Genomic DNA, 57,301 nt, shown 5'->3' with positions numbered 1-57,301 from the left:
TCTTGCCGATGACATGACCGCCGACGGCACGCCGGCTCTTGAAGGTCCGGCACCTGTTCCGATGGCACCTGGCATGGATGACGGCGAAGAACTGATCAACCTGTCGCAGGTTGAAGGTCGCGTGAAAGCATCCTCGGTCAAGAAGATTGGCGAGATCGTGGAGAAACACCCGGAAGAAGCTCTCTCGATCATTCGCAACTGGCTGTATCAGGAGAGCTAATTCTCCTGACAGTTATCGGCTCACTGGCAGCCGCAGGGCTGCCTTCCTTTTGTTGCTCAAGGCGTTTTAGCAGTTCGATATGACGGCCATTGAAAAGTTCACATTCTCACTCAGCTTCGACGATGCCGACAACGTAATCCGTTCGGCAGGCAAAGAGGATGAGCATTACGAACTGAGCACGAAAAAGAAGAAAAAGAAAGAAGAGGAAGCCCCGCCGCCCCCGCCGCCTGTCTATACAGAGGAACAGGGCGCACAGATGGTCGCCGATGCCGAAAAGCGCGGCCACGAACAGGGTTTTGCCGAAGGTCACAAACAAGGCTTTGACGAAGCCCATCAGCAAATCATGGCGTCGCTTGAAAAGGCGGTTGGCGATGTGGAATCCGAAATTGCCGAAAAGCTCGCCCAGATTGACGAGCAGCAAAAGCGCGCCAACGCCAAAATCAACGAAGACGCCATTCACGTTGCTCTTGGTGTCATCCGCAAGCTGGCCCCGGCCTGGTCGAAGCAGTACCAGATGACCGAAATCGAAGACATCGTGCGCCAATGTCTTGCCAACCTGTTTGAAGCGCCGAAAGTCATGATCAAGGTCAATCCCGACCTTGAGACAGAAGTCGGTGCCGCCGCCCAGCGCATCGCAGACTCTCGTGGTTTTTCCGGCAAGGTTGTTGTGGTTGGCGAACCGGACGTCGCAATGGGTGACTGTCAGGTATCCTGGGGCGATGGCACGGCGGTTCGCGACAGTGCGCGGATATGGTCGGAAATCAACGCCATCATCGACAACGCACTGACCCTGCATGCCAACGACCATGATCTGCCCGAAAGCGATATGGGCGATCCTGAAGTTCAGGAAAGCCGCCTCGCCCCCGAGGCGAAAGCCCCGGCACAGCCTTCTGCTCCTGTTCAATCGACCGGACCGGCACCGGATCAGGCCGAAACCGTAAATCAGATCACACCCGAGATGCCATCCACCGCAGAACCTGCTGAGCCCGGCTCTGATACGCAAGAAGGCGATGGCACCGCGGCGCGGAATATGCAAACATTGCAAGAAGATACGAAGGCTGAATCGGCAACCACCGATGGCGCGATGCACGGACCGGAAACGGACACGACACCGCCGCCACAGCCGACACCGGAACCAGACATTACAGATCAGGCGAAAAACAAGCCTGAACCACAAAAAGACCAGACAACGGCGACAGCGCAAGGCCCTGCACAGCCTGGTAATTCCAGCCCGGGAACCGAACAGACGGCTGCGCAGGAAGACCCGACGACCACAGCCGATGAAACGGCTGCTGTGAAGCAACCGACCAAAGACGCAGGAGACGAAAATGGCTGATGATGACGATCTGGAACTCTCGGAGCTCGACGACGATAACATCGAACTCGAGGGCGAAGGGACCGAACTTCTTGCTGCGGCCGAAGCCGGCAGCGAGCAGATGAAGACTTCCAAGGATCTCGAAGCCGTGTACGATATTCCCGTTCAGGTTTCGGCAGTTCTTGGCAAAGCAACCATGCAAGTCAGCCAATTGCTGAAACTTGGTCGTGGTGCCGTGGTAGAGCTTGACCGTAAAGTTGGTGAAGCTATTGATATCTATGTGAACAACCGTCTCGTCGCACGCGGCGAGGTGGTGGTCGTGGAAGACCGGCTTGGTGTGACCATGACGGAAATCATCAAATCCGAGAAAAGCTAACGTAAGAGAGGATATCCGACTATGGCCGAAGGGGGGACTAAAACGTCGTTTGACATTGCGACAGTCGGGGGACTGGCCATTGGCTTTGCGTTGGTGATTGCTGCAATCATCTTTGGTGGATCGCCGGGTGCGTTTATCGATATCCCCTCTGTCCTAATTGTTATCGGCGGTACAGCAGCCATTACGGCTGTCAGCTTTGCGCTGGGCGAGTTTCTCGGCTCTGGCAAAGTGCTGATGCGCACGATTTTCCACAAATCGCGCAATCCGGCGGATGCGGCACTTCAAATTCTTCAGCTTGCCGAAATCGCCCGCAAAGGCGGCGTGCTGTCCCTTCAGGGGCATCTTGATAGCCTGCAAAGCGAAGAATACCTTTGGAAAGGCTTGTCGCTTGTCGTTGACGGCACCCCGCCCGAGGAAGTCGAAGCCATCATGCGCAAGGACATGAACGCCACCATCGGCCGCCACCAGAAAGGTGCCAACATCATGAAAAAGGCCGGTGACGTTGCACCGGCAATGGGTCTGATCGGGACGCTGATCGGTCTGGTGCAGATGCTGGGGAACCTTGATGATCCGTCATCGATTGGTCCGTCGATGGCTGTTGCGCTTTTGACGACCTTCTATGGCGCGGTTCTGGCCAACATGGTGTTCATGCCGCTTGCCGGGAAGCTTGAACGCAACTCCAGCGACGAGGAACTTTTGAATTCGGTCTACATGGTTGGTGCTGTTTCCATCGGTCGACAGGAAAACCCCCGTCGTCTGGAAATGCTGATCAACTCGATCCTGCCGCCGTCAAAACGCGTCAGTTACTTCGATTGATCGTGAATGTGAATATGGTGGTTCTGGCGCATCAATGCTTTTGTGATGCGCCGGGTCCCCGAAACTGATCGGAAAGAGATGATACGATGCAGGTACTGATCGTTGGTGGACTGGGCGGACAGATAGGCGCAGCCAGCAAGATCGCAATGGCGCGCGGCGCTTCGGTCCAGTTGGCCGAAAGTGTCACGACTGCGCTTAACATCCTGCGGGCGGGCAACCGGATTGATCTGGTTATGGCGGACATCACCCTTGATGTCGCCGCCCTGATTGAAGGCATGGTTGCTGAACGCATCACAACCCCGGTTGTCGCGTGTGGTATCGGCAATGACGTTAATGGTGCGGTCAATGCGATTAAGGCAGGTGCCCAGGAATTCATCCCCCTGCCACCCGAAGCCGACCTGATTGCCGCAATTTTCGAAGCCGTCACCGAAGAAAGCCACGCCCTGATCCATCGCGATGCGCGCATGGCCGAGACTCTCCGACTGGCAAGTCAGGTGGCCAACAGTTCGGCATCCATCCTGATCACGGGTGAAAGCGGCACCGGTAAGGAAATCATTTCGCGCTATGTGCACCGCAAGTCCAATCGTTCGGACAAGCCGTTCGTAGCGGTTAACTGTGCGGCCATCCCCGATAACCTTCTTGAATCCGAACTGTTTGGCCATGAAAAGGGTGCCTTTACCGGTGCCCAGGCACGACGTATCGGCAAGTTCGAAGAAGCCAATGGCGGTACCCTTTTGCTTGATGAAATCAGTGAAATGGATGTGCGTCTTCAGGCAAAGCTTCTGCGTGCCATTCAGGAAAAGGAAATTGACCGGCTTGGCGGCAAAAGCCCCGTTAAGGTCGATGTTCGAATTCTTGCGACCTCGAACCGCAATCTTGAGGCCGAAGTCAATGCCGGCAACTTCCGCGAGGATTTGTATTTCCGCCTGAACGTGGTCAATCTCGACATCCCGTCCCTGCGTGAACGTCCCGATGACATCCCGGTTCTCGCCGAATTCTTTGTCAAAAAATACTCTGATGCCAATGACGTTCCGGTCCGCCCGATCAGCCCACTTGCGATCCAGCGTCTGCTGTCTCACCACTGGCGGGGCAATGTCCGCGAACTTGAAAACACCATGCATCGCGCGGTTCTGATCGCCGGTCCTGATGAAATCGGGCCAGAAGCCATCATGCTGTCTGGCGAAAGCAACGCACCTGCCCCGGCAGCCACAGCCCCCGTATCGCAGGCCCCGGCACCATCTGCATCTGCACCGGCCCCATCTACGACGGCACGCGCCAGTTCGGCCTATGCCAGTGCCAATGCCGCCTATGGCGCGGCATCATCGGCCTATCAACCCAGCGCACCAGCCCCTGCACCATCTACCCCATCCGCACCGGCGAATGAGGCCCCTTCTCGGGATCATGACACCGACAGCGGCGATGACGGTGCATCCGATGAAAGCACGGCTGGAAACGGTTCTGTGACCTCGGCACTTGTCGGGCGCACTGTTGCTGATGTCGAACGTGATCTGATTATTGATACGCTCAAGCATTGCTTTGGCAACCGCACCCATGCGGCCAACATTCTTGGCATTTCCATCCGGACCCTGCGCAACAAGTTGCGCCAGTATACCGACGAAGGACTTGCTGTACCGGCCCCGGGCGACGGTCACGACTGAACATGAAATTTCGGCGCGCTGTCCCCATCTTCAAGGCAGGTAAAAGCGCAACGAACATCGAGCAAGCAACAGGGTAACAAGCAAAGACAATGGCCGAAGGTCAAGACATCACACCGACTGGTTCCGGCGGCTCTGACGGCCCCGGCGGCGGTGCGCCGGGCGGGTTAAATCTCGGCGCCATTCAGTCGCGTGTCGCTTCGGCCATGAAACGTGGCGATATCGCCATGGCGCTCGGCTTTATCATGATCCTTGTGGTCATGATGTTCCCGATGCCGCCCTGGCTGCTTGATTTCATGCTGGCCCTTTCGATCAGCTTCTCTGTGCTGATCCTGATGACATCCCTGTTCATCCAGAAGCCGCTTGAATTCAACTCTTTCCCGACGATCCTGCTGGTGGCGACGTCGCTCAGGCTTGCGCTGAACATTGCGACAACCCGCCTGATCCTTGGTTATGGGCACGAAGGGACGCATGCCGCCGGTGCCGTGATCGAGGCGTTTGGCAGCTTCCTGATTTCGGGCAATTTCGTCATCGGGATTATCGTCTTTGCCATCCTTGTCATCATCAACTTTGTCGTTATCACCAAGGGTTCCGGTCGTATTGCCGAGGTCGCAGCACGCTTTACCCTTGATGCCATGCCCGGCAAACAGATGGCGATTGACGCCGACCTGTCATCGGGCCTGATCAATGAAGAACAGGCAAAGGCCCGCCGCAAGGAACTGGAAGATGAAAGTTCCTTCTTCGGGTCGATGGATGGTGCATCGAAGTTTGTTCGTGGCGACGCAGTTGCCGGTATTCTGATTACGTTTATCAACGTGATTGGCGGCATCATCATCGGCACCGCCCAGATGGGCCTTTCCCTTGCCGAGGCAACCGAAACTTACACGATCCTGACCGTGGGCGATGGTCTGGTGTCACAGATCCCGGCCCTGATCGTTTCGACCGCAGCAGGCCTTCTGGTCACCAAGGGTGGCCTTGATGGCGCAACCGAAAAGGCCGTTTTCGGGCAGGTCAGTAACTATCCGGCGGCCCTTGGCGTTGCCGCCGCCCTGATGGGGGGCATGTCCCTTCTGCCGGGCATTCCGATGATCTGGTTCCTCGGATTGGCGATCGGGTTGGGGTATCTCGCCTACTACATGAGCAAACGCCAGAACGCAGCCGTTGCCGAAGAACAGATGAAAGAAACCCAGGCCGCGGCCGATGCCGCCGGCCCGCCGCCGGAAGAACCCATCGCCAATGCGCTTCGTATGGACTATGTCCGTCTTGAACTCGGCTATGGCTTGCTGTCGCTGATCAGTACCGAACGCGGTCAGAAACTTACCGATCAGATCAAGGCACTGCGTCGCCAGCTTGCCGGTGACATGGGCTTTGTCATGCCATCGGTGCGCATTCAGGACAACATGCAACTGCCCGCCAACACCTATGTGCTCCGCGTCAAGGAGATCGAGGCAGGCCGCGGTGATCTGCGCCCGAACATGTTGCTTGTGATGGATCCACGCGGCGAGGAAATTACCCTGTCGGGCGAAAAGACGATGGAGCCGACCTTCAACCTGCCGGCCATGTGGATCGAACAGGGCATGAAGGAAGAGGCAATGTTCCGTGGCTATACGGTGGTTGATCCGCAAACCGTGATCACGACGCACATCACCGAAGTGATCAAGGATCACATGCCCGAACTGCTGTCTTATGCCGAAACGCAAAAGCTGCTTGATGAACTTGATGAAGACCAGAAAAAACTGGTCGAGGATATCGTTCCGGGTCAGGTTTCCGTCGGCGGTGTTCAGCGCGTATTGCAGAACCTTCTGACCGAACGCGTTTCCATCCGCGATCTGCCGACAATCCTTGAAGGCATTGCCGAATCAACTGCCTTTACCCGCAACCCGACCTTCATGACCGAACATGTCCGGTCACGACTGGCGCGTCAGTTGTCAGATGTGAATACCAATCAGGATGGCGTCATTCCGCTGGTGACCATGTCGCCGCAGTGGGAACAGATCTTTGCCGAAAGCCTTGTTGGTCAGGGCGAGGAAAAGCAGCTTTCCATTCCACCAAGCCAGCTTCAGGAATTCATCAACAAGGTCAGAACAACGTTCGAGCGCCTTGGCATGATGGGCGAAAGCCCGGTCCTTCTGACCAGCCCGGGCATCCGGCCATATGTGCGATCCATCGTTGAGCGTTTCCGCCCGAGCACCGTGGTGATGTCGCAAAACGAAATCCACCCCAAGGCACAGCTGAAAACGCTGGGGCAGGTGTGATGCGCATGATCAACCAAACCGCCCTGCTTGCGGACATGAAAAACCGGGGGGAACTGAATGCGTCTTAAGACCTTCACCGCCCCCACCATGACCGAGGCGATGGGGCTCGTTAAAGAGCACATGGGCACTGATGCCATCATCGTCTCCACCCAGGATATCCCCGGCAGTGGTGTGCGCCTGACCGCCGCCCTTGATCGTGATCCCGACTATGGCGATGACGACGGCCCGGCCCCTGCCCTTCAGGAACAGCTTGATGCGGTCGAGGCCGCCCTGACGCGGCATAATTTGCCGGAACGGCTGCGCATTCGCCTGTGCGATTTGATGGGGCGCGAAACGGCTGCTGCATCTGAGCAACAATTGCTGGCCGGTGCGCTTGATGAAATCTTTGATTTCTCGCCCCTGCCGGAAAAGAACACGCCGCGCGCGCTGGCCTTTGTCGGCCCGCCCGGATCGGGCAAAACACTGGCGGTTGCCAAAACCGCGGCACGTGCGGTGATGAAAAAACGCAAAGTTGCCGTTCTTTCAACCGATTACAAACGTGCCGGCGGCATGGCCCAGCTTGAGGCCTTTACGCGAATTCTCAAGATTGATCTGCTTGCGGCGAAATCACCGGACGATCTCAAGGCGCGCTTTGGCGAAATCCGCGAAGCCGATGTCATCCTGATCGATACGGCAAGCTGCAACCCCTATCTTGAAACCGAAATTGGCACGCTTCGTGAATTCATGAAAGCGGTGCCGAGTGAACCGGTACTGGTGAACCCTGCGGGGATTGATGCCTATGAGGCGGCTGACATTGCCAATGCCTTTGCCGATGGTGGCGCAACACGTGTCGTGATCTCGCGACTTGATGTTGCCGCCCGACTTGGCGGTGCGCTATATGGAGCCGATTCAGGAAATCTTTCCCTTTGTAATGTCAGTATGACAGCCCAGGTTGCGGACGGCCTCACCGCCCTTAGTCCCCTTGCCTTGGCAAAACTTCTGATACCGTCCCATCGCGCTGATACCGCGAAACCGAGCTTCTCCGAGGTCGTGAAATGACTACCAAGTCTGATGCATCACCCAAATCTGCCCCGCGGGCCAAAGGCCGCAATGTCCTTGCAGTTGCATCTGGCAAAGGCGGCGTTGGCAAGACCTGGTTTTCCATTACGCTCACCCATGCGATGGTTCTCGAAGGCCACAAGACCCTTTTGTTTGACGGTGACCTTGGCTTGGCCAACATCGACATTCAGCTCGGCCTGATGCCGAAATATGATCTGGGCGGCGTGATTGCCGGGCGGATCAGCCTGAAAGACGCGGTAACCCACTTCCCCGATGGTGATTTTGATATCATTGCCGGACGCAGCGGCTCGGGCAGTCTTGCCAACCTGCCGGCCACCCGGCTTCAGGCGCTGTCGGACGAATTGCTCCAGACCGGCAAGGAATATGATAAGGTATTGATCGATCTTGGTGCCGGTGTTGATCAAGGCGTGCGTCAGATGACCGGCCTTGCCAATACGGTGATTGTGATTACCAACGGCGATCCGACCTCTTTGACCGACGCCTATGCTTTTATCAAGATCACCCATATGGCCCGCCCGAAAACCGATATCCGGGTGGTGGTCAATATGGCCAAGGACAAGAAAGAAGGTCAGGCGATCTACAACAAGATTCTCAAGGCGTGCGAGGGCTTTTTGAAGATTTCACCGCCGCTGCTTGGCGTTATTCGTGCGGATTCCAAGGTATCGGAATGCATTCGCAACCAGACGCCACTTCTGACCCGTCATCCAAACTGCGATGCCGCCCAGGATATAGAGGCAATCGCCCAAACCCTTCTCGAGGAGTAGGTTGTCATGACGCTCCCGCCACAAGCAATATCGCCCGGCCCTGCCGTCGGTGGACATGCTTCGGCGGGCGGTACTGCCGGGCAGGCCAATCAGGGTTCGGTTCCGGCACAAATCAATGCAACCGTCACGACCGCCACCCCGCAACAGGTCGCTGCCGCACTGGCAAAGCTCCCGGTCGAAACGCTTTTGCAGGCATCGGTTCAATCGCAATCGGGCAATCAACTGACCCTTGCCACCGCCCTTGGTTCGGTCACGGTCAGGATACCCACCCCGCTTCCCAGTAATCTCGGCGATCTTTTGTGGGCCCGCATTCCGACAACCAATCCCGGCACCGGCCAATCCGCAACGGGCGGCAACCCTGCCGACGGCATGCGTCTGCAACTTCTGCCGCAAACCCTGTCACCGGGGGGATCCGGGGTGACCGGTGCCCTTGCCAGCGGAAATATCGCTGGCAGCAGCCTGACACCCGGCCAGACATTTGGTGCGGTGACGACATCCATCCTGACCATGCCCAATGGCACCCAGTTGCCTGCCGGAAGCCAGACACAGGTCATCTTCCTTGGTCAGGGCACGGTAACCGCACAGCAGGCCGCCAATGCCATGGCGTCCGCGGCCCAGGCCGGTTCTGCTGGTTCGGCGGGTATGGCAGGTGGCGCCGGCACAGGCGGCATGGCTGCCGGAATGGGACCAACCATTGCCGCACAAACAGCCGCCGGGCAGGCCCCCGCTGGCACCTTGATGCTGACCGGGACAGTCTTGCCCCCTGATAGTGCCGAGGCCCGCCTGCTGCCACAGGGTTTCACCGCCCTTCGCACCTCTGCCGGGATTGTTGGCATCAAATTGCCGGTGCCCGCGCCCACGGGGGCAACCCTGTCATTTAACGTTGATCCATCGGGCGGTGCCAAGGTATCGACATCCGTCCCGATGACCGAGGTACAATTGATCGCGCGCGGTCAGGCCGCCGCCCTCACCCATGACTGGGACAGTTTGCACAGGGCGGTTAGCGCTCTTCAGCAACATGATCCAGGTGCAGCACTCAGCATGCTAAACAACATTCCCCAGGCTGGCCCCAAACTGACCACCACCATGATGTTCTTCTTTGCTGCCATGACAGGTCAGGGCGGCAGTTTGCGTGGCTGGCTGGGCGATCGCGCCGCCACCAGCCTGGCCACATTGTCCGATACGGATGGTGGCGGGCTTAAACGGCTTGAAGGTGATTTTGCCCAGTTGCGTGCGATGGCAACCGAAGAACGTCCGGATGGCTGGCGCGTGATGGCGATGCCGTTCAATATGGGCGACAAGATCGAACAGCTTCAACTGGGTTGGCGGCATGGCGATCGTGAAAATGATCCCGACAAACCCGATGATCAGGGCACGCGTTTCCTGCTGGATCTGTCTTTCAGTGTAGTGGGTCACACCCAGCTGGATGGCCTGGTCAAGGGCGAGGACAGCAAGTTTGATCTGATTGTCCGCACCGAAAACCCGTTGCAATCCCATAACCGCGATGACATTCGCGGCATCTTCCGCGAGGCCCTTCAAATTGCAGGTTACACCGGCCATATCCTGTTTCAGGATGGGTCGCGTTTTGTCGAAATTGGTCCGGTGCCCGATGGCAAGGACCCGCATTCCCACCACGGGATCGAGGCATAAGCATCATCATTCTGAAATGAATGCTTTTCCTGCCTTGGGCGCGGACGTATCCTTGAATTTACCCCTTATGACAACGGTTGGAAGCCATGCTTGAGATTTATCAGCGCCGTAATCTGATCCAGACAGAGCCGAACCCGGGCACAAGGATTGATTATGTCGTTACCCTGCAAAGCAATCTGACCGGTGCCAAGGATGTCTTTCCGGCGCGCCTGACGCTGCGTTATGTACCAGACCGCCTGATCCTTAAGACCAATAATCTCGCGGAATATTACGCAGAGATCGCCAGTATCGAGTTCGAGAATTTCGAAGCCGCCGCCGTTCTGTTGATGGATGATTTCAACAACGAACTGGTGCCGCGCTGGATCAGCCTGCGTCTGGACAAACAGACAGCCGATAACGATCAGGTCTTCCACCACGAAACCGCGCTTGAAGACCGCCAGCCGAAATGGGGCAACCCGCGTCTTCTGGATCGTCTCGAACGTTACTGAGCAATCAGCGGAACGGGTTCCCGTGCACCCACTGGGTCAGGGAATAACGAAGCCCCGCCGTGGTCGGCGCTACGCGGTGCAAAACAAAGCTCGGAAAGAAGATTGCTGATCCGCGCGCCATCGGTGCATCGATAAAATGCCCGGCCGGGTTAAGCTGTAATTGCCCGCCTTCATACTGATCGGGCTCGGAAAGCTGGATCACCATGGTCAGTTTGCGACGGCGCGCAACGTCTGATGCCCCGACATCACTGTGCCAATCATAATGGCCGCGCAAATCACCCGCATAACAGGCAATCTGGGCGTCCTCGGCAAACTCAGTCAGGGAAAAGTCAAAGACGTTGCGATTGACCTCGGCAACCAGATCTACAATGCGCCGACAGACAACCGGTTCCTGTTCTTCGTTAAACCAGGTGATTTTGGATCGGCGAATATGGGTCGCTGCCTGCCCCTGTACGAGGCCACCTTCGTCCATCTCGTGGGCAAAGCCATTGATCAGGCGGTCACAGGTCGCCGGATCAAGCGCATCCGGGACAATTGCAAACATTTCTTCAGGGAACATTTACGACACTCTCCAGGCCGCACGGGCCTTTTGATTTAACGTCCGGGGCCCAAGATCATTCTTTGCGACAAGATGCTCTTAAGACCAATCATCGCGCGATACCAGCAAATTCAAACCCTGTCACCGATCCATGTTCGTGTATCTAGCCACGCAGTTCAATCACCCTACCACCGGCGGCTGCACCGTCTTCGGGGTCATGGGTTACCATCAGGGTCGGCAGGCTGTTCTTGCGGCACAGGTCAAACACAAACGACCTGATCTGGGATCGAAGGCCGCTATCGAGTTTTGAAAATGGTTCATCAAGCAACAAGGCACAAGGTTCTGACAACAGAACCCGCATCAAGGCCACCCGCGCGCGCTGCCCGCCTGATAATGTTGCCGGATCACGATCATAAAACCCGTCCATCTCGGCACTGCCAAGGGCTGCGTCAACCCGAGCCCGCCGGGCCGCACGCCCCTTGATATGCGCGGGCAGGGCAAAGGCCAGATTGCCGCCCACCGACAGATGCGGAAACAGCAAATCATCCTGAAACAGAATGCCGACATGGCGGTCTTGTGGCGCCAAGCCATCAAGCAACCGACCATCAAGAACCACTTCGCCGGTCACCTCGAACGCATCGGGTAAGGTGCCACAGATATGCCCAAGCAAACTGGATTTTCCCGAACCGCTGGGCCCCATAAGGGTCACGATCTCGCCCGGCGCAATGGTCAGATCGACCGCAACCAGTTCACGCCCGTCAAGGCGTACCCGCACGTCATGCAATTCCAGACCGTTTTTGGCTGCTTCAGGCATGTAGCATCCTTATCATCCTTTGTTCTGGGCACCCATGCCGCGCCGGTGACGGAATAAAACCGCCGGGATCAGCAAGGCCAGGGCAAATCCGGCAAACGGCAAAACCATCTGAAACAGGCCATAAATCCCGATCATCCGACGATCCCCGCCCGAGGCCAAGGCAACCGCCTCGGTGGTGACGGTGGCAAAGCGCCCTGCCCCGATCAGAAGTGTTGGCAAATACTGCCCGACCGTGACGGCAAGCCCGACGGCGGCGGCGGTTAAAACCGCACGGGTCAATAGCGGCAAACGCACCTGCCAGAATACCCGCGTGGGCGACGCGCCAAGACAAAGGGCTGTTTGCCCATAACGCGGATCAAGGGCGCGAAACGGTTCCGACAGCGATAAAAACACATAGGGTGCAACAAACACCAGATGCCCAAGAACAACCGAGACCAAGGTACGTTCCAGCCCAAGCAGGCTAAAGAACACCTGCAAACCAAACATGAAGCTGATTTGCGGCACCAGAAGCGGCAGATAAATTAAAAACATCGCCCGGCGCCCGGCCGGCTTGCCGGTGCGCACTTCGTTCTCAAGACAGGCCAGAACCAGCGTTACGGCAATCACAACCGCCGGAATACCGATCAGAAGGGTGGTTGTCAGGCTATTGCCAATTGCATCAAGTTCCCGCGCCCAGAGACGCATTGAAAAACCACGCGGCAACAGATCGGGAAACGCCCAGAACCCGGCGACACTCCAGACCAGCAAAACAACAAGCCCAAGAACCACCGTCCCGGCTGCCACCAGCGCCATCACCGCTGACACCCCGCGCGCAGCACCATCACGCTTGCACCGGTTGCCATCAACAGCCCAACGGGCACCAACTACGGCGACAAGCCGCTCGCCCGCAATCCAGATTGCCATGGCCGCGATCACGATCAGCAATTGCAGCACGGCTGCACTTGATGCCATGAACCGCAAGGCAAGATCGGGATCGGACAACCATCCCAGAATGCGCACCGCAAGCGGGGCCGGGGTTGTCGGGGCCAGAATGATCGCCACATCAACAACCGACGTCGAATAGGCCAGAACCGCCAGAACCGGCAAACGGATCTGTGGATAGATGCGTGGCAATGTTGCCTTGAACCATCCGGCAATCCTGCCATAGCCAAGGCTTGCCGTGACCTGTGCCGTGCGATCTGTGTCTGCCTGCGGCAAGGCTGAAAGCGTCATCAAAAAAAGAAACGGGATTTCCTTGGCAACCAGTCCGGCAATCAGGGCGATGCCCCAAGGATCATGGATAATCGCAACATCCGGGGGCCGATCCCACCCGGTAAATTGCGCGACCACCCGAACAAACCAGCCCGATGGCGCAATCAAAAATGCCAGACCAAACGCCGCCGTCGCATGCGGCACCGACAGGATCGGCGAGAGGATCCGTTGCAGGGTGTGAAAAGTGCGCGTGCCCTGCCATGCGGCACAAAAAAGCATGACAATCGCAACCGAGACAAAGGTTGCGATCAATCCATTGACCAATGAAAGCCGGATCGAGGCCCCCAACCCCGGCTGCGCCGCCAAAGCCTGCCAGGGTTCAAGGCTGGGCGTCGTGCCGCCAAGGGCGGGCAATATCCCGAACGCAGGCAAGATTGTGCCGATCAGCCCGGCAGAAACCGGGCCAATCATCAGAACAATCGTCAGGATCGGGATAAATCGCAGCATGCGCGATTATTGCACAACGCCGTAACGCTTCTGCCATTCTGTTTCGACAAGCGACATCCAGCTTGGATGCGGTTCGGGCAAGACGGTGCCGCGCTCAGCGGGCGCAAGCGATGCGATGCCAAGATCAAGATTGGCAAAGGCTTCCTGCATGTCTTTGGGAAGTTTATCCATCGCCAGTACCGTATCCGCGCCCCAATATTTCGGGTCCTGTTTGCGCAATTGTGCTTCGGGTGACATCAGGAAATCGGCCAGCACAACCGCGCCTGCCTTGGCCGATGCGTTATAGGGGATCGCAACGAAGTTGGTATTGCCAAGGGTGCCGTTTTCAAACACATAGGACCGCACGGTATCGGGAAGCTCGAACGCCTCGATCGCCGATGACACTTCGCCGGAACTGAATGAAAAGGCGATATCGACCTCGTTATCGGCCAAAAGGGTGCGCATCGATGCCCCGTTCTGCGGGTAGGCCTGACCATCGCGCCACAAAAGCGGCTGCAAGTCTTCAAGATAGCCCCAAAGCGGTGCCAGGGTCGCCTCGGCATCGGTTTCATCGGCGGGCTGTTGCAAAACTTTCGGATCTTTGACCAGTTCGGTCAGGATCTGTTTAAGGAAGGTCGAGCCCATATAGTTGGGCGGCTGCGGATAGGTGAACCGCCCCGGATGTTTCACCAGCCATTCCAGCAATTGCTGGGCGGATTTCGGAACGGTATCAAGCTTGGCGGTGTCGTAATAGAAACTGACCTGCGCCATGCCCCATGGGGCTTCAAGCCCGTCGGTCGGAACGGTGAAGTCATTGATCACCGTTGGTTTGCCTTCAACATCGACATAGGCAAAGTTTGGCGTCTGTTCTGCCCACGGACCAAACAGAAGGTCATTGCGCTTCATCGCGGCAAAGTTTTCACCGTTAATCCAGATCATGTCGACCGCACCGCCATCATCAACACCGGCGGTCTTTTCCGACAGAACGCGGGTAACCGCATCGGCAGTATCGGTCAGTTTGACCTGAACGACCTCAACGCCATAGCGTTCGCGCACCTGTTCACCCGCCCAGGCGATGTAATCATTAATACGTGGCTCCCCGCCCCAAGCATGCCAGTAAACGGTCTGGCCACGGGCCTGATCCAAAACCGATTGCCAGTTTCCGATATCCGGTGCCGGGTCTGCAAAGGCAGGCGTCGACAACGTCGTCGTCGCAAGCCCCACTGCCAGCGCCAAAGCAGAAACGAAAGTGCGCATTTTTGATCGCATCTCGGACAATCCTTTTACCTGATGACCCAAAGCCCTCCCCGCATGCCGGGTGTGGCCGGTTGATTGGTTTTATACCCGTCAGTTTTTCAACAGACGGCACATAAAATCAATTCACGCTTGCGTTAGGGGCCTATCAAACACACTTTGTCTGCAACAAGTTGTCCGCTTTTTGCGCCCCTGTTTAGGAAGTTTTCGATGTTTGAATGGATGAGTGATCCCAACATGTGGATGGGGCTTGCCACCCTGACCGCGCTCGAAATTGTTCTGGGCATCGACAACATCGTTTTCCTGTCGGTGATTGTGTCGAAACTTCCGCAAAACCAACAGGCATCGGCGCGCCGCATCGGTCTTCTGGCGGCGATGGGCATGCGGCTTGGGCTTTTGGCCGGTATCGCCTGGGTCATGCAACTGACCTCCCCGCTTTTCGCAGCATTCGGTCAGGAAATCAGCGGCCGCGATATGATCCTTATTTTTGGGGGTCTGTTCCTGATTGCCAAGGCGTCCAAGGAAATTCATCACACCATTGACGAGCCCGAAGAACACGGCCCGGGCAAAATCATGTCGAGCTTTGCCATGACCATCGTGCAGATCATGTTGCTTGATATGATTTTCTCGCTCGATAGCGTCATCACAGCGGTTGGTCTGGTCGATCATATTTCGATCATGGTGATCGCGGTCATCGCATCGGTACTGGTGATGCTGATGGCGGCCAAGACCATTGGCGACTTTGTCGAACAAAATCCCTCTGTCAAAATGTTAGCGCTATCATTCCTTATTCTGGTAGGGTTTGTGTTGCTGCTTGACGGGGTCGAAATACATGTACCGAAAGGCTACATCTATTTTGCAATGGCCTTTAGCCTGTCGGTCGAGACGCTCAATCTTCTGAACCACAAACGTAAACTCAAACGTCGTGCGCAAGAGAATGGCTGATGAAAAAAGTTGATCCGCCGCTATGTCTGGCAAACGCCTTCATGGAACGCGAACTTGAAAACGTCGACGTATTTGAGTTTCCCGAAGGCACGCGCACAGCTGCTGATGCCGCAAACGCCATTGGCTGCGATATCAGCGACATTGGAAAATCACTGGTGTTCATGACCGAGGCATCCCGCCCGGTCCTGATCATCATGAATGGTGCCGATCAGGTCGATCTCGACAAGGTCGCCGCACTGCTGCGTTTATCCGTCCGCAAGGCCGATGCAGCCGAAGTCCGCGAACATACAGGCTACGCCATTGGCGGCGTTCCACCGTTTGGTCACGCCAAACCCGTGGAAACGCTGATTGATAAAAAGCTTCTGGAAAAGAAAACCGTCTGGCTTGCCGCCGGGACACCGAAAACAGTGTTTGAGCTTAAAACCAGCGACCTCAAGCGCGTAACCGGCATCGAAACCGGCGTTAATATCGCTATCTGAGAACACCAACGCGGTTTAAATCTTCTCTATTTCAGATTGTTTTCTATTCACAAAAACAATCTGAAAAGATATTCCTGAATCGGACCGAGTTTCTGATTTCTACTGGAGTATCAAACAGATGAAGACCGCCATCCAAAAAGCTGCAGCAATTCTGGGCTTGGCACTTTTGAGCGCCTGCGCATCACCGGCCGAGTTCCAGAACATGGTGGTGACCGAAGGCATCGACACTGCCGCGACGCAAAATTCGGCTTTCAAAGACAGCATTGTCGTGAAATCGGTCGATGGCGGCGAAGAAACCAATCCGATGTGGACGTCTGAAATCAGCAGTCAGGCTTTTGAAAAGGCTTTGATCGCATCACTCGAAAACGCGCAGCTGTTGGCAAAGCTTGATGACAACGCGCCATATCGTTTGCGTGTCACGTTGCTCGAGGTTGACCAGCCCCTGTTTGGCCTGGACCTGACGGTCAAAACCCGTGTGCGTTACGAAATCATCGAAAAAGACAGCGATAAAACTGTTTTCAGTGAAGAAATTCCCGCAACCCATACCGCGACCTTTGGCGACTCTCCGTTTGCGATCCAGCGTCTGCGACTGGCAAACGAAGGGTCTGCAAAGAACAATATCGCCGCCTTCATTGAACGCGTCATCGCCGTTTCGCCTGAAATGTCAGGCGAGAACGTAGCGCTTAAATAAGCCCGTCATCGCGTGTCGCCGAACGCATGCCGATTTCGTCAAGTTCGTCTTGTTCTTTCTTGTCTTCTTCGGCGCGTTCGGCCTCAAGCCGATTACGTTCGGCAATTTCGGCAGTTTTAAATTCCTTGAAGGCATCGGCGACCTCATCGCGGAAGACGTCGATCTTTTCTTCCTGTTCGGCAATCATTTTTTCGATTGCCTCGCGCTCGGCGATCACTGCGGTGGCAAACCCGCCATAGGCAAACCCTGCAAGTTCCGGATTTTCGGCCGCGATCTTTTGTTCGGCCAGCACCGCCTGTTCTAGGGCTTCTTTTTCCGCCTCAAGATTACCCAGCACACCAAGCATCTCGCCCAATTGGCGCTGCTTTTCATCAAGCGCCCATTTGCGCATGCGCACCAGTGTTTTGAAATCCTTGGCCATGGGTTACCCCCTAGGGTCCGCGATCATTACGATCCATTCCCCGATGCGTCGTTGCCGCCTTCGCTCAGTGCACGTTTGGCCGCGTTCAGGTCCTGTCCGTCACGCTGTGACCGGCTGTTGACCTTGGGTCCGCGATTGATCTTGGGCCCGATTGACGGCGGTGGTGCCGGGCGGGGGGCTGGCATTTCCGGCCCTCCTGCGGGCTGTTGCGGCTTGGCACTTCCCGCTTGCCGCGCCTGTCCACCCGGTTGTCCTTGGGCAGGTGCAGGCTGTTCGGGTTGCTCGGCCAGCATGTCGAGACGCCGGGCGAGTTCCAGATATCCCTCATTGAGGCGCGTGCATTCCGTCTTGCGCTGTTTAAGGAATTCCTCGATTAGCGGGAAGTAATGAATGGCCTCGTCGACCTTGGGATCGGTACCCTTGCGATAGGCGCCAAGGCGGATCAGTTCGGCCATATCATCGTAGGTCGCCAGAAGCTGGCGCGCACGGGCAACGATCTGGTTTTCTTCCTCGTTATTACAGCCCGGCATGGTACGCGACACACTACGCAGGATATTGATCGCCGGATAACGGCCCTGCTCGGCAATCGCACGGTCCAGCACCACGTGGCCATCCAGAATACCGCGCACCGCATCCGAAATCGGTTCGTTGTGGTCATCGCCATCAACCAGAACCGTGAACAGCCCGGTGATCGATCCCTGCCCCGGCCCGCCGGGACCGGCACGTTCCAAAAGACGCGGCAATTCGGCAAACACAGTCGGCGTATAGCCCTTTGATGCCGGCGGCTCGCCCACTGAAAGGCTGATTTCACGTTGCGCCATGGCAAAGCGCGTCACGGAATCCATCATGCACAAGACATCGCGCCCGACATCACGGAAATATTCCGACAGCGCCATGGTCATATAGGCCGCCTGGCGGCGCATCAGCGGTGGTTCATCCGATGTCGCCACGACGACGACCGAACGACGCAGGCCTTCTTCGCCAAGATCATCCTCGATGAATTCGCGCGCTTCACGGCCACGTTCGCCAATCAGCCCCACCACCGACACATCCGATGTTGTATGGCGCGTCATCATCGACAGCAAACTTGATTTACCAACACCCGACCCGGCAAAGATGCCCATACGCTGCCCGCGACAACAGGTCAGAAACGTGTTCATCGCCCGAACGCCAAGATCGATTTTGCCCGCCACGCGCTGGCGCGAATGGGCCGATGGTGGCATGTTGCGGATTGGATAAGGTCGGTTGCCCTCAGACAGCGGGCCTTTGCCATCAACCGGCTCGCCAAAGGCATTGACCACACGGCCCAGCCAGCTTTCATCGGGATAGACCTGCGGTTGGGTATCGCCAAGTTCGACTTCGCAGCCGATCCCGATCCCGTCCAGAATGCCAAACGGCATCAAAAGGGCGCGTTCATTGCGAAAACCGACAACCTCGCAAATCACGGTTTTGCCATCGCGGCGTTTGACCTTGCAGCGGTCGCCAACCGACAACGCACCTTCGACACCGCCAATCTCGACCAGAAGGCCCAAAACGGCTGTCACCCGGCCAACCACGCGATAGTCGGGAATACGGCGGAGTTCTGCGACGATATTGCGGCCAATCTGAAACACAGGCGGTTCTTTTCAGCGAAAATGGTACAAACAACTCTTGTAACACGGAATTTTGCCCCGCCGAACGGTTACAGGGGTGGCAAATCGTACCGCGTCGTACCAAATATATAGTCATAATCGGTATTAAAAAGCCGTGTAGACGATTAAATCGATTTTTTTTCGTTGCATAAGGCTTTTGGAATTAACACCGCAAACCGTTGGGAAAACTTGCGTTCCGTCCCCGAGTCGCTTCTTTGAACGAAAAAAAGTTAACAAGTTGCGACTCGCCTGCTTGCCACGAGTCGCAAAGCAACGTATCGTTAACCGAATGGGGAAAATTTCCCAAAGGCCGGCAATCGTTGGGGCGCTTGTCGATCTACCGGATCAACACGGACTTATTGCGGAACACGGTAACGGAGCAGAGACATGCGGGTGCTGCTTGTTGAGGATGACAACACCTATGCTGACAGCATCGAATTGATGCTTAAGTCTGAGGGCATGGTGATTGACACTACCGACCTTGGGGAAGATGGTCTCGAGATCGGCAAGCTTTACGATTATGACATTATTCTTCTGGACCTTATGCTGCCAGATATTGACGGCTACGAGGTCCTGAGACGTTTGCGCGACGCACGCGTCGAAACACCGGTCCTGATCCTGTCGGGTCTGACCGAAACCGAAGACAAGGTCAAAGGCCTTGGCTTTGGCGCAGATGATTATCTGACCAAGCCTTTCGAGAAAACCGAACTTCTGGCACGTGTGCAGGCAATTGTTCGCCGTTCACGCGGCCATGCCCAGTCGATGATTTCGACCGGTAAGCTCAACGTCAACCTGGATGCACGCACCGTCGATGTCGATGGCAAACCGCTGCATCTGACCGGCAAGGAATATGGCATTTTGGAACTGCTGTCGCTGCGCAAGGGCACGACACTGACCAAGGAAATGTTCCTCAACCACCTTTATGGCGGTATGGACGAGCCGGAACTCAAGATCATTGACGTCTTTGTCTGCAAACTGCGCAAGAAAATCCAGTCTGCGACCAAGGGCGACAATTACATCCATACGGTTTGGGGCCGGGGCTATGTCCTGCGCGATCCCGACACCAACAGCGCTGCGGCCTGATTTTCGGGAACTTGGTATCAGGCATGCCTGATGCCGCCCCAACAGTTGCCGCTATACGAAAAACGCCCCGGTTCATATCCGGGGCGTTTTTCGTTTCCGATCACGGCAAATAGATAAGCGGATCAACAAGGCCGCTGATCTGCAACCGATCAATCAGTTCGAAAATCGGGATCACCATCAGAAAGACCAGCCCATCGCGCAATGTTCGCCACAAGAGATGCGGGCGAACTTCAAGGATCTCGGCATCGCGCCAGGCACCAAACCGTGGGCCAAAACGCGGCACGCGCGTTTTGTAATCTTCAAAGGATGCGCCAAAAAGTGTCGCAAGCGCCCTTTCTTCGCGCAAGATTACCGGCAAGAACACACCAAACGCCCCCACCCCGAACAACAGGGCAATCAAAAGGCTGCCGGTTTGCGCGCCAATGCCGACTGCGCCGAAGAAGCTGAACATATAAAGCGGATTGCGGCTGATGGAATAGGGGCCGGTATCGGTCAGATCGCGGGCCTTGCGCCCGCCGATATACAGCGTGCACCAGGCCCGCCCGAAAATGGCCATCAGGATCAGGACAATCCCGCCGGTCTCGACCGTTTCATGGGTAAACATCTCCACCTGCGCCAGCGACTGCATGAGCGGAAGCGCACACAGCACCAATAGCGCAACACCTACAATGGCAAGCTTGCGACGGCGCTGGACACGGCGGAGGTCCTGACGCGGTGAGGCGATCGTGTTTGATGGATTTGAGGTCATTGGCCTTCCCGACTTTCAGTTCAACAGAACAGTCGGCAAGAAACCAACTGTCAGTTACTTCTTGTCGTCCGGTTTGCCAAAGCGGGACCGATCAAAGGTCGTGGACGGGCGCGCGGTTCCGCTGGAACCGCTTGTATTGCTGCTGCCTGTCCCCGGTCGTTGCGTCGTACCACCGGCACCTGCACCTGCACCGGTTCCGGTGCCAAGCGGGCGGCGATAGGTCGAACCCGTGGTATCCGTTGTTCCCGGACGCGTGGTTGAACCTGTACCAGTCGAACCTGACGGTCTGCTGAACGCGCTGCCAGTTGTGCCCGATCCCGTGCTGCCGGTTCCGGTTGTTCCCGGGCGGGTGGTTGATGACGGGGTGGTGCCAAGCGGGCGCTGGGTCGACGTGGTGCCAAAACCTGAACCTGCGGGGCGGGTTGTTGCCGTCCCTGCTGTTCCAGTTGCTCCGGTCGTCCCGACTGCCGGGCGGGCCGTTGTACCGGTCGTGGTTGCGGCACCGGTTTGCATATGTTTGGGCTTCTGGAAGGCCAAGCCCCCGGGTGCAGCAGCACCGGCCGCACTGGCAGCCCCCGCCTGCGCCTTTTCAAGCGCGGTCAGATCGACTTCCGGCGCCCCCGGACGGTTAAGCTGATAAATGCCACGTTGACGCGCAAGCGGTTTGAACTTGTCGGAAATGCCCAGAACCGTCTCTGCCCCGCCAAGGAACAGGAAACCGTCATCTGGCATCAAGGCGGAAACACGCGAAAGAACGTCACTTTTGGTCGGTTGATCGAAATAGATCAGCACGTTACGGCAATAGACGACATCAAACTGCCCAAGCGGACGGAAATCTTCCAGAAGGTTGAATTCCTTGTACTGAACCTTGGACCGGATATCGGCCGAGATTTGCCACTGGTCTTCCTTCTTCTGGAAGTACTTGACCAGAAGGCCGATCGGAAGGCCCCTTTGGACTTCAAACTGCGAATACAGGCCTGCGCGCGCCTTGGTCAGGATCTCGCGCGAGATATCGGTCCCGACAATATCAATCCGCCAGCCAGCGAGCTGCGACTTGAATTCATCAAGGATCATCGCCAGCGAATAGGGTTCCTGCCCGGAAGAGGCGGCGGCACACCAGATGCGAAGATGTTTTTTCGACGCACGTGTCTTGATCATGTGCGGCAGGACAACATGGCGGAACTGGTCAAACGGTTTGGTATCGCGGAAGAAGAAACTTTCATTGGTCGTCATCGCATCAACGACTTCTTCGACCAGATTGCGGTCGCCACCGCGCAGCGTACCGATCAGCTCCGTCAGGTCCTTAAGACCCCGTTTGCGTGCAATCGGCATCAACCGGCTTTCGAGCAGATAAGTCTTGTCCTGGCTCAGAACGAGCCCGGACTTTGACTTGATCAATCTGCTTACAAACTCGAAGTCATCCGGCTTCATCATTGTGGGTTAACGACCCCCCGCGAATTTTTTGATATAGGCCGCAATCCCACCCACCGGCAAAACCGCAGAACAGATACCGGCATGCGCCGCAGCGCCCGGCATCCCCCATACAACGCTACTCTGCTCGTCCTGTGCCACGACCATGCCCCCCGCATTGACCACGTCACGTCCACCAAGCATACCATCCTGCCCCATTCCGGTAAGTATTGCAGTCAGAATGTTTCCTCCGTAACTCGCGACCAGACTGCGCAACATCGGATCGACCGACGGACGACAGAAATTCTCAGGCGGGTTCTGATTTAACTTCAGATGCCGGCTGGCACCACGCCCCTCTACAGTCATGTGGTAATCACCGGGGGCAAGATAAACCTGTCCACCAACAATTGGCATATTGTTTTGTGCTTCCTGACATTTAAGCCCGGTCAGACGGGTGATGTGCTCGGCCAGAATAGTCGTAAAGGTGGCGGGCATATGCTGGGTAATGAAGATCGGTTGGCGCACGCCATTCAGGCCGCGCAACACTTCAAACAGGGCCTGCGGCCCACCGGTGGAGCTGCCAATCGCGATGGCTTCGACATTGATGCGTTTTTCGGGCAACAGCGTGACGCCACCGCGTGCCGACTGGCGTTTTGCCGGGGCGGGTGCGCTTGGCGAACGGACCTGCTGGGCGCGCGCACTTTTTTGCGGCGCGGGTGCGGTTGGCCGTTTGGCCGGCGGTGCCGTTCTTGCGCTGGGTGCTGCTGTGGCGGGACGCTCCGGCATTTTGGGCACGGTTTTGCCCTGCCCGCCTGCCGCAATGGCCGCATCGCGAATAAGTCTGCCCGGATCGCGTGACGGTGTCGTCGAACGCGCCGCACCACCCGCCGGGTTGGCAGCCGGTTTTGCACCTTGCGTTGCGGCGTCCGACGATGCCGGTGTAGCCGGTTGCGGCTTTGGCGCAGGCTGCTGCGGCATCGGCGTCTGGCGCATCTGCGTTGGCTGCGGGCGGTGTTGCTGCATCGGGCGGGGGCGCAATTCGGCGGTAAATCGTTTGCGCTGGATCCGGCCTTGTTTGTGAAGCTGTTGATGTTCGACCGACATTTCCGCCCGGAAAGCAGCCGCCTTGCCACCAGAAGCTGCGTCATCGGGCTCAGATGCCTCGGCATCGGGCGCAGTTGATTTTTCTTCTGGTTCCGGTTCGGGGGTGGCTTGGGCAGCAGCCGCTTCTGCCGCGGCAGCTTCTTCGACCTCAAGCATCTTGCGACGCTGCTCAGCCCAGGCTTTCACCTTGTCGAGAAGTTCTTCGCGGAACCCCTCGCCGACATTCAGGTCTTTTGACGAGCTTGGCTTGGGGATGTAATCCACAGCCCCCAGCGTCATCGCCTGGAAACTGATATCGGCATTTCGTTTGGTGAGTGTGGACGCCATGATCACGCGGACTGTCGGATCGATTTCCAACAGCTTCGGCAAGGCCGTCAAACCATCCATCACCGGCATTTCGATATCAAGAACAACGGCTTCGATGCCGCCTTTTTCCATGACTGCCAGTGCTTCTTCGCCATTGCTGACCGATCCGACGACTTCGATTTCGGCGTCTTCGGTCATCATACGTGTAACAAGTCCGCGCACGATGGCGGAATCATCCACGATCAGGACTTTGTATGGCGAATGGATGGGCGTTTCTTCCACGTGGTAGCGTCCCCGCTTGATGATGGAGATCGGATCTTGAAGGCTTACAGGTTCGTGAGCACCCCGGCCTAGATCAGGCCGACCTGCTCGAACTTGGCCTGGATGATCTCGCTATCGAACGGCTTCATGATGTATTCGTTCGCGCCAGCGGTGATGGCTTCCTGAATGTGTTCAAGGTCATTTTCAGTTGTACAGAACACAACAACAGGATCATCGCCACCAGGCGTTGCACGCAGTTCACGCAGGAACTCGATCCCGCTTTTGACGGGCATGTTCCAATCAAGCAGAACCGCGTCGGGCATGGACTCAAGGCACTTATCAAGCGCCTCCTGACCGTCCACTGCCTCCACAACCGCAAACCCGATTTCCTCGAGAATGCGTCTTGCTACCATCCGGATGACTTTCGAATCATCGACGACGAGACAACTCTTCATCGACTTCCTTCTCGCTTACTTAGGTCGTTAAGCCACAATGGCAGGAACCGGGCACATTGCGTGCCCGGCATGGGAAATCAGGTTAACCGGCCTGCTTGATCGAAGACGTGAAATCAAGCAGACGGGTCACGTCGAGAATCACCAGAAGCTTCTTGTCGAGACGGAAAATACCGTCCGAGAATTCGCGCCAGCGCGGATCGAGCGTTGCCGGGTTCTGTTCGAACGCCTTTTTCGGAACGCTCAGAACCTCACCCACCTGATCGACCATCAGGCTGTAAAGTTCGCCACCTTCATCGACAACGATGCTCATGCCCGGCTCATCGTCTTCGCGGTCACGCAGACCAAGACGTTTGCGGACATCAATCGCGGTCACGATACGACCACGAAGGTTCAACGATCCGGCCACTTCCGGTGGTGAAAGCGGGATACGGGTAATGCGTTGCGGCCCCAGGACATCCTGAACGGTCAGGACAGGGATACCGAAAAGCTGCTTGCCAATATTCGCGGTCACGAAATCCTGGCTGTCACCACCAAGTTCAAGGGCGCCGCCTTTTTCCTGGCTCGGGACGAGTGCGTTTTTATCGCTCATAGGACTGTTCTCCCGCTTACATGCTGCTCAGTGTCTGGATCAGGGTCGAGACAAGCGCATCGCGATCAAATTTGGCCACATAGTCGCTGAAACCGACCTGACGACCGCGTTCGAAGTCTTCCTCTTTGGTGTGCGAAGACAGGGCAATAATCGGAATTTCACCCCATTCTGCATCATCCTGAAGCGCTTCGGCAAATTCAAAGCCGTTCATGCCCGGCATTTCGATGTCACTGATGATCGCGTCAAACAGAACACCACGGTTTTTAAGATCCATGGCCTGTTCTGCATTTTCGACCGCAGTAACATTGAAACCGGCAACCGACAGCATCGGCGTCAGCAGGTTACGGAAGAACGGGCTGTCATCGATCAGAAGAACACGCTTCTTCTCGCCGCCGTTATCCTCGGTGCCGAACCAGTCGCTGAAGGCCAGTTCAAGATAGTAACCGGCATCAATAAGGTCGGTCGCCTTGCCGTCAATCACGGCCGAACCAACGAGACCATCCTGATCCGCAGTCAGTTCAACATTCAGCACGTCATCAACAATATCGACGATCTCGTCGACAACCAGACCCATGGTGCGTTCACGATCCTGGAACACAAGGGTCGGCTGACGGCCTTCTGACTTCATCTGGTAGCTACCATCGATAAAGACAAGAGGCATAAGCTTGCCGCGGTACTGGACCAGCGGACGGCCATTCGAATGTTCGATATTCTCGACATCGATTTCTTCAAGGCGGGCAACAAGCGCCAGCGGAACCGCACGCACTTCGCTGCCACCGGCCCGGAAGACCAGCATGGATGTGGTTTCGCGATCCGATGCATCGGCCTTGGCCTTGCCTTCGACACCTTGCGAACCACCAACGGTGATTTCGCCGGTGCGGGTGGCAATGCCGTTCGGATCAAGGATCATGATCACGCTACCGTCGCCAAGGATGGTGTTACCCGAGAACAGCGACAGATCGCGCAGGATCGGGGCCACCGGTTTAACAACGATTTCCTCGGTGTCGAACACGCGGTCAACGATGATACCGAACGAATAGGTACCAACCTGTGCGACGACGATGAATGCTTCTTCATCAACCGCATCGTCGCTTTCCTGAGTGGTATCAAGACCAAGAATTTTCTTGAGCGTGACCAGCGGCAGCAGACGGTTACGCAGGCGCAGGACCGGTGTGTCGTGAATGCGTTCGATGGAATGTTCGGAGTTGTTCGATGCACGAACAAGTTCGAGAACGCTGATCTGCGGAATGGCAAAGCGTTCGCCGCCACTTTCCACGATCAGGGCCGACACAATCGCCAGCGTCAGCGGAATCTTGATGATGAAGGTCGACCCACGGCCTTCGACAGATTTCAGTTCGACCGTACCACCGATCTTTTCGATGTTGGTACGCACAACGTCCATACCCACACCACGACCGGAAACCGAAGTCACTTTTTCCGCGGTCGAGAAACCGGCTTTGAAGATGAACTGCTGAATCTGCTGTTCACCCATGCCTTCAAGCTCGCTTTCGGTCGCAAGACCGTTGGCAATCGCCTTGGCTTTAATGCGCTCAAGGTTCAGACCACGACCGTCATCGGAAATCTCGATGATGATGTGACCGCCTTCATGATACGCATTCAGCGTGACCGTACCGGTTTCAGGCTTGCCTGCATCGCGGCGGCCCGGAATATCTTCCAGACCATGGTCGGCAGAGTTACGCACCATGTGGGTCAGCGGGTCCTTGATCAGTTCAAGAACCTGACGGTCCAGTTCGGTGTCGGCACCGATCATTTGCAGATCGATTTTCTTGTTCATCTCAAGGGCAAGGTCGCGAACGATACGCGGCAGTTTCGCCCATGCGTTGCCGATCGGCTGCATACGGGTCTTCATCACGCCTTCCTGAAGGTCGGTCGTGATGTGCGACAGGCGCTGCAACGGAACGGTGAATTCACTGTCATCCTTGCCGCGAACCATCTGCAAAAGCTGGTTACGGGTCAGGACGAGTTCGGAAACCAAGGTCATCAGGTTTTCAAGCAGCTCGACATTCACACGAATGGTCTGGGCTGCAACCGAGCTTTCCTTGGCTTCTGCGCGCGGTGCCTCTGCCTTTGGCTTTTCGGCAGCCTTTTTGGCCGGTGCAACTTCCTGGGATTTCGCCGCGGCGGGCGGAGCAGCCGGTGCTTCCGGCTCCGGCTCAGCGGCGGCCGCCGGTTCGTCAGGAACTTCGAAATCGGGATCGTATTCTGCGGCGTCAAAAGCAGCCTGCAGTTTTTCGTCGTCCGTCATCGGAACTTCTTCGTCGGCTTCCTCTGCTGCCGGGGCTGCTGCAGCAGCCGGCGCACCACCCGGAATTTGGCCGGTATCGGCAAAGTGGTTCAGACGACCAATCAGATCAGCATCATTTCCGTCCGGCTCGGCTTCGTTCTGTTCGAGCTCGCCCAGCAGGTACTTAATGGTATCAATCGACTCAAGAACAAGCGTCACGGCATCAGGCGTCACCACCAGTTCGCCGTCACGGATTTTACCGAGCACGTTCTCGCCAGCGTGGGCAACAGCCTCAAGGCGCGGCAAGCCAAGGAAGCCGCAAGTGCCCTTAATGGTGTGAACCAAGCGGAAAATATTGGACAAGATGTCCGGATCATTCGGGTTCTGTTCCAGCTTCACCAGTTCGACGTCAAGCGTCGACAGGCTTTCAGAAGTCTCGGTCAGAAATTCACTTAAAAGATCGTCCATATACCCCCTCCAAATCTCCAACAATCAATAGCTTGTCGGAACTGGAACTCCCATTAAAGCGCCAAATGGCGCAAACGTACTATACTTCGGTATCTTAGGTAGAAGCTATTGCACGCCATTACCAGACCTGCCGGTCAAATTTTTATCCATAGATCAATGCAATATTTCCGTCCTGTTGCAAGACCGAAAGCACTCCACCCCCGAGTTTAGCCAGTTTCCGCAAGAAAAACGCCTGAACATTGCGCGGATCGAGTGCATCAGTAGAAACTTCTTTTTCCAATACATTCATGATTTCAGGGCGCAAGGCAGCGCGTTTGCCTTCGCCCAGAACCGTTACTTTGCCGGAGTCGCGCATAACCGAAAGCGTTCCACCGAACGGCAAAGCTTCACGGGCAAGCATAACCATGTTCAATACGATTCGCCCGTGAGATGGATCAATTGGAAGATCCGGCCAATCAAGTGCGACCTTCCCCTCGGCCGCATAAGTCTGTTTTGCCGCTTCACGCATCGCGGCGGTATCGGCACTGCTGCCCGCACGCCCGAAGGCCAACCGGAACAGTTGCAAACGACGCGCGGCCTCAAGACCGCTTTTGCGCATGAGTGCCAGCGCCTCATCGTCGCTAACGCCGTCTTCCCCCATCAGTTCTGCCCCGGCATTGACCGCCCCGACCGGACCGACAAGATCATGACAGATCCGCGAACTGATCAGTTCGATCAAGGTCAGTTCAAGGGTGGCATCCTCTTCCATAGCGCGGGCTCTCCAAGGTCTTTGCGTATCGTCACAACATCATGCCCCAAGACACGATGCTCCCCACGAATGGTCCGTTCTGATCAAACAGGTCACTCGCAGAAGCCACAAGATTGCCGCCGATATATTAAGAGCTTATTTAGCACGCTCGAAAATCAGGCTTTTCCGACCCGGCAAATTTTGCCTTTCTGCGATATCGGCCCCGATATCCGGCCCGCAACACGCAGCCGCAAATTGCGCGACCTCGGCAAACGACCTATATTGAAGCCAGCAACACAGGATACAGAGCACCCAATGGATTTCTTGCTGACGCCAGGCGCCATCGTGCGTCATCCCAATCAACCGGACTGGGGACTGGGCCGCATTCAGGCCGTTGACGGAGATCGAATCGCTGTCAATTTCGAAGAGGCCGGTCGCCAGATCATCCGCCAGCGCTATGTCGTTCTGGAAATAGTCGAAGCCGCGGCGGGCTACGAATAAGCGCCCTTCCTGCAACCGGTCCTTGAAGGCAACGCTTGGCACATGGATTGCTCGGATCGAATTGTTAATCAATTCACCATAAAGATGGACTCTATCATACACTCGATAGATGAACCTGACACGAGCACAACAGTCTTAAGAAGGTTTCGAAGCCCATGATCGCAGCCAATAAACCACCGCGTGACAGCTTTAAACAGCGCCACCACGTCGCGGCCTTTACCGTGCTGGAACAATTTGCCCAGGGTCTTGTGCATGTTGCCCGCAACCATGGCGGTTCGGTTACCGAAGAACAGATCCTGAAATCGCTCAATAGCCTGCGCGACAACGAAGACCTGTTCGACAATGCATGGGCGATCCTTGAAAGCGACCTCGAAGCGATCAAGACCCGCGAACATGCAGCCCTGCGTCACGACCCGTTCGGGCGCCTGCTGGTCTCGCGCTTTGATCATCTGCTTGAAGGCAACGCAGCCGGCGATACCGAACACGGCGCTCTGTCCCGCACCATCCTGCAGCCTTTCTTCAAGGTCATCCGCATGATGGTCGGCATGGACATGCTTCAGGAAATCGATCGTGAAATTCACGAAATCATCGAAGCCCACGCCAATGATGATGACGAGTTGCGCAATCCCTCCGAATACTGGGATCATCTTGCCAAAACCCCGGAAGTCCGATCGCGGATCAATCTGGTGTTTGCCCGTATGGCGCTGCATTTCAGCAACTATGAACACCGCAAGAAATGGCTGATCCAGCTCGTCAATGACAACATGGTCCACGGCGAAGAACGCTGGGAATTCACCGAAACCCATTGCATCCGCCTGCTTGATGCGCTGTTCGCCGATGTGCGCAAGACGCTTGCTGTGCCGGAACATTCCGCCGAACTGGTCGCGCGGATGGGTCGCGAAAACGTCGCCACCCTGCGCGAAGTGGTCAAATGCATTGATGCCGACGTCGCTAAGTTGTCAAAGTGATCGTCGACCTGCGGGCACCCGTTACCTGACGGTTACCCGTTAACGAACGAGTATATGAGCTGCGATCTGTTTTGGGATCGTGGCTCATATCGTTTTCACCTGACGGAAAGGTGAACACCACAGATCGAAACAGACTGGTCAAAACCCCGTCTGCTGTGCCACAGTCGCCTCACAACGATTGCAAAAAGCCCGCAAACTCAAAAACACCGTTGAAACGCCACCATGACCAAACCGCTGATCGACAAATATGGCAGACATGTCTCTTACCTGCGCGTTTCGGTAACCGATCGCTGCGATTTCCGCTGCACCTATTGCATGGCGGAAAACATGACATTCCTGCCCAAATCCGATGTTCTATCGCTTGAAGAACTCGATCAGCTTTGCACGGCTTTCATTACGCGTGGCGTGCGCAAACTGCGCCTGACCGGCGGCGAACCGCTGGTCCGTCGTGGCATCATGGATCTGATCGCCAATCTGTCGCGCCATCTTAAAACCGGCGCGCTCGATGAACTGACCATGACCACCAATGGCAGCCAGCTTGCCACCTATGCCGATGATCTGGCGCGCCTGGGTGTGAAGCGCCTTAACATCTCGCTTGATAGTCTGGATTCCCAGAAATTCACCGAAATCACCCGTCGTGGTCGCCTTGAACAGGTGCTGGCCGGGCTTGAGGCCGCCAAACAGGCCGGCATTTCGATCAAGATCAATACGGTCGCGCTTCGCAATTTCAACGAAGACGAAATGTCACGCCTTGTCGCCTGGTGCGGGAAGGAGGGCTTTGACCTTTGCCTGATCGAAACCATGCCGCTTGGCGACATTGATGGCGACCGGACCGATCAATACCTGCCACTGACTGCTGTGCGTGAACGCTTGGAGCAGGAATACACCCTTATCCCGTCCGAATACGTCACACCGGGCCCGGCCCGCTATACCACCGTGGCTGAAACTGGCGGACGTCTTGGCTTCATCACACCGCTCACCCATAATTTCTGCGAAGGTTGCAACCGTGTACGTGTGACTTGCACCGGTACGCTTTACATGTGCCTGGGCCAGGAAGACCACGTTGACCTGCGCGCCGCCCTTCGTACCGGCGACCCGCGTGCCCTTGATCAGATGCTCGATGCCGCCATGGACCTCAAACCCAAAGGCCATGATTTCGTCATCGACCGCAAAGGCCAGAAACCGGCTGTCGGTCGCCATATGAGCATGACCGGGGGCTAAGCAGCCCCGGCAAGACTTCTCAGAACCATCAAATAATTCCCAACGCCTGTACTGATCAGATGTGACGCACATTTGGTGCAATCGCTGCTGCCAAATCCCGGCACCGGAACGGGTCTGCTTTGGTCCTGTAATCCAGCCCTCAGCACACACTCATCCCCACCCGGCACCACCAGCACCGACACAACCCGCCCGAACCCGTTTGACGTCAGCTCGTCGACATGCCAATGGGGTTTCTTGGTCGCCTTGCAGTGGCGTTTGACCCTTGCAGCAATGCCGCCCGAGCCGTTGGCGGAGCCGCAATAGAGGTAGGTTCCTTTGGCAAGGGTGATCCCGGCGAAACGTTTGTTTTGAAGCGTCAGGTCAGCTTCGAGTTCAATCACCAGAACGTAAGCTCCGGCAACTTTGGGAAGCTGCCGGAGGGTTTGGTCATTTATCTCTGGGAAATACGTGCTCACGCGTCCGGGGACTCTCGCAGCAACAAATCAATCGAAAGCCCGGGTCCGGCCATGCCGTTGGTCAGGACCGGTTCGCAATGTTCGTTGATCCGTGCGCCAATGCGTTGGCGAAAACCGCTAAAGCGTTTTGACTCCACCACATCGACTGGCTCATCGAGATGCACTTCGACCCGAAACACGCCCGGTGTCGGGGTCGCCGTGACGCTTCGGATCAAGCCGGTGACGGCATGACCAAGGTAGGAGCCGGCAAACCGTTTACCGATACCAAGATCGGAGACACTGGTCGGGATATTGCGCCGTGCCATGGCAACGGCGGTGTTCCAGTCGCGAAAACCGTGGCTTTGCGCCAGCAGTTCGAGCGAACCGGTGTGCGAGATAGAAACATCACGCGCGGCCAAGGCTTTGCGCAGGCGTTTTGCCTGTGCCTTGAATTGTTCGGTCGCGTCGGTTTCAATGTCAGCACGGCTGATATTGAGCGTATTGGAAGTCATAAATCGTCTCCACGCAGGAGGCCGGGGTCCGCATTGCCGGGCCGTATCCTGATCGGGAAACGGGTCCGAAAAATTCATTCCACGCACTTTACCAAAGGCATAAACCTTGCGGACGGCAGGGGTGCGCACCCCGTAAAAAGCGTGTTAGCCCAATCTCGGCCCAAAAACAAGGTTTTCACATTGCCTGATATTGCGCGGTTATAGCCTGACATCGGCGGATGGCGCGCCTTTCTCAAAAATTGACAGCCCCCGTGACAACAACATATACCAGTGAAAACACGTCATATCGGCGGTCCCCAATATGCGCCGATCAACCATAAGGAATATGCGCCATGGCCATGGAAGCCTATGAAATCGAAAGCATGATCAAGGAAGCCCTTCCCGATGCACAGGTTCGCATCGAGGATTTGCGCGGCGATGGCGATCATTATGCAGCGATTGTCGTCTCCGAACAGTTCCGCGGCAAAACCCGCGTGGTTCAGCACCAGATGGTCTATTCCGCCCTTAAGGGCAAAATGGGCGGTGATCTGCATGCGTTGGCCCTGCAGACTTCTGCGCCGGAATAAGGTCATCCAAGATAAAACTTTGGCAAAGCACCTCGCCACCACGAACCGCTTCGCCAGACCAAACTCAGGGGCCGTTTGCCTTCGGCCCCTGTTGCCTTTCCGATCGAACTGAGCTGGTCCGAAGACTTAGCGGCCGGTCACAGCCCCATTCACTGACCACGGCTTGAAATTATGTCTTCTCAAGAAAAACCGGCACTGATCGGCCCCGGCCCCCTCGCCGGGCTTGGCGCCTTCATCTTCTGGGGGTTTTTCGGCCTGTATTTCAAACAGGTCGCTTTTGCCACCCCGCTTGAAATCCTGTCGCACCGCATTGTGTGGTCAGCACTTCTCACACTTCTGCTGGTGTTTGTTCTAGGGCGGCGCAAGAAACTGCTTGAACTGATTTCATCGGCACGCACCGTCGGACTTTTGTTTCTTTCAAGCCTTCTGGTTGCGGGGAACTGGTTGCTTTACATCTGGGCGGTCAATAATGCGCACGCCCTGGAAGCAAGCCTTGGCTATTACATCATGCCGCTGATCATGCTGATCCTCGGCCGCATTTTCTTTGCCGAAAAGCTCAACCGCATTCAGATCATTTCCGTTTTGATCTGTACTGCCGGGGTTCTGAACCTTCTGGTTTTTTATGGCAATATGCCCTGGGTTGCCGTCGGGCTTTCGACATTGTTTGGCTTTTACGGTGTGATTCGCAAATTCGTCCCGGCCGACCCGATCGCAGGCCTGTTTGTTGAATGTATTCTTCTGACCCCGTTTGCGTTGGGCTATCTTGGCTGGCTGACCTATCAGGGGGATATGACCTTCGGGCATATCGGGCGGGTCGAAGATGCGCTTTTGATCGGACTTGGGGTTTGCACGACAGCCCCGCTGGTGTTGTTTGCCTTTGCGGCGCGCAACATGAAATTCTCGGCCCTTGGATTGATGCAATATCTCAATCCGACCATCCAGTTCTTTGTTGCGGTTCTGATTTTCGGCGAGATCTTTACCGAGGCCCACATGATCACCTATGCGCTGGTGTGGTTCGGCCTGGCTATTTTCACCTGGGATAACCTGCGTACCGCACGGCAAAATCGCGCCAAGAGTTGACAGAACCGCAGGTTCCAGCCATATCTTCGCCCATAAAAGTTTAACCTGAATTCGCGGCCCGAACAGGGCCCCCAAGCCAAGGACAATCATCATGACCGACAATCCGGTATTCGAACGCATCCAGAAAGACGTCAATGACAATGACGTCGTCCTGTTCATGAAGGGTACCGCAATGTTCCCGCAGTGCGGCTTCTCTGCCGCTGTTGTTCAGGTCCTGGCCGAGCTTGGCGTTCAGTTCAAGGATATCAACGTTCTGGTCGACCCGGCGATCCGTCAGGGCATCAAGGACTTCTCCAACTGGCCGACCATTCCGCAGCTTTACGTCAAGGGCGAGTTCCTTGGTGGTTGTGACATCGTGCGTGAAATGGCCGCCAGCGGCGAGCTGTCACAGCACCTTAAAGACAAGGGCGTTGCCGTTGCCGCCTAAGGCAACAAGGCAGGCCTGACCCCATTCAAAACGCGCTGCGCAGTTTTTCTGCCAGCGCGTTTTTTGTGCCGGACCATCGCCAAACTCGCCAAATGCGATCATATCCCGCCTGCGACAAAACTATTTCTTGATGGTTTGATCGCCATTCCCCATCTTTAGGGCAAGCTGAAATTTGCGCCACAGGGGAAGTCACAGGCATGAAACCGGCAATCAAAACAATGGCATGTTTTGCGATCTGGCTGTTTGCAATCTGGTTTGCCTTGCCCATCCCGCCCACAGCAGCACAGATGGCGGCCGCGACCGCCCTAAGTGGCTCAGAGGGCGGATCAGAAGACGGATCAGCCCCCGCCACAGAACTTCCCGAAGACGGCGTGATTGCCGAAACATTCAGCTATTATGGCTTCCTTGAAGAAGGTGTCACCCGCACCCAGGCCCGCATTGCAGAAACCATGTCCGGCCTCGATGCCTTTCCAGAAGAACTCGATGCCACACGGGCCTTGCTGTCGACCGATTTTGGCCAGACCGGCCTGATGCGCATTTTGCTGTTTACCGTCATTTTCGTTGGTGTCGGTATCGCAGCCGAGGTGATCTATCGCCGTCTTTCGGCACCGGCCTGTGCCTATCTTGAATCGCAAAGCCCGCGGAAGTTTTCGGAACGCCTTAAACATATGGTTGGGCTTTGTGTGCTGTCGCTGTTTTCGCTGCTTGTCTTTGCCATTGGATCGCTTGGCGCGTTCATGATGTTTGACTGGCCGCCCATCATGAAATCGGCCGTAATGTCGCTTCTGATGGCGTTCTTTGCCCTGCGTGTCCTGATCATCGTGTTGCAGTTCCTGTTTGCACCTAAGGCAGAAGGCCTTCGCATGATCAATGTCGATCCGCAGGCCGCAACCGTGTTGACCAAACGCCTGACCTGGGCGGCGGGGATATCATTGTTTGCCTTTGCCTTGGCAAAGGTATTCGGTGCCGCGCCGACCATGGTTGCCGGCGATATCATCCTGTTTGATGCAGCCGTGGTGATTTCAGTTGTCGCTTTTTGCGTGGTCACACTGTCAATTGGCCGGTTCTTTGCCAGCCATGCGGCAAGTGCCGAGGTCGAGAAGATGGCCCTGCCAACATCCATCGCCCGTCTGTGGCCGATGATTGTCTGTGGCTGGTTCATTCTGGTGGGCGGGGTGGCAATCATTGGGGCCGAACGCATCCTTAAGGCGCTGCTTGCCATCGGGCTTGCCTGCTTGTTTGACGTTGTGTTTCGCAACATCATCGAAAGCCAGCATCGCAAGAAACTGCAAGTGGCCGAACAGGAAGCCGCCGAACACAATGCCCGGGCAGAGGCGGCTGCGCATGAACATGACGAAGTGTATGAACCGGTCAAGCCCAAGGCACCTGTTTTTACCAAGGTGCTCAAACGCGGTGTGCGGCTTCTGGCACTGGTGTTTGTGCTGGCAAGTATCTGGCGCATCTGGGGCTTTGATCGGTTGGCCCAGGCCGATGATGCCGGGATCATTGCCCGGATTATTGATAGCTCGACCGAAATCATCATGATCCTTCTGATCGCCGATCTGATCTGGTCGCTGATCAAGACGTTTCTTGATGAACGCATGAGCGCGTCGGCAACGAGCAATGCCGGTGATGAGGGCGGCGGCACCGGGCTTTCGCGGGTCGAAACCCTGTTGCCGCTTTTGAAAAACTTCGCGCTGACCGTGATTGTCATCATGGTCGCCATGGTGACCCTGTCCTCATTGGGCGTTGATATCGGCCCGCTGATTGCCGGTGCCGGTGTTGTCGGCCTTGCCCTTGGTTTTGGCAGTCAGGCACTGGTGCGCGATGTCGTGGCGGGTGTGTTCTTCCTGCTTGATGACGCGTTTCGGCTTGGCGAATATATCGAAGTCGACAATCTGCGTGGCCGGGTCGAAAACATCTCTATCCGGTCCATGCAGCTGCGCCATCACCGTGGCCCGCTTCAGACCGTCCCGTTTGGCGAGATCAAATCCATCGTCAACCACAGCCGCGACTGGGTGATCGTCAAACTCGAATTCCGTGTGCCGTTTGAAACCGACGTCAACAAGATCAAGAAACTGGTCAAGAAACTGGCGGCCGAACTTCTGGAAGATCCGCTGATTGGCGACAGCTTCATCGAACCGTTGAAATCCCAGGGCGTGCGCCGGATGGAAGAATTCAACATGGTAATCGGGCTGAAATACACATCAAAACCCGGCGAACAATTCACCATCCGCAAGACCGTCTATCAACGGGTTCTGGCGATGTTCAAGGAAAACGGCATCCAGATGGCCTCGCGCAACGTCAAGGTCGATGTGCCGCCCGATGCCACAGCTGAACAAAAACAGGAAGCGGTTGCCGCCGCCGCCCAACAGGCGTCCGAGCAACTGAACAAACCACCCGCCTGAGGACGTTTTGCAAAACGCAGACAAACAAAAACGCCCGCTGTTTCCAGCGGGCGTCTTCGTATCGGTTCGTCGCGAAACCCGTAAGGATTAACGCGAGTAGAATTCGATGACCAGGTTCGGCTGCATCTGAACCGGGTACGGAATTTCTGCGAATTTCGGAACGCGAACGAAGGTACCTTTGAAGGCCTTCGCGTCAACGTCGAGATATTCCGGAACGTCACGTTCGTTCAGGTTGGCAGCTTCCATAACCATCGGGATTTCGCGCGAAGCAGGTTTCACTTCGACAACGTCACCTTCCTGAACCAGGTAGGACGGGATGGTTACTTTCTTGCCGTTAACAAGAATGTGGCCGTGGTTCACGAACTGACGTGCAGCAAACACGGTCGGAACGAATTTCATGCGGTAGATAACCGCATCAAGGCGCTGCTCAAGAATACCAACGAGGGTTTCGGAGGTATCACCCGGACGACGGGATGCTTCTTTGTAGTAGCGCAGGAACTGTTTTTCAGAGATCGAGCCGTAGTAGCCTTTGAGCTGCTGTTTCGCAAACAGCTGGGTACCATAGTCGGTCGGCTTCTTACGACGGGTTGCGCCGTGCATGCCCGGTGCATATTCGCGCTTGTTCAGCGGCGATTTTGCACGGCCCCAAAGGTTCACACCAAGGCGGCGGTCAATCTTATGCTTTGCAGCAATACGTTTCGACATTTTGTAACTCTCTTTTTTTAAAGATCACTTATTGTCCCGATAGTTTCCAGCCGCCCAAACCTGAGCATGCGGAACGGGGACGAAACCACATGTTTCGACCCACTTTCTCGGAAGTGAGGCGCAATATAGAGATGATTGATCAAGAGTCAAACATTAATCGCGCCCGCCATCCCGCATGGAAGCCCTGCATTTCTGCCGAGTTCCGCTTGAATGGCACCCCACCTGCACCGCACTTGGCAATCGGGTGGAAAATCAGTCCTTTGGCTTGTGCTTGCCACCGCGCATGGCAACGATCATCCCGCGCAGCGTCTGAACTTCCTGATGGGTCAGATTGGCACGGTTAAAGATGTTGCGAATATTGCGCGCCATACCGGGGCGCTTTTCCGCCACCCGAAAGAACCCCGACTCATCAAGTTCGCTTTCGAGGTGCAGGAAAAGGCGTTCCATATCATCCTTGGTCGCCGGGAACGTATCGGCCATCATCAATTGATAATCGGGCACATCAACGCCCGCCTGCCACCATTCATAGCCAATCAAAAGAACCGCCTGGGCCAGGTTAAGCGACGTAAAACCGGGATTAAGCGGCACGGTCACCACCGCATCACCCATGGCGATATGTTCGTTGCGAACGCCGGTGCGTTCCGGGCCAAACATCACACCGACCTTTTCACCACGCCCGATCACAGCGCGCATTTCCGGTGCCAGCCCCTTTGGGGTAAAGACCGGTTTGATGGCATCACGGGTACGTGCGGTGGTGACGTAAACCCGGTTCAGATCGGCCAGCGCATCTTCTTCGCGCTCAAACACCTTGGTGTTGTCGATGACGATATCGGCCCCTGATGCATTGGCAGTTGCCCGTTCATTTGGCCAACCATCGCGCGGCCGCACCAAACGCAAATCCACCAGACCACAATTGAGCATCGCGCGCGCGGCCTTGCCGATATTATCGCCAAGCTGCGGCTCAATCAGAATGATTACGGGCGGATTGGCAATCCCGCCTGTTTCAGGCTTGGCACTGCCGATGGGCTCGCTCATCGCGGTATTCTCCGGTCGTCAAAGGAAGGCATAGAAGCTGTTTTTTCGGGCGTTCCCGTCCATATTGGCGCTTACTTAGCAAAAGCCAACCGTTCGCGCCAGCCTCCAGATTTAACTCTCCGGACTGATACGAAAACAGCCGGACCTTGATATGGCCCGGCTGCATGTATTTGACGGATATCCGATCACATCATCAGGCGTGCTGGCTGCGCACACCGGACTTGAACAGTTTATAGGTGATGGAATCACGCAGCGCGTTATAGGACGCCTCGATAATGTTGGTCGAAACGCCCACCGTTGCCCAGTTATTGCCTTCGGCATCACGGCTTTCGATCATGACGCGGGTCACCGCACGCGTACCATCGCCGCGGGTTATGATGCGGACCTTATAATCGATCAGTTCGATCTGTTCGACCGCATCGCGGTATTCCGGCACGGTCAAAAGGACTTTGCGAAGCGCAGCATCAAGGGCGTTGACCGGGCCGTTGCCCTCGGCCACCGACATGAACTGATCATCGCCAACCACGACCTTGACGGTGGCCTCACTCATGGTGATGACCTGCTCGTCCTGTTCATCGACCCAGCGACGTTCGTCAATCACACGGAAAGACGTCACCCGGAAATACCGATCAAGCTCGCCCATGGCTTTCCGCGCCAGCAATTCAAAGCTGGCCTCGGCCCCGTCATAGGCATAACCATCGAACTCACGGCGCTTGACGGTTTCAACCAGTTTGCCAACCGCCTCGGATTTGGGATCAACCTCAACGCCAATCTCGCGGAAACGCGCCAGAATGTTGGATCGCCCCGCCTGATCGGAAACAAGGATATGGCGCTGGTTGCCAACCAGATGCGGTTCGATATGTTCGTAACAGGTCGGGTTCTTTTCAACGGCTGAAACATGCAAGCCGCCCTTGTGGGCAAAGGCGCTGTCGCCGACATAGGCCGCCTGACGCAGCGGCTCACGGTTCAGCCGCTCATCAAGGATATGCGAAATGCGGCGCAGATGGGTCAGCTGGTCATGGGAAATGCCCACGTCATAGCCCATTTTCAGCATGAGCGTCGGAATGATCGAAATCAGGTTGGCATTGCCGCACCGCTCACCCAAACCATTCAGCGTGCCTTGCACTTGCCGCGCACCGGCACGCACGGCCGCCAAAGAGTTCGCCACCGCATTTTCGGTATCATTGTGGCAATGAATGCCAACATGGGTTCCGGGGATCTGGCGGCAGACATCCGTGACAATGTCAAAAATCTCGTCGGGTAGCGTGCCGCCATTGGTGTCACACAAAACAACCCAGCGCGCACCAGCCTCATAGGCCGATGTGATCGCAGCAAGGGCATATTCCCGGTTGGCCTTGTAGCCATCAAAGAAATGCTCGGCATCGAACATAACTTCGGAAACCTTGGATTTCAGATGGGCAATTGAATCCGAAATCATCGCCAGATTTTCATCAAGCTCGATCCCGAGTGCCTCGGTCACCTGAAAATCCCAGCTTTTGCCGACCATGCAAACAATCGGTGCATTCTGCGCCAAACTGGTCAGCCCCGGATCGTTCGAGGCAGACCGACCCGCACGGCGGGTCATGCCAAAGGCGGTCAGTTTGGAATTCTTGAGTTTGGGCGGATTGGCAAAGAATGCATCATCGGTCGGGTTTGCCCCCGGCCAGCCGCCTTCAATATAGTCAATCGACAGTTCGTCCAGTGCCTTGGCAATCGCGGTCTTGTCCGCGGCCGAAAAATCCACGCCCTGGGTCTGCTGCCCATCGCGCAAGGTACTGTCATAGAGATAGACGCGCTTGTCTGACATTTTCATTCCAACTGATCGATCGTCTCGGGTGCCGCGGCCGTTTTTGGCTGCTGCTATTCTGTTCGCAAGGCTCATGATTTCATGTCTTTTGCGGGTCTGGCAAATTGCCGCAAAACAGACAGCAGCGCAACAGCATTACTCAAATTGCCATCCCGACGACAATTTCTGCTCTATTTCAACAAATTACCCATCTTTAGGATAGCTGACCTGTCCCCTTGAATGGTTGCAACCACCACTATGCGATGATTACCTTTATCCTAGGTTGTAGTACGCTTGATCAAAACCCTGCACATGTAGAACAAAGCTAATGATCGCGCGACGTCCAAGGACAATAAAAATGGCAAATGACGCCCCCACCAGCGTTGATATCATGATGCTTGCCGGCCTGACGTGGGAACGTACCGGTCGCAATTGCTGGACTGCATCAGACCGTTTTGCCCGCTACATCATATTCCGTGACATTGATGAACGTTGGTATGGCGACTGGGAACGGGACGGGGAATTGACCCGTGCGGATTGGTCTTGCCCGATCCTTGAAACTTTTGCCGAATACATGGTCGACAACGCCCGACGGCAGTCGTCCTGATGATCGTCGGGTAACCACACCCGCAAAATCAGATACAACTAATAAATCGCCCCTCAAATATGCGTCCGCCCCGGCTTTTCCTTGCGTTTGACGCCATGTCGATTATGTGTTGGGGTAGCACAACGTTACATAATCCAAGGCAAGCCTAATCCAATGACCAAAGCCATTCCCATGCAGATCGACATTGTTTCGGACGTTGTCTGTCCGTGGTGCATCATCGGGTACAAGAACCTTGAAGATGCCATCAGCCGTCTCGACGGCGAAATTGACGTCACCCTGCGCTGGCACCCGTTCGAACTGAACCGCGATATGCCGCCCGAGGGCCAGGACCTTTCGGAACATATCAGCGAAAAATACGGCCTGACTGCCGATCAAAGTGCCGATAACCGCGCACGCATCACCATGATGGGCGAAAATGTCGGCTTCCCGATCCATTTCGGGTCAGATGCACGCATCTATAACACCTTTGACGCCCACCGTTTGCTGTACTGGGCGGGCAAGGAAGGCGAATACGGCCAACAGACTGCGCTTAAACTTAACCTGTTTGCCGCTTACTTCCAGGGTGGTGACAACACCGCCGACCATGGTGTTTTGAAACGCGCGGCCGAGGAAGTTGGTCTTTCACCGGAACGCGCCGCCGAAATCCTTGCCAGCGACGAGTTCGCCAAGGAAGTCCGCGCCGAGGAAGACGAATTCGGCGATGCCGGCATCAGCTCGGTACCGACCTATGTGGTCAATGGCAAATTCGCCATTTCCGGCGGCCACCCGCCAGAAGTGTTCGAACAGGCCCTTTCGGAAATCGCCCGCCAAGGCGGACAAATTCTTGCCGAGGCAGAGGCCGAAGCAGCAGCCGAAAAAATTGCGCAGAATTAATCAGCTACCTGGCTGACAGATTGACCAATGAAAAAGCCCCGGCACATGAACCGGGGCTTTTTTTTGCGATTTCTCGCCATGAACAGGTCCTGCGACCTAGAGGTAATCGGCCATTTCTGCATTGAAATAGGTTTTGGTGCGCGGACCGGTGATGATCGGGTCGATGCGGCGCACGCATTCTTTGTAATGCTCGGTCTGGCGATGCGCCTGAAACGCTTCTTCGGAACTGAACACTTCATAGATCATGAATTTATGTTCGTTTTCCGGGTCGCGCAGAACGTCAAAACGCAGGTTGCCTTCTTCGTTCTTTCGTGTGCCTTCGTAATTGATCCGGAACGCTTCGATGAACTCGTCAACATGACCCGGCTTCACTTCGATATGCACCATTTGTACAAGCATGATGTATCCTTTTTAACTAATTAAATGCGATAAATATCTTGCCGGAATTAGACACCCGGCGCCTTCCACATAGAGGTCGTAACCCCCTGATCGACCAGTTGGCGTTGCGCGCTATATGCTTGCGCCCAGCGGTCGCCCAAGGCGTCATATTCGGATTTAAGCGACACGTTGGGTTCAAACGTATGCTCCCAACGCACCCAGTCGCGCCCGAGTGCGGCAAGGTCATCATAAAGCCCGCCACCAACAGCCGCCGCGGCCGCACAGCCAAGTGCGGTGGCCTCCTTGATCACTGGGGTGACAACCGGGATGCCGGTAACATCGGCCAACATTTGCGACCAATGCGTGCTTTTCGCAGCCCCGGCCGCAAAGACGATTTTGTCTGGACGCTGACCACTGAGCGTGAAAATGGCCTCAAGGTTTCTGGCTGCAACAATGCAGGCATTTTCCTGAAGGGCGCGGAAAAGAACCGCCTTTCCGGATTTTGCCGGATCGATGCTCAGATTAAGGAAGGACGGTGCGGCGTGATACCAGCTGCCATAGCGCATGACATCGGAGAAAATCGGAATAACCCCATGCGCACCAAGCGGCACGTCACGTGATTGTTGCTCAAGCAAGGTATAGGCATCACCCGGGTCACTGACCTTGGCAAGCTCTTCCTGACCAAAGGAATCCCTGAACCAGCGCATGACCGCGCCGACGAAGAAACTGATCGCTTCGGCCTGGTTCAGGCCAGTGATCACATGCGGGTTGATGCGCAAATTCATTGACGGATCGGTCAAGGTAGCATCGACATTAACGATCTGCTGCCAGAACGTGCCCCCCAGAACCGCACAATCCCCGATACCGGTAACACCAAGCCCCGCCGTACCAAGCTGACAATCGCCACCACCTACAACAACCGCCGTTCGGGTCGAAAGCCCCGTTTCCCCGGCGGCCTTTGCGGTCACATGACCAACCGCCGTACCGGTTTCGCAGGCTTGGGGAAAGATATCATCGCGCAGTCCAACCGCACGCATAGCTTCAGGCCGCCAAGCGCGTTCGCGCAATCCGAAAATGCCCGTGGTTCCGGCATTTGACGGGTCGGAGGAAATTACGCCCGACAGACGGGCCACCACCCAGTCCGACAACATGGCTATGCGGTCAATCTTTCCATAGATGTCAGGCATCTTTTGACTGATCCACAGAAGCCTCGGCAAGGCACCAAGCGCAAAGGTCTGTCCGGTCCGGCTATAAAGGTCTTCCTCCACACCGGGAAAGCCTTCCTTAAGGGCACGCACCTGATCAACAGCGCGCCCGTCAACATTCGCACAGGCCCAGATTTCATTGCCATCCTTATCAAAGGCAACGATGGCCTCGCGCATGGAGGTTGCGCTGACAGCAGCAATATCATCACCCGTAACGCCAGCCTCGGCCAACGCACCCTTGATGCAATCACAGATCAGCTTCCAGTTGCCTTCGACATCGAAATCCATCGATCCCGGAAAGCGCGGATCTTCCTTGTGCCACCATTCGCGCTGAGACGATCCCAACTGGTTGCCGTCCCGGTCAAATACGACCGCCCGGCCACTGCCCGTTCCAGCATCAATCGCAAGAACATAATCTCCTGCTGCCATTCCCTAGACTTCCTCCAACAGTTTTTCTGCCGTTTTTTCATCCGTAATCAGGATGTCGACATATTTTCCTTTAAGGGCCGCACGGATTGCACGCACCTTGGCATCACCGCCAGCAGCGGCGATGACGTTCTTTGATTTGTTCAGGGATTCAAGACGCGCCCCGATGACCCGTTGATGCAGCGAGAGATCAAGGACATCACCATTATCATCGAAGAACTGACACAGAATATCGCCCACAGCGCCCTTCCGGCGCAGAGGTTCTACCTCGTCTGGAGTGACATAACCGCTGCGAACAACCGTCGACTCGCTATGAAGCTCACCAATCCCGACCAACTGGTACGCCGCATTCAACGCCATCTCCAAAACATTTGAAATGCCAGGCTCGCTCATAAGGGCGGTGGCCACCGCATCTTCGGAAACGACAAGCGGTGCGGGCAAAAGATGCACGCTGCTACCCCAGTTTGCCGTGCGCATGCCGTCAACATAGGTCGCGACACCACCCGTCAGGCTGACCAGCGATACATTGCGTTCATTGGCCATGTGACCAATGCGCTGAATGGTGTGACTGACCGTCGCCCCCCAACCAACCGCAAGCAGATCGTCATTGCCAAGACGCTGCATCAAAAACTGCGCAGCCGCCTGTCCCAGACGTTCATTCAGATCGCCATTTTCCAGATGTGGCACAACACGCACTTCGCGCAGACCCCAGCTTTCCTGAAGACGCTGCTCATATTCAAGGCATCCCTGATAGCGCGAATTGATACGCACCTGAATGATGCCGGTACGGCGCCCACTTTCCAGAAGACGGGAAACCTTAATACGCGAAAGACCGAGCTTCTCGCCGATTTCCCCCTGCGTCATGCCATCGTTGTAGTAATACCAAGCAATACGGGTTAGCGTCTCTTCTTCTGCGTCCGCATAGCTCCAGTCATTTGTGTCCGACGCCATCTTCCTCATCCCCGGATTCTTACAAACTGTTCATTTGATTATCGTAAAAACAAATGATCACGTCAACACCTGTAAGAACCAGAAACATTCCCTTGTTGAATATCGCGCTGCAGCATCATTTTAAGCCGCATAATGGTGTAAGAATCAGTTTCACCAAAACATCATGAATGTTGACGAACCCATTTCGGTGTGATCAAATGTTTTACATAAAAACAAATGAACAGGCCTCTAGGGATGGAACAGAATACAAAACCCCGTGTTGCGGTCCGTGTTGCCGATGTATGGAAATCTTATGGCGGCACGCCGGTTCTTAAGGGGATCAACATTGAATTGCTTGCCGGACAAGTTCATGCGCTTTTGGGCGGGAACGGCGCCGGCAAGTCGACCTTGATGAAAACCATTGCCGGATTGGTCGACGCCGATCAGGGATCGATTGAAATCAACGAACAGGCACTAAGCGCGGCCTCACCTGCAAGCGCACAGGCACTCGGCCTTTATCTGGTCCCGCAGGAAGCACACATCCTTCCTAACCAATCGGTTCTCGAAAACATTTGCCTTGGCCTGAAAGCCAAGCCGCGCGCCCTGCGCGCCGAGGCCGAGGCATTGCTGCGTGATCTTGCCGTCAGCCTTGACCTTGATGCCCAGGCGGCCACCCTTGAAATCGCTGATCGCCAGATTGTTGAAATCATGCGCGGCCTCATTCGCAAGGCAAGTGTCCTTATCCTTGACGAACCGACATCCGCGCTGACACCGCACGAGGCAAACGCGCTTTTTGATCGCGTACGCCAGCTCAAGGCGCAGGGCGTTGGCATCTTCTTTATCTCTCACAAGCTGCGCGAAATTCGCGAAATCTGCAGTGTGATTAGCGTCCTGCGCGACGGCGCGATCGTTCTTTCAGGATCGCTTGATGACTATGACGACAACCAGGTCGTCGAAGCGATGACCAAAACCCCGCAATCGGCCCAACCTGTGACCCGCGCCGAACTGGCAACCGATTTCTCCGGTCGTGAAGTCGTTCTGGAAGTTGACCGTTTCAGTGGCGAGGGTTTCCGCGACATTTCCTTTAATGTGCGGGCGGGCGAAATCGTTGGCCTTGCCGGTGTTGTCGGCGCTGGGCGTTCGGAACTGGCCGAAACACTTTTTGGTTTGCGCCCATCACGAAATGGCAATGTCAGTCTGCTTGGCAACACCCTTAAAAAACGCTCCCCGCGCGATTGCGTTGATGCGGGTCTTGTTTACCTTCCCGAAGATCGTCAGCAAAACGGCCTGTTTCTCGAAGCATCGCTTGCATGGAACATGTCGGGCTACACCATGCATCGTTTGGGCTTTTTCCCGAAACACAAATCTGAAACCGCAGCCTTTGCCAACTTCCGACAAAGCCTTGGCATCAAGTGCGAAAGCGAAGACCAAAATGCCGGTCGTCTCTCTGGCGGGAACCAGCAAAAGGTCCTTTTGGCCAAATGCCTTGCTGCGGATCCGCGTGTGCTGATCCTTGATGAACCGACCCGTGGTGTTGATGTCGCCGCACGCAACGACATTTACCAGCTTATCCGCGAACTGGCTGCCAAGGGACTGGGCGTTGTTCTGATTTCATCAGACTTTGACGAAATCGAACAGCTTGCCGACCGGGTGGTGGTCATGGCGCACGGCCTGCAATGCGGCGCGCTTGACCACGATGCCATCACGGTTGATGCCATCGCCCACCTCGCCTTTGAGTCCGGGAGCCATTCACATGCTTGATTTCTTCGCACGCAACCGTGTGGCGACCCTGTGTGCTGTCACCGTTCTTGCCTTTCTTCTGATCGGTGCCGCGGCACCGGGCTATTTGTCGCTGTCGACAGCTTCTGTAGTCATGTCCAACAGCTTGGTCCTCTTGTCGGTTTCACTCGGCACGATGCTGGTGATCCTGACCCGCAACATTGATGTTTCAAGCGGATCTGTCCTTGGTCTGAGCGCGGTCGTTCTGGGCATGATGCTAAATGATGGGCACAGCCTTGGCGTTGCGATTGCAGCCTGCCTTTTGACCGGGGCCGTTGCCGGATTAATCAACGGTCTTTTGGTGACCTTGCTTAATGTGCCTTCGATCATTGCAACCCTTGGCACGCTGGGTCTGTTTCGTGGCGTTATGTTAATCCTGACCGGCGGGAACTGGATCGAAGAACTTCCCCTTTCGCTTAAGGCATTGGCAGATAACGGCGCGGTCGGGTTTTCCGTCCTGACCATCATCGTTATTGCCGCCCTGATCATTGTTGGGATTCTTGTGCGCCAAACCCGGTTCGGGCGGTACTTCTATGCGATTGGCGACAACCGCGAAGCGGCACGGCACCTTGGTATCCCGGTCAAACTGGTACAGATCGCCGCATTCGTTGCCGCCGGCCTTTTGGCAGCGATTGCCGGGATGATCTTTGCCGCACAAATCGGCTTTATCCCCAACCAGGCAGGCAACGGTGTCGAGCTTAAGGCGATTGCAGCAAACGTTCTGGGCGGTGTGAGCTTGCTGGGTGGCAGCGGCACTGTGCCCGGCATTTTTGTCGGCGTCATATTCCTGACCTCAATCGACAGTGCGCTGGTTTTCCTGAAAATCCCGGCTTTCTGGAACGATTTCATCGCCGGTGCGGTTCTGCTTCTTGTGCTGTTGCTTGATGGCCGTGTGCGCATGGCCGTTGATCGCGCCATCCGCGCCAAACGCTATGCGGTGCATCACCATCATACCCCGAACCAATCTGCCCCGACCGGATCAGATACCCCCACCGACCACCGTCCGCAGGAGGCAGGCGAATGATGAAACGTTATCTTCTGCGCTGGGAAGCCGCCCTGCTTCTTATGCTGGTTGCCGAATTTGCCATCTTCGGCATGATCAATCCGCGGTTCCTGAACCTGTCAAACCTGCTGTATAGCACCAGCGACTTTGCCCAGATCGGGATCGTTGCCCTGCCCTTGACCATCGTGATCATCGCAGGCGGCATTGATGTGTCCTTTGCATCTGCGGTCGGACTGTGTGCGATTGTCTTTGGCATCGCCAACTTCTTTGGCATGCCATTGCCGATTTCAATTCTGGCATCCTTGGCATCCGGGGCAATGGCCGGGCTGTTTAACGCCACCATCATTCATGTCTCACGTATCCAGCCGCTTGTTGTCACCCTTGGCAGTTTGTACCTGTTTGGCGGTGCTGCGACGGTGCTTTCGGGCGTCGTCGGTGCAAGCGGCTATGAAGGCATTGGTAATTTCCCAGACGCCTTCACGTCCTTTGCCTATTTTGAACTGGCAGGCCTTCCCGCACCATTCCTGGTTCTTCTGGTCGAAGCAGTTATTTTGTTTGTCGTCCTGCATTATTCGCGCTTTGGACGGTCCGTCTTTATGTGCGGACTAAGCGAACATGCAGCACGTTATAGCGGCCTTTCCATCAAAACCATTCAGACAATCACCTATGTCATGACCGGCGTTTTTGCGGCTGTCGCAGGGCTTGTTCTGTCATCCTATTTCGGGTCGGCCCGTGTTGACCTTGGCACGGCTACTTTGTTGCCCGCCATTACCGCCGCTGTTCTTGGTGGCGCGTCAATTTACGGCGGTCAGGGATCGATCATCGGCACCCTGTTGGCCACCCTTGTCATCGGTTACTTGCAGCAGGGCCTGCAAATGAGCGGTGTCCCCAGTCAGATTTCCAGCGCGCTCTCCGGTGCGTTGCTGGTTGTTGCGGTCGCATTGCGTCACGGAAGTGCCGTGCTGGCCGATTTTGTCGCTGCGCGAATAATGGCGACGAACCGAAAACGCGCAGCATCTTAAGGAGGAAAGAAATGTCAGGAAGAACTTTTAAACTGGTGACAGCAGCAGCATTTGCTGGCTCGCTTCTGGCCGCTGCACCGGCGTTTGCCGAAAACCAGATTGCCTTCATTCCGAAACTTGTCGGTGTTGGCTTCTTTACCAGCGGCGGCAACGGCGCAACCACGGCCGGCAAGGAACTTGGTGTTGACGTAACCTATGATGGTCCGACCGAACCAAGCGTATCGGGTCAGGTCCAGTTCGTGAACAACTTCGTCAACCAGGGCTATAACTCGATCATTCTGTCATCTGTTTCCCCTGATGGCCTGTGCCCGGCCCTCGAACGCGCGATGAAACGCGACGTTCTGGTCATGACCTGGGACAGCGACGTAAAACCGGAATGCCGTAGCTACTATATCAACCAGGGTACGCCAGAGCAGCTTGGCGGTCTTTTGGTCGACATGGCCAATAACGGCATCAAAAAGGAAAAGGCCAAGGTTGCCTTCTTCTATTCCAGCCCGACCGTAACCGACCAGAACGCATGGGCAAACGCCGCCAAGGCGAAAATCGCCGCAGAGCATCCGGAATGGGAAGTTGTGACCACCCAGTACGGCTATAACGACGCCCAGAAATCGCTTCAGACTGCGGAAAGCATCCTGAAAGCCTATCCGGATCTTGATGCGATTATCGCACCGGATGCTAACGCCCTTCCGGCATCGGCACAGGCGGCCGAAAACCTTGATCGCGCTGGTAGCGTTGCCATTGTCGGCTTCTCGACACCGAACGTCATGCGCCCGTATGTCAAACGCGGTACCGTCGAACGTTTCGGCCTGTGGGATGTCACCGAACAGGGCAAGATTTCGGTCTATGTTGCCAACCACGTGCTTGAAAACGGTCCGATGAATGTCGGCGACACCCTTGATATTCCGGGCGTTGGCACCGTTGAGGTCTCCCCGAACAGTGTTCAGGGTTACGACTACGAAGCAGACGGTAACGGCATCATTCTGCTGCCGAACCGCACTGTCTTTACCAAAGACAATATCGACGATTTCGATTTCTGATCTTTGGCACTGCGGGTACGGCATTCCTGGGGGTGTGCCGTACCCGAATTTGTTTAGCCATTTTTAAAAGCTACGGATATTGCCCCATGGAAAACCTTTGGAACGAAAACGACGCAAACCGCTACGCCGCGGAAGCCAAGGCAGCGGGACAGCCCGAAGCATTGGGCTTGCGCGTTTATACATCGCGCATCATCGGCCAGGTCGCAGACCTTGTTTTGCATGGCGGCGGCAACACATCCGTCAAGGTCACCGACGCGAATGGTGACGCCATCATGCATGTCAAAGGCAGCGGTTGGGACCTTGAAACCATTGAAGCCCCGGGATTGCCGGCGGTGAAGCTCGCCCCGCTTCATGCCGCACGCAAGGAAAAGAAACTCTCTGATCCGGAAATGGTCGCGCTTCTGCGCACCAACCTGCTTGACCCGTCTGCCCCAAACCCGTCGGTCGAAGCATTGCTACATGCCTATCTGCCGTTTGATTTTGTCGACCATACGCATTCGACTGCCGTCCTCGCGCTCGCCAACCAGGACCACTCCGAAGACATCATGCGTGAAATCTATGGGGATCGTCTGGCATTCCTGCCCTATGTCATGCCGGGCTACGACCTTTCGATTGCCGGCGCAGACCTGTATGACCAGTTCCCCGATTGCGAAGGTCTTTGGATGAAGAACCACGGTCTGTTCACCTTTGGGGATACCGCCAAGCAATCCTATGACCGCATGATCGATTTCGTGACTGACGCGGAAAACTACCTTGCGGCCAAGGGCATTGCCTTGCCCGGCCCGGAAAGCTCGGACCAGGAAATTGATCCGGCGCTTCTTGAAAAAATCGAGGCCGGCCTGCGTACCGGAAACTCGCCCTTTGCCGAAAGCCTCGCGACCGATTTCCGCAGCACACCATCCATCCGCAAATATCTGTCCAATGGTAATCTTGAAACCATTGCCGTACGCGGCACCGCGACGCCTGATCACGTCATCCGCATAAAGCCGTTCCCGTTGATCGTCAGCGCCAATGCGACCGCCGACGACATCACAGCAGCAATCGATGATTACAAGGCACGCTATAGGGCATACTTTGAACGCAATGCGCCGAACGCCAGCGAAATGAAAGTCATGCTTGATCCGTGGCCACGCATGGTTCTGGTCAAGGAAACCGGATTGATCGGGCTTGGTGCTAATGACAAGGCTGCACGCATTGCCGGTGATCTTGGCGAACAAACTGCGCGCATCATCAATGCAGCCGAACAGGTCGGCACCTTCCAACCGATCAACGAAGCAGACTTGTTTGACATGGAATACTGGTCCCTTGAACAAGCCAAACTCCAGAAGAAGTAAAGTATCTCAAATGCGTCCCTCCCCTTCCAGTTGGTTTGGGATATGATTACTTCTCTGAAGACCCCTGCATTGGCAGGGGTCTTTTTTTGCCTGCTCGACAATAACCTTGCTTCGATCTACGCTTGGCTGACGCCACCTTATCAAGGAAACGCGCCATGATCAGCCTTGCCGAGTTTGGGCAATATCTGCCCGGAATATTGCTGTCTTATGCTGCCTTGCTTGTCGGCCTGATTAGCCCCGGTCCTGCCCTTTTGGGTTTGATGGGCGTGTCACTTGATCAGGGCCGTCGTGCTGGTCAACATTTTGCCCTTGGCATCGGAACCGGATCGTTTTCGATCGGTCTTCTGACCCTGACGGGTTTGTCCGCCGTCCTTGCCACTTATGCCGATGCGATGACGGCCATCCGGATTTTTGGCGGGCTTTATTTGCTGTGGATGTCCTATCGGGCGTTTCGTACGGCATTTCGCAAACCACCCACCACATCAGATATTGCCCACGCCGTTGATGCCCGAAAGATATCCGGACGCGGGTATTACTTTCGCGGATTGGGACTTCACCTGACCAATCCCAAGGCCATCCTGACCTGGATTGCCATCATTTCAATCGGCTTTCACGAAGGTGCCCCGCTTTGGGTTGGGGCGGCGATCGTGATTGGCTGTGGTCTGATTTCAACCTGCATTCATTTGCTTTATGCCACCGCCTTCTCCACCGCCCCGGCGATTTCGATTTATCGCCGGGGCGCCGGATGGACCAACGGATTGCTTGGTGTGTTCTTTGCCGCCGTCGGGCTGCGGTTGTTGTTCAACCGCTAAGCTGTCAGTGAAAGGCTATGCCTTGGGGGCCTTGTCTTCGGAAGCCTCGGCCTTTTCTGCTTCGGCTTCCTCAGCGGCTGCTTCCTCGGCAGCAGCCTCCTCAGCCGCGGCTTCTTCTGCGGCGGCCTCGGCCTGCTCAGCGGCCCATACCCCGGCGGTTTCAACCGCCATGGGGGATGCCGTCGGCAGAACGCTGACATAGCTTTCGGTTTCTTCAACCGGCAGGGCTTCACGGCGCGTCATGCGATAAAGCGCATAAAGCGCGATCACCGCAAAGGTCCCGGCAAGCACCAGCCAGAACGACTGCGGGCCAAGATGCTCCATCGACCAACCGGCAATCAACGGGCCAAGAATTGCCCCCACCCCGAAGGTCAGAACCAGACCGCCTGATGCCGCCGGCATTTCCTCAAGTGACAGGAAATCATTGGTGTAGGCCAGAAACAGCGCATAAAGCGGTGTGGTCATGCCGCCTGCGACAAAGGCTGCACACATCATAAAGACCAACTGGTTACCCGAAAGCCAGCCAAGCATACAGGCCGACATGGCAACCGCCGCCGCACCGAAAATCAGCTTGCGACGATCCATGCGGTCCGACAACCAGCCAATCGGGTATTGGAACACCAACGCACCGGCAAACAGCATCGCGACAAAGGTCGCGATCTGCACGGTCGTCATTTCAATCTGGGTGCCATAAACCGCCGCCATACCGGTCTGGGTGGCATACACACAGCCCAACAGGAAGATGCCCACGGTACTGAGCGGCGACCCGGCAAACAGTTCCTTAAGCCCCATCGGGCGGGCCGCCTCGGTCACTGGCACGGACGAGGCCGACAGCAGGATCGGCGCAAAGGAAATCGACACCAGAATGGACGCAACAATAAACAGGGCCGAGTTCGCAGCATCGCCAAGCGTCAAAAGCCCCTGCGCCCCGATAATGCCAAGCGTCTGGGCAATCATATAAGCTGACAGAACCTTGCCGCGGGTCTCGTTGGTCGAGGCATCATTAAGCCAGCTTTCCGCCGTCACATAGATCCCCGACATGCAAAAGCCCAATATCACGCGCAACGCCGTCCATGCCCATGGCTCTGCAATCAGTGGAAAGGCAATCAGCCCGGCTGAGGTAAAGCTGCCGAGTGCGGCAAAGACTCGCACATGGCCAACCCGCTTGATCATGCGTGGCGTGATGCGCGCGCCTGACAGGAAACCGGCAAAGTAACCCGATGTGACAATCGCCAGTTCGGCCGAGGAAAAACCCTCAATCCCGCCACGCAAACCGATCAGGGTGAAATGCATGCCATTGCCCAGCATGATCAGGACAACTCCAATAAGAAGTGCCCAGACACTGGTTAAAACCTGGATCATGGATCGCCCTTTCGCACTTTGGGGATTACCGGACTGTCTGTGAGCTCAGCGCGCCTTGGTCTGATGTCGTGTTGGTTCAGACAAATGACAAGTCTCAGCGAAAAGTACGAAACCACTGATCACATTCAGTTTCCAGACTTTTTTCGGTATGAAGGGGATTTTTTGGACTAAGCACCCGGGTCTCTGATCTCAGCCTCGGTCAGGCGTTTGGTGGTGACCCCGTTTTTAAGATCAAGCCAGCCGCAAAAAACAGTCACCCAGACGGTGGCCAGAATCAAATACGCGACGTACTGATCCATCACCCAAAGCGTACCTGCCGATATCACGCACCACGCTAGGGGAACCGGCAGCAAAACCCACCTCCAGGTGCCACGTGACAGCAAAACAAAGCCCAATGTGCCAAGCGCTGTTGGATCGGCGGCACTGCCAAAAATCTCGGCCTGCACCAAGTCGCGCTCTTCAATCAGGCCAATAAACGGATAGACAATCAGCGCAAAGGCAACCAGAGACGCCCCGACATAACACGACAAATCCCCGCGCCAGCCAAACCGAAGCGGCAATGGACGCGCAGCAAAGATGGCAAACAAAACCACCTGCAGGGCAAAGGCCGGAAGCAAATAAGGCACCGCCCAATTGATCGGCTGATAATATTGCCAAAGGAAGCCATAACCCGACCAGGCCCAAACCAGTGCCAACAAAACCAGAATAACCCGGTTGCCGCGAAAACCGTGACGCAGGGCAAGGCCCGATGCGATCAACCCGGCAATCAGCGCACTGGCAACCACCAGCCACCAGGTGGTGTTCATGGTTTCAAACAGCCGGTAATAGACACGCGGCGAAAACAGCAACAGGTCCGCCAGTCCGTAATCCCACCATTCAGTCATGCTGTCTGCCCCCGATTGCCTTGATCACACCAGAACGCCAATGACGGCGGCGATCTGTTCGCGCATTTTATCATCGGGCAAAGGCCCGGTTGCGGCCGCCATGTTTTCCGCCGCATGGGCCGGTTTGGTGGTGGCCGGGATCGGACAGGTTACGGCCGGGTGGGCGATCAGATATTTCAAAATCAGTTGCGCCCAACTTTTGGCTTCAAGTTCGGCGGCAAATTCCGGCAAGGGCTGGCCTTCCAGACGCTCGGTCAGGCTGCCGCCACGAAACGGCCGGTTCACAATCACCGCAATCCCGCGATCATATGCCAGTGGCAAAAGATAATCCTCAACCTTGCGGTCAATCGGGTTATAGGTCACCTGCACGAAATCAAGCCGTTCGTTCTTCATCACCGCAATCAGGTCTTCGGTACGTCGCCCGTGCGAGGTCGTGACACCGACATGGCGCAACTGCCCTTCGTCCTTCATCCGGAACAGAAGCGGCAGGTTTTCATTGATGCCCAAAAGATTATGGACCTGCAAAAGGTCAAACTGATCGACCTTCCATCGATCTGATGTCTCGGCGATCTGTTCGGCACCATCGCCTGCGGTCCAGACCTTGTCGGTCGAAAACACCCGATCACGCGCACCAAGCTTATCAAGCCCGTAGCCAATCACGTCCTGGGCGGAGCCATACATCGGCGAACTGTCAATCATGCGCCCGCCGGCATCGAAAAACGCCGACATCACATCTGCGCACTGATTGCGCAGCTCAATGTCTTGGCCGACATTGAACGTGATCCAGCTTCCAAGCCCGACAGCGGGGATTTCTTCACCGGTTGAGGGGATTTGCTTTTGCAATACTTCCGATGCACGCGCATCGGAGCTTCCCTGCGCCCACGCCGGCATACCCGACGCCAACAGGCCAAGCGCGCCTAATGAGGCAGAAGCCTTCAGAAACCCTCGACGGTCAAATTCAGACATGGCTTAGAGCACCTTTTCGTTGCTTCGGACCAATCTTCAAACATGATCCATCAAGATTTGGGCAGAAATCTGCCCAAACGCAACTTTTGGTAAACTGGCAAGAGACCTATATCACCCCAAACGAAAAAGGGCTGCAAACATCACGTTTGCAGCCCTTTTTAAATTTCAACCACGCCCTAACAGTTTGTTCGCTTGAAGAAATATGTTGGCGGCAAGCAAGCGACCATTTGCATGCCTGCAGAAACGAGAAGTTGGTATGCTTCTGTATTCGACACTTCCGCCAGAAGCCCATGGATTTCAATTGAGATAATATCAGGTTGGAAACGCGAAATATCGAACCCGTTAAGTACGGGTATCTCAGCACCTTCAACATCGATGTTGAGATAATCAATCTTCTCAACACCGTTATCAGAAAGAACGTCGTTCAAGCTTCTTGTGGGGACTGGCCGTTTCTTATAATCAAGTCCAAACTTTTTGGCCCATTCGTTCGCAATATCCTCGTCCGTGGTGTCGAGAGCTCCCATTCCTGGAAACTCGTAAGCAATCATCTCACCGGCTTTGTCTGAAACTGCACAACAAACATTTATGTCGTTTGGTCGATCAAACTTGAACAAAGCAATCTTTGTCTCAAACATGTCGATATTCACGCCCGACCATCCCTGCTCATAAAGAAGTCGGGTGTTTGAGTACTTTCGTGGATGAAACCCACCAACATCGACGTAGGTTCCCCTCTTACGGTCACCGATCAGGGCCTGTAGATACGCGTCCTCTCCGTTCTGGCTATAACATTTTTGCCAAAAACGTTTGCGTAGCAACCGGACCTTCTCAACCCATAACGGCCGCACTTTGCTCTTCTTCACGATCCCATACCCCCGATTAAAACCTGATAACGCCTTATCAAACCCTCTTCCAGCTGGTACCCTCCTTGAAGTCTTCAAGGATGATGCCACGTGCCAGAAGGTCATCACGGATTTTGTCCGCCGTTGCGAAATCCTTGTTCTTCTTGGCATCCGCACGCTGGGCAATCAGGCTTTCGATCTCGGCGGCCTCGTCTTCGTCGGCTGATCCGGTGAACCAGGCTTCAGGATCCGCTTCAAGAATGCCCAGAAGCTTGGCCGCGGCAAGGATTTCACCCTTGGCTTCAGCACGTTCGAACTTCTTTTCCGCCTTGTTGAACTTGGTCACAAGGTTATGGAATTCCGAAATCGCAAGCGGCGTATTAAGGTCATCACACAGCGCTTCAAGCACCGCACGCGGCACCGGCATATTTTCCGGGGTCACGTCAGAACTCTGACGAAGTGCGGTATAGAACCGATCAAGCGCCTCTTTGGCCTGACGCAGGTTTTCTTCGGTCCAGTTGATCGGCTGATGATAATGGGTTCCCATCATCGCCAGACGGATCGCTTCACCCGGCCATTTTTCAAGCAGCTCATGCACGGTGACAAAGTTGCCCAATGACTTGGACATCTTTTCGCCTTCGACCATCAGATGGCCGTTATGCATCCAGTATTTGGCGTAGCTGGAACCCTTGTTCGCGCAGCAGCTTTGCGCCAGTTCGTTTTCATGGTGCGGGAACACCAGATCCGAACCGCCGCCATGGATGTCAAAATTCTCGCCCAGATAGCGCGTCGACATGGCAGAGCATTCAATATGCCAGCCCGGACGCCCCCGGCCCCACGGGCTATCCCATCCCGGAATATCGTCACTCGACGGTTTCCACAGAACGAAATCAGCCGGGTCTTTTTTATAGGGGGCGACTTCCACACGGGCGCCGGCGATCATTTCCTTGCGGTCACGGCGCGACAGCTTGCCATAGTCATCAAACGCCTCAACCGAGAACAGCACATGGCCTTCGGCGGCATAGGCAAAGCCCTGCTCGATCAGGCTTTCGCACATGGCGATCATTTCAGCGATATGTTCGGTCGCGCGCGGTTCGATATCGGGTTTGGCGGCATTCAGCGCGCCCATATCTTCTAGATAGGCTTGATGGGTGCGTTTGGTGATTTCGGAAATCGGCTCGCCGCTTTCCTTGGCACGTGCGTTGATCTTGTCATCAACGTCTGTGACATTCCGAACGTAAGTTACCTTGGGATAGATATGGCGCAGCACGCGCACCAGCGTATCAAACACCACCACCGGGCGGGCATTGCCGACATGTGCATAGTCATAGACCGTCGGGCCGCAGACATAGAGGCGCACGTGATCGGGATCAATCGGCGCGAACACCTGCTTTTCGCGGGTGAGCGTATCAAAGATGCGAAGGGTTTTGGTCATTTCAAACGTCCGTTTGGCTGTGTTATCGGGTCAAATGCGTGCATTTTCCGGCGATCAAAGCAAATGCTTAGACCGCCTTCCCACACAACCGGTCACGCGCCTTTTCAGACCCGATCAAAACCAGCATCGTCGACATTTCTGGACCATGTTCGCGCGCGGTCAGCGCCTTGCGCAGCGGCATGAAAAGCTGCTTGCCCTTGCGCCCGGTTTCATCCTTAAGCGCCGTGGTCCAGGTTTTCCAGCTGGTGCCGTCAAGCTCACCTTCCGGCAGCATATCGGCGGCTTGTTTCAGGAACTCGGCATCCTCAGCATCGATTTCGGG

55 protein-coding genes and 1 pseudogene (2 of these 56 cut by a window edge) are annotated in these 57,301 nt (G+C 55.8%); 29 read left to right on the top strand and 27 right to left on the bottom strand.

What is annotated here, in order from left to right:
• From fliF to AUQ41_RS07455, 10 genes are all read left to right on the top strand, one after another.
• Positions 1-220, top strand: the end of a protein-coding gene (fliF, locus tag AUQ41_RS07500) for a flagellar basal-body MS-ring/collar protein FliF (RefSeq protein WP_008891640.1). 1,382 nt of this gene lie to the left of the window's left edge; only the last 220 of its 1,602 coding nucleotides appear in the window; its start codon lies off the left edge, out of view; it ends in the stop codon at positions 218-220.
• Positions 221-299: 79 nt separating this feature from the next.
• Positions 300-1,556, top strand: a complete 1,257-nt coding sequence (locus tag AUQ41_RS07495; protein WP_063087474.1) for a FliH/SctL family protein — start codon at positions 300-302, stop codon at positions 1,554-1,556.
• On the top strand, positions 1,549-1,911 hold the full coding sequence (gene fliN, locus AUQ41_RS07490) for a flagellar motor switch protein FliN (protein WP_008891638.1): 363 nt from the start codon (positions 1,549-1,551) through the stop codon (positions 1,909-1,911). Before AUQ41_RS07495 ends, fliN begins: the two co-directional genes overlap by 8 nt.
• Before the next feature lie 21 nt (positions 1,912-1,932).
• Positions 1,933-2,727, top strand: coding sequence for a motility protein A (locus tag AUQ41_RS07485; RefSeq protein ID WP_008891637.1), 795 nt, complete (start codon positions 1,933-1,935; stop codon positions 2,725-2,727).
• Between the two features lie 86 nt (positions 2,728-2,813).
• The gene (locus AUQ41_RS07480) at positions 2,814-4,385 is read left to right on the top strand and encodes a sigma-54 dependent transcriptional regulator (RefSeq protein ID WP_063087472.1); all 1,572 of its coding nucleotides are present in this window, start codon (positions 2,814-2,816) and stop codon (positions 4,383-4,385) included.
• Positions 4,386-4,474: 89 nt separating this feature from the next.
• Positions 4,475-6,637, top strand: a complete 2,163-nt coding sequence (gene flhA, locus AUQ41_RS07475; RefSeq protein WP_008891635.1) for a flagellar biosynthesis protein FlhA — start codon at positions 4,475-4,477, stop codon at positions 6,635-6,637.
• A gap of 57 nt (positions 6,638-6,694) precedes the next feature.
• Positions 6,695-7,675, top strand: a complete 981-nt coding sequence (locus AUQ41_RS07470) for a GTP-binding protein (protein ID WP_063087470.1) — start codon at positions 6,695-6,697, stop codon at positions 7,673-7,675.
• Positions 7,672-8,460 carry a MinD/ParA family protein gene (locus AUQ41_RS07465; RefSeq protein ID WP_063087468.1) on the top strand — a complete coding sequence of 263 codons (789 nt, stop codon included), beginning with the start codon at positions 7,672-7,674 and terminating at the stop codon, positions 8,458-8,460. The genes AUQ41_RS07470 and AUQ41_RS07465 overlap by 4 nt, the downstream gene beginning before the upstream one ends.
• Before the next feature lie 6 nt (positions 8,461-8,466).
• The gene (locus AUQ41_RS07460; RefSeq protein WP_063087466.1) at positions 8,467-10,110 is read left to right on the top strand and encodes a hypothetical protein; all 1,644 of its coding nucleotides are present in this window, start codon (positions 8,467-8,469) and stop codon (positions 10,108-10,110) included.
• An 86-nt stretch (positions 10,111-10,196) separates the two neighbouring features.
• Complete coding sequence (locus tag AUQ41_RS07455) at positions 10,197-10,598, top strand: hypothetical protein (RefSeq protein ID WP_008891631.1); 402 nt, start codon at positions 10,197-10,199, stop codon at positions 10,596-10,598.
• A gap of 4 nt (positions 10,599-10,602) precedes the next feature.
• On the opposite strand, the gene AUQ41_RS07450 is transcribed toward AUQ41_RS07455, so the two are convergent.
• From AUQ41_RS07450 to AUQ41_RS07435, 4 genes are all read right to left on the bottom strand, one after another.
• Positions 10,603-11,157, bottom strand: coding sequence for a 2OG-Fe(II) oxygenase (locus AUQ41_RS07450; protein WP_008891630.1), 555 nt, complete (start codon positions 11,155-11,157; stop codon positions 10,603-10,605).
• A gap of 142 nt (positions 11,158-11,299) precedes the next feature.
• On the bottom strand, positions 11,300-11,950 hold the full coding sequence (locus AUQ41_RS07445; protein ID WP_063087464.1) for an ATP-binding cassette domain-containing protein: 651 nt from the start codon (positions 11,948-11,950) through the stop codon (positions 11,300-11,302).
• Positions 11,951-11,962: 12 nt separating this feature from the next.
• A complete protein-coding gene (locus AUQ41_RS07440; protein ID WP_063087462.1) occupies positions 11,963-13,648 on the bottom strand; it encodes an ABC transporter permease in 1,686 nt (561 codons plus the stop codon).
• 6 nt (positions 13,649-13,654) lie between these two features.
• Positions 13,655-14,884: an ABC transporter substrate-binding protein gene (locus AUQ41_RS07435; RefSeq protein ID WP_168173418.1), complete on the bottom strand. Its 1,230-nt coding sequence runs from the start codon at positions 14,882-14,884 to the stop codon at positions 13,655-13,657.
• Positions 14,885-15,091: 207 nt separating this feature from the next.
• Here AUQ41_RS07435 and AUQ41_RS07430 point away from each other — a divergent pair, with 207 nt between their 5' ends.
• From AUQ41_RS07430 to AUQ41_RS07420, 3 genes are all read left to right on the top strand, one after another.
• Positions 15,092-15,826 carry a TerC family protein gene (locus tag AUQ41_RS07430; protein WP_063087458.1) on the top strand — a complete coding sequence of 245 codons (735 nt, stop codon included), beginning with the start codon at positions 15,092-15,094 and terminating at the stop codon, positions 15,824-15,826.
• Complete coding sequence (locus AUQ41_RS07425; RefSeq protein ID WP_063087456.1) at positions 15,826-16,305, top strand: YbaK/EbsC family protein; 480 nt, start codon at positions 15,826-15,828, stop codon at positions 16,303-16,305. The genes AUQ41_RS07430 and AUQ41_RS07425 overlap by 1 nt, the downstream gene beginning before the upstream one ends.
• A gap of 118 nt (positions 16,306-16,423) precedes the next feature.
• On the top strand, positions 16,424-16,996 hold the full coding sequence (locus tag AUQ41_RS07420; RefSeq protein ID WP_063087454.1) for a hypothetical protein: 573 nt from the start codon (positions 16,424-16,426) through the stop codon (positions 16,994-16,996).
• Here AUQ41_RS07420 and AUQ41_RS07415 read toward each other — a convergent pair.
• Both AUQ41_RS07415 and fliI read right to left on the bottom strand, forming a co-directional pair.
• Positions 16,989-17,417, bottom strand: coding sequence for a hypothetical protein (locus tag AUQ41_RS07415; protein WP_063087452.1), 429 nt, complete (start codon positions 17,415-17,417; stop codon positions 16,989-16,991). The two genes, AUQ41_RS07420 and AUQ41_RS07415, sit on opposite strands and share 8 nt — an antisense overlap.
• A 26-nt stretch (positions 17,418-17,443) precedes the next feature.
• Entirely contained in the window at positions 17,444-19,030 is a 1,587-nt protein-coding gene (gene fliI, locus AUQ41_RS07410) for a flagellar protein export ATPase FliI (protein ID WP_063087450.1), read from the bottom strand.
• 405 nt (positions 19,031-19,435) lie between these two features.
• On the opposite strand from fliI, the gene ctrA reads away from it, so the two are divergent.
• Complete coding sequence (ctrA, locus tag AUQ41_RS07405) at positions 19,436-20,131, top strand: response regulator transcription factor CtrA (RefSeq protein ID WP_008891622.1); 696 nt, start codon at positions 19,436-19,438, stop codon at positions 20,129-20,131.
• Between the two features lie 100 nt (positions 20,132-20,231).
• On the opposite strand, the gene AUQ41_RS07400 is transcribed toward ctrA, so the two are convergent.
• The 7 genes and pseudogenes from AUQ41_RS07400 to AUQ41_RS07370 all read right to left on the bottom strand — a co-directional run bounded on the left by AUQ41_RS07400 (position 20,232) and on the right by AUQ41_RS07370 (position 28,465).
• Positions 20,232-20,879 carry an isoprenylcysteine carboxylmethyltransferase family protein gene (locus AUQ41_RS07400; RefSeq protein ID WP_063087448.1) on the bottom strand — a complete coding sequence of 216 codons (648 nt, stop codon included), beginning with the start codon at positions 20,877-20,879 and terminating at the stop codon, positions 20,232-20,234.
• Positions 20,880-21,497: 618 nt separating this feature from the next.
• Positions 21,498-22,310, bottom strand: a pseudogene (locus AUQ41_RS21150) (protein-glutamate O-methyltransferase CheR); the annotation flags it as partial.
• Between the two features lie 9 nt (positions 22,311-22,319).
• Positions 22,320-23,981, bottom strand: coding sequence for a chemotaxis protein CheB (locus tag AUQ41_RS21340; protein ID WP_063087444.1), 1,662 nt, complete (start codon positions 23,979-23,981; stop codon positions 22,320-22,322).
• A 68-nt stretch (positions 23,982-24,049) separates the two neighbouring features.
• Positions 24,050-24,415: a PleD family two-component system response regulator gene (locus AUQ41_RS07385; RefSeq protein WP_008891618.1), complete on the bottom strand. Its 366-nt coding sequence runs from the start codon at positions 24,413-24,415 to the stop codon at positions 24,050-24,052.
• 82 nt (positions 24,416-24,497) lie between these two features.
• Entirely contained in the window at positions 24,498-25,004 is a 507-nt protein-coding gene (locus AUQ41_RS07380; RefSeq protein WP_008891617.1) for a chemotaxis protein CheW, read from the bottom strand.
• A 16-nt stretch (positions 25,005-25,020) separates the two neighbouring features.
• Positions 25,021-27,717 carry a chemotaxis protein CheW gene (locus AUQ41_RS07375; protein WP_063087442.1) on the bottom strand — a complete coding sequence of 899 codons (2,697 nt, stop codon included), beginning with the start codon at positions 27,715-27,717 and terminating at the stop codon, positions 25,021-25,023.
• A gap of 142 nt (positions 27,718-27,859) precedes the next feature.
• Positions 27,860-28,465 (bottom strand): histidine phosphotransferase family protein, encoded by a 606-nt coding sequence (locus tag AUQ41_RS07370; protein ID WP_063087440.1) that lies wholly within the window; start codon positions 28,463-28,465, stop codon positions 27,860-27,862.
• Positions 28,466-28,534: 69 nt separating this feature from the next.
• Here AUQ41_RS07370 and AUQ41_RS21335 point away from each other — a divergent pair, with 69 nt between their 5' ends.
• From AUQ41_RS21335 to moaA, 3 genes are all read left to right on the top strand, one after another.
• Positions 28,535-28,945, top strand: a complete 411-nt coding sequence (locus AUQ41_RS21335; protein ID WP_348638988.1) for a DUF3553 domain-containing protein — start codon at positions 28,535-28,537, stop codon at positions 28,943-28,945.
• A 155-nt stretch (positions 28,946-29,100) separates the two neighbouring features.
• The gene (locus AUQ41_RS07360) at positions 29,101-29,913 is read left to right on the top strand and encodes a hypothetical protein (protein ID WP_063087438.1); all 813 of its coding nucleotides are present in this window, start codon (positions 29,101-29,103) and stop codon (positions 29,911-29,913) included.
• A gap of 222 nt (positions 29,914-30,135) precedes the next feature.
• The gene (gene moaA / locus AUQ41_RS07355) at positions 30,136-31,134 is read left to right on the top strand and encodes a GTP 3',8-cyclase MoaA (RefSeq protein ID WP_063087436.1); all 999 of its coding nucleotides are present in this window, start codon (positions 30,136-30,138) and stop codon (positions 31,132-31,134) included.
• Here the strand turns inward: moaA and AUQ41_RS07350 are convergent.
• The gene (locus AUQ41_RS07350; protein ID WP_083952823.1) at positions 31,131-31,514 is read right to left on the bottom strand and encodes a DUF123 domain-containing protein; all 384 of its coding nucleotides are present in this window, start codon (positions 31,512-31,514) and stop codon (positions 31,131-31,133) included. The genes moaA and AUQ41_RS07350 overlap by 4 nt on opposite strands.
• A gap of 71 nt (positions 31,515-31,585) precedes the next feature.
• Positions 31,586-32,080: a glyoxalase superfamily protein gene (locus tag AUQ41_RS07345; RefSeq protein ID WP_063087434.1), complete on the bottom strand. Its 495-nt coding sequence runs from the start codon at positions 32,078-32,080 to the stop codon at positions 31,586-31,588.
• A gap of 332 nt (positions 32,081-32,412) precedes the next feature.
• Between AUQ41_RS07345 and AUQ41_RS07340 the strand changes: the two genes are divergently transcribed.
• The 4 genes from AUQ41_RS07340 to AUQ41_RS07325 all read left to right on the top strand — a co-directional run bounded on the left by AUQ41_RS07340 (position 32,413) and on the right by AUQ41_RS07325 (position 36,561).
• Positions 32,413-32,646: a BolA family protein gene (locus AUQ41_RS07340; RefSeq protein ID WP_008891609.1), complete on the top strand. Its 234-nt coding sequence runs from the start codon at positions 32,413-32,415 to the stop codon at positions 32,644-32,646.
• 171 nt (positions 32,647-32,817) lie between these two features.
• Complete coding sequence (gene rarD, locus AUQ41_RS07335) at positions 32,818-33,726, top strand: EamA family transporter RarD (RefSeq protein ID WP_063087432.1); 909 nt, start codon at positions 32,818-32,820, stop codon at positions 33,724-33,726.
• 91 nt (positions 33,727-33,817) lie between these two features.
• A complete protein-coding gene (gene grxD / locus AUQ41_RS07330; RefSeq protein ID WP_044827586.1) occupies positions 33,818-34,153 on the top strand; it encodes a Grx4 family monothiol glutaredoxin in 336 nt (111 codons plus the stop codon).
• Positions 34,154-34,350: 197 nt separating this feature from the next.
• Positions 34,351-36,561, top strand: a complete 2,211-nt coding sequence (locus AUQ41_RS07325; RefSeq protein ID WP_063087430.1) for a mechanosensitive ion channel family protein — start codon at positions 34,351-34,353, stop codon at positions 36,559-36,561.
• An 87-nt stretch (positions 36,562-36,648) separates the two neighbouring features.
• Here AUQ41_RS07325 and rpsD read toward each other — a convergent pair whose 3' ends face one another.
• The 3 genes from rpsD to cimA form a co-directional block, all read right to left on the bottom strand.
• Complete coding sequence (gene rpsD / locus AUQ41_RS07320) at positions 36,649-37,266, bottom strand: 30S ribosomal protein S4 (RefSeq protein WP_063087428.1); 618 nt, start codon at positions 37,264-37,266, stop codon at positions 36,649-36,651.
• Positions 37,267-37,518: 252 nt separating this feature from the next.
• Positions 37,519-38,301, bottom strand: coding sequence for an RNA methyltransferase (locus tag AUQ41_RS07315; protein WP_063087426.1), 783 nt, complete (start codon positions 38,299-38,301; stop codon positions 37,519-37,521).
• A gap of 193 nt (positions 38,302-38,494) precedes the next feature.
• On the bottom strand, positions 38,495-40,108 hold the full coding sequence (gene cimA / locus AUQ41_RS07310) for a citramalate synthase (protein ID WP_063088014.1): 1,614 nt from the start codon (positions 40,106-40,108) through the stop codon (positions 38,495-38,497).
• A 337-nt stretch (positions 40,109-40,445) separates the two neighbouring features.
• Between cimA and AUQ41_RS07305 the strand changes: the two genes are divergently transcribed.
• Positions 40,446-40,694, top strand: a complete 249-nt coding sequence (locus tag AUQ41_RS07305; RefSeq protein ID WP_008891599.1) for a hypothetical protein — start codon at positions 40,446-40,448, stop codon at positions 40,692-40,694.
• A 153-nt stretch (positions 40,695-40,847) separates the two neighbouring features.
• Positions 40,848-41,567, top strand: a complete 720-nt coding sequence (locus AUQ41_RS07300; RefSeq protein ID WP_063087424.1) for a DsbA family oxidoreductase — start codon at positions 40,848-40,850, stop codon at positions 41,565-41,567.
• Positions 41,568-41,663: 96 nt separating this feature from the next.
• Here AUQ41_RS07300 and AUQ41_RS07295 read toward each other — a convergent pair whose 3' ends face one another.
• The 3 genes from AUQ41_RS07295 to AUQ41_RS07285 are packed head-to-tail and all read right to left on the bottom strand — an operon-like array spanning position 41,664 to position 44,527.
• Positions 41,664-41,966, bottom strand: a complete 303-nt coding sequence (locus AUQ41_RS07295; protein ID WP_063087422.1) for an antibiotic biosynthesis monooxygenase — start codon at positions 41,964-41,966, stop codon at positions 41,664-41,666.
• Between the two features lie 47 nt (positions 41,967-42,013).
• Positions 42,014-43,579, bottom strand: coding sequence for an autoinducer-2 kinase (gene lsrK, locus AUQ41_RS07290; RefSeq protein WP_063087420.1), 1,566 nt, complete (start codon positions 43,577-43,579; stop codon positions 42,014-42,016).
• Between the two features lie 3 nt (positions 43,580-43,582).
• Positions 43,583-44,527, bottom strand: coding sequence for a sugar-binding transcriptional regulator (locus AUQ41_RS07285; protein WP_063087418.1), 945 nt, complete (start codon positions 44,525-44,527; stop codon positions 43,583-43,585).
• 234 nt (positions 44,528-44,761) lie between these two features.
• Between AUQ41_RS07285 and lsrA the strand changes: the two genes are divergently transcribed.
• The 6 genes from lsrA (at position 44,762) to AUQ41_RS07255 (ending at position 51,493) form a co-directional block, all read left to right on the top strand.
• Positions 44,762-46,267, top strand: a complete 1,506-nt coding sequence (gene lsrA, locus AUQ41_RS07280) for an autoinducer 2 ABC transporter ATP-binding protein LsrA (RefSeq protein WP_063087416.1) — start codon at positions 44,762-44,764, stop codon at positions 46,265-46,267.
• Positions 46,260-47,309, top strand: coding sequence for an autoinducer 2 ABC transporter permease LsrC (lsrC, locus tag AUQ41_RS07275; RefSeq protein WP_083952825.1), 1,050 nt, complete (start codon positions 46,260-46,262; stop codon positions 47,307-47,309). Before lsrA ends, lsrC begins: the two co-directional genes overlap by 8 nt.
• Positions 47,306-48,310, top strand: a complete 1,005-nt coding sequence (locus AUQ41_RS07270) for a histidine kinase (protein ID WP_198155621.1) — start codon at positions 47,306-47,308, stop codon at positions 48,308-48,310. The genes lsrC and AUQ41_RS07270 overlap by 4 nt, the downstream gene beginning before the upstream one ends.
• An 11-nt stretch (positions 48,311-48,321) precedes the next feature.
• Positions 48,322-49,347: an autoinducer 2 ABC transporter substrate-binding protein LsrB gene (gene lsrB / locus AUQ41_RS07265; protein WP_063087414.1), complete on the top strand. Its 1,026-nt coding sequence runs from the start codon at positions 48,322-48,324 to the stop codon at positions 49,345-49,347.
• Between the two features lie 86 nt (positions 49,348-49,433).
• The gene (locus AUQ41_RS07260; RefSeq protein ID WP_063087412.1) at positions 49,434-50,681 is read left to right on the top strand and encodes a class II aldolase/adducin family protein; all 1,248 of its coding nucleotides are present in this window, start codon (positions 49,434-49,436) and stop codon (positions 50,679-50,681) included.
• A gap of 155 nt (positions 50,682-50,836) precedes the next feature.
• Positions 50,837-51,493, top strand: a complete 657-nt coding sequence (locus AUQ41_RS07255) for a LysE family translocator (RefSeq protein WP_063087410.1) — start codon at positions 50,837-50,839, stop codon at positions 51,491-51,493.
• A 15-nt stretch (positions 51,494-51,508) separates the two neighbouring features.
• Here AUQ41_RS07255 and AUQ41_RS07250 read toward each other — a convergent pair whose 3' ends face one another.
• The 6 genes from AUQ41_RS07250 to gltX all read right to left on the bottom strand — a co-directional run.
• A complete protein-coding gene (locus AUQ41_RS07250) occupies positions 51,509-52,855 on the bottom strand; it encodes an MFS transporter (protein ID WP_063087407.1) in 1,347 nt (448 codons plus the stop codon).
• 167 nt (positions 52,856-53,022) lie between these two features.
• Positions 53,023-53,739 carry a hypothetical protein gene (locus AUQ41_RS07245; RefSeq protein WP_063087405.1) on the bottom strand — a complete coding sequence of 239 codons (717 nt, stop codon included), beginning with the start codon at positions 53,737-53,739 and terminating at the stop codon, positions 53,023-53,025.
• 24 nt (positions 53,740-53,763) lie between these two features.
• The gene (locus AUQ41_RS07240; protein WP_063087403.1) at positions 53,764-54,705 is read right to left on the bottom strand and encodes an aldo/keto reductase; all 942 of its coding nucleotides are present in this window, start codon (positions 54,703-54,705) and stop codon (positions 53,764-53,766) included.
• Between the two features lie 176 nt (positions 54,706-54,881).
• Complete coding sequence (locus tag AUQ41_RS07235) at positions 54,882-55,565, bottom strand: FkbM family methyltransferase (protein ID WP_063087401.1); 684 nt, start codon at positions 55,563-55,565, stop codon at positions 54,882-54,884.
• A 37-nt stretch (positions 55,566-55,602) separates the two neighbouring features.
• A complete protein-coding gene (gene cysS / locus AUQ41_RS07230; RefSeq protein ID WP_063087399.1) occupies positions 55,603-56,979 on the bottom strand; it encodes a cysteine--tRNA ligase in 1,377 nt (458 codons plus the stop codon).
• Between the two features lie 67 nt (positions 56,980-57,046).
• A protein-coding gene (gene gltX / locus AUQ41_RS07225; protein ID WP_063088009.1) for a glutamate--tRNA ligase crosses the window boundary here: on the bottom strand, positions 57,047-57,301 show its end. The gene runs 1,098 nt beyond the window's last position; 255 of the gene's 1,353 nt are visible here — the last part of the coding sequence; its start codon lies beyond the right edge, outside the window; the stop codon is at positions 57,047-57,049.

This window comes from Thalassospira sp. MCCC 1A02898 (assembly GCF_001618185.1).
In the GTDB taxonomy this organism is placed as follows: Bacteria; Pseudomonadota; Alphaproteobacteria; order Rhodospirillales; family Thalassospiraceae; genus Thalassospira; species Thalassospira tepidiphila.
This window is presented reverse-complemented; position numbering and strand designations above follow the sequence as displayed.

What these genes read in the sequence shown, in the direction of transcription:
- AUQ41_RS07495 (WP_063087474.1), top strand. Translation starts at nt 300, where the DNA reads ATGACGGCCATTGAAAAGTTCACATTCTCACTCAGCTTCGACGATGCC.
- fliN (WP_008891638.1), top strand. Translation starts at nt 1,549, where the DNA reads ATGGCTGATGATGACGATCTGGAACTCTCGGAGCTCGACGACGATAAC.
- AUQ41_RS07485 (WP_008891637.1), top strand. Translation starts at nt 1,933, where the DNA reads ATGGCCGAAGGGGGGACTAAAACGTCGTTTGACATTGCGACAGTCGGG.
- AUQ41_RS07480 (WP_063087472.1), top strand. Translation starts at nt 2,814, where the DNA reads ATGCAGGTACTGATCGTTGGTGGACTGGGCGGACAGATAGGCGCAGCC.
- flhA (WP_008891635.1), top strand. Translation starts at nt 4,475, where the DNA reads ATGGCCGAAGGTCAAGACATCACACCGACTGGTTCCGGCGGCTCTGAC.
- AUQ41_RS07470 (WP_063087470.1), top strand. Translation starts at nt 6,695, where the DNA reads ATGCGTCTTAAGACCTTCACCGCCCCCACCATGACCGAGGCGATGGGG.
- AUQ41_RS07465 (WP_063087468.1), top strand. Translation starts at nt 7,672, where the DNA reads ATGACTACCAAGTCTGATGCATCACCCAAATCTGCCCCGCGGGCCAAA.
- AUQ41_RS07460 (WP_063087466.1), top strand. Translation starts at nt 8,467, where the DNA reads ATGACGCTCCCGCCACAAGCAATATCGCCCGGCCCTGCCGTCGGTGGA.
- AUQ41_RS07455 (WP_008891631.1), top strand. Translation starts at nt 10,197, where the DNA reads ATGCTTGAGATTTATCAGCGCCGTAATCTGATCCAGACAGAGCCGAAC.
- AUQ41_RS07450 (WP_008891630.1), bottom strand. Translation starts at nt 11,157, where the DNA reads ATGTTCCCTGAAGAAATGTTTGCAATTGTCCCGGATGCGCTTGATCCG.
- AUQ41_RS07445 (WP_063087464.1), bottom strand. Translation starts at nt 11,950, where the DNA reads ATGCCTGAAGCAGCCAAAAACGGTCTGGAATTGCATGACGTGCGGGTA.
- AUQ41_RS07440 (WP_063087462.1), bottom strand. Translation starts at nt 13,648, where the DNA reads ATGCTGCGATTTATCCCGATCCTGACGATTGTTCTGATGATTGGCCCG.
- AUQ41_RS07435 (WP_168173418.1), bottom strand. Translation starts at nt 14,884, where the DNA reads ATGCGCACTTTCGTTTCTGCTTTGGCGCTGGCAGTGGGGCTTGCGACG.
- AUQ41_RS07430 (WP_063087458.1), top strand. Translation starts at nt 15,092, where the DNA reads ATGTTTGAATGGATGAGTGATCCCAACATGTGGATGGGGCTTGCCACC.
- AUQ41_RS07425 (WP_063087456.1), top strand. Translation starts at nt 15,826, where the DNA reads ATGAAAAAAGTTGATCCGCCGCTATGTCTGGCAAACGCCTTCATGGAA.
- AUQ41_RS07420 (WP_063087454.1), top strand. Translation starts at nt 16,424, where the DNA reads ATGAAGACCGCCATCCAAAAAGCTGCAGCAATTCTGGGCTTGGCACTT.
- AUQ41_RS07415 (WP_063087452.1), bottom strand. Translation starts at nt 17,417, where the DNA reads ATGGCCAAGGATTTCAAAACACTGGTGCGCATGCGCAAATGGGCGCTT.
- ctrA (WP_008891622.1), top strand. Translation starts at nt 19,436, where the DNA reads ATGCGGGTGCTGCTTGTTGAGGATGACAACACCTATGCTGACAGCATC.
- AUQ41_RS07400 (WP_063087448.1), bottom strand. Translation starts at nt 20,879, where the DNA reads ATGACCTCAAATCCATCAAACACGATCGCCTCACCGCGTCAGGACCTC.
- AUQ41_RS07385 (WP_008891618.1), bottom strand. Translation starts at nt 24,415, where the DNA reads ATGAAGAGTTGTCTCGTCGTCGATGATTCGAAAGTCATCCGGATGGTA.
- AUQ41_RS07380 (WP_008891617.1), bottom strand. Translation starts at nt 25,004, where the DNA reads ATGAGCGATAAAAACGCACTCGTCCCGAGCCAGGAAAAAGGCGGCGCC.
- AUQ41_RS07375 (WP_063087442.1), bottom strand. Translation starts at nt 27,717, where the DNA reads ATGGACGATCTTTTAAGTGAATTTCTGACCGAGACTTCTGAAAGCCTG.
- AUQ41_RS07370 (WP_063087440.1), bottom strand. Translation starts at nt 28,465, where the DNA reads ATGGAAGAGGATGCCACCCTTGAACTGACCTTGATCGAACTGATCAGT.
- AUQ41_RS21335 (WP_348638988.1), top strand. Translation starts at nt 28,535, where the DNA reads ATGGTCCGTTCTGATCAAACAGGTCACTCGCAGAAGCCACAAGATTGC.
- AUQ41_RS07360 (WP_063087438.1), top strand. Translation starts at nt 29,101, where the DNA reads ATGATCGCAGCCAATAAACCACCGCGTGACAGCTTTAAACAGCGCCAC.
- moaA (WP_063087436.1), top strand. Translation starts at nt 30,136, where the DNA reads ATGACCAAACCGCTGATCGACAAATATGGCAGACATGTCTCTTACCTG.
- AUQ41_RS07345 (WP_063087434.1), bottom strand. Translation starts at nt 32,080, where the DNA reads ATGACTTCCAATACGCTCAATATCAGCCGTGCTGACATTGAAACCGAC.
- AUQ41_RS07340 (WP_008891609.1), top strand. Translation starts at nt 32,413, where the DNA reads ATGGCCATGGAAGCCTATGAAATCGAAAGCATGATCAAGGAAGCCCTT.
- rarD (WP_063087432.1), top strand. Translation starts at nt 32,818, where the DNA reads ATGTCTTCTCAAGAAAAACCGGCACTGATCGGCCCCGGCCCCCTCGCC.
- grxD (WP_044827586.1), top strand. Translation starts at nt 33,818, where the DNA reads ATGACCGACAATCCGGTATTCGAACGCATCCAGAAAGACGTCAATGAC.
- AUQ41_RS07325 (WP_063087430.1), top strand. Translation starts at nt 34,351, where the DNA reads ATGAAACCGGCAATCAAAACAATGGCATGTTTTGCGATCTGGCTGTTT.
- rpsD (WP_063087428.1), bottom strand. Translation starts at nt 37,266, where the DNA reads ATGTCGAAACGTATTGCTGCAAAGCATAAGATTGACCGCCGCCTTGGT.
- AUQ41_RS07315 (WP_063087426.1), bottom strand. Translation starts at nt 38,301, where the DNA reads ATGAGCGAGCCCATCGGCAGTGCCAAGCCTGAAACAGGCGGGATTGCC.
- cimA (WP_063088014.1), bottom strand. Translation starts at nt 40,108, where the DNA reads ATGTCAGACAAGCGCGTCTATCTCTATGACAGTACCTTGCGCGATGGG.
- AUQ41_RS07305 (WP_008891599.1), top strand. Translation starts at nt 40,446, where the DNA reads ATGGCAAATGACGCCCCCACCAGCGTTGATATCATGATGCTTGCCGGC.
- AUQ41_RS07300 (WP_063087424.1), top strand. Translation starts at nt 40,848, where the DNA reads ATGACCAAAGCCATTCCCATGCAGATCGACATTGTTTCGGACGTTGTC.
- AUQ41_RS07295 (WP_063087422.1), bottom strand. Translation starts at nt 41,966, where the DNA reads ATGCTTGTACAAATGGTGCATATCGAAGTGAAGCCGGGTCATGTTGAC.
- lsrK (WP_063087420.1), bottom strand. Translation starts at nt 43,579, where the DNA reads ATGGCAGCAGGAGATTATGTTCTTGCGATTGATGCTGGAACGGGCAGT.
- AUQ41_RS07285 (WP_063087418.1), bottom strand. Translation starts at nt 44,527, where the DNA reads ATGGCGTCGGACACAAATGACTGGAGCTATGCGGACGCAGAAGAAGAG.
- lsrA (WP_063087416.1), top strand. Translation starts at nt 44,762, where the DNA reads ATGGAACAGAATACAAAACCCCGTGTTGCGGTCCGTGTTGCCGATGTA.
- lsrC (WP_083952825.1), top strand. Translation starts at nt 46,260, where the DNA reads ATGCTTGATTTCTTCGCACGCAACCGTGTGGCGACCCTGTGTGCTGTC.
- AUQ41_RS07270 (WP_198155621.1), top strand. Translation starts at nt 47,306, where the DNA reads ATGATGAAACGTTATCTTCTGCGCTGGGAAGCCGCCCTGCTTCTTATG.
- lsrB (WP_063087414.1), top strand. Translation starts at nt 48,322, where the DNA reads ATGTCAGGAAGAACTTTTAAACTGGTGACAGCAGCAGCATTTGCTGGC.
- AUQ41_RS07260 (WP_063087412.1), top strand. Translation starts at nt 49,434, where the DNA reads ATGGAAAACCTTTGGAACGAAAACGACGCAAACCGCTACGCCGCGGAA.
- AUQ41_RS07255 (WP_063087410.1), top strand. Translation starts at nt 50,837, where the DNA reads ATGATCAGCCTTGCCGAGTTTGGGCAATATCTGCCCGGAATATTGCTG.
- AUQ41_RS07250 (WP_063087407.1), bottom strand. Translation starts at nt 52,855, where the DNA reads ATGATCCAGGTTTTAACCAGTGTCTGGGCACTTCTTATTGGAGTTGTC.
- AUQ41_RS07245 (WP_063087405.1), bottom strand. Translation starts at nt 53,739, where the DNA reads ATGACTGAATGGTGGGATTACGGACTGGCGGACCTGTTGCTGTTTTCG.
- AUQ41_RS07240 (WP_063087403.1), bottom strand. Translation starts at nt 54,705, where the DNA reads ATGTCTGAATTTGACCGTCGAGGGTTTCTGAAGGCTTCTGCCTCATTA.
- cysS (WP_063087399.1), bottom strand. Translation starts at nt 56,979, where the DNA reads ATGACCAAAACCCTTCGCATCTTTGATACGCTCACCCGCGAAAAGCAG.